This is a genomic window from Colwellia meonggei, assembly GCF_057537295.1.
The window spans coordinates 115344-173014 of sequence record NZ_BAAJLZ010000002.1; the positions used below are offsets into that span (position 1 = coordinate 115344).

A 57671-nucleotide genomic window follows, 5' to 3' on the forward strand; every position below is an offset into this window, starting at 1 on the left:
TAACCTGGAATAGCCTCTTCATTAATATTTGCAGCCGCTTGCATGTTGTTATTGCACATAACCCAATAAGCATTGAGTTTGCCGTCTTTTAACATGCGGTTTTGTAATACTGCGTGATAACCTGGTTTTGGTGGAATAGTCCCTTCAGGTAATTTCCAAATTTTTTCAGCTGTTGCTCTGTGTTTCGGGTTTTTAACGACTAAATCAGCCGGTAAACGGTGTGAGAATGTACCTACTTCACGCGCGGTACCACAAGCTGATGGTTGACCCGTTAATGAGAATGGGCTATTACCCGGCTCAGAAATTTTACCGGTTAATAAATGCACGTTGTACATTAGGTTATTAGCCCATACACCACGGGTATGTTGGTTGAAACCCATCGTCCAGAAAGATGTTACTTTCACTTTTGGATCAGCGTATAACTTAGCCATTTCAATTAGGTTTGCTTCAGGAACACCGGAAAGTTTTGATGCATACTCAACTGTATAAGTACTAACAAACTTAGCATAGTCTTCAAAGCTCATTGGCTTCGAACCACCCTTGCCTGGGTTTTTAGCAGCTTGTTCCAACGGATGCGTTGGACGCAAACCGTAACCGATATCAGTTACACCTTCGCGAACATTAACGTGCTTTTTCATGAAGTCTTCATTCACTGCATTATTTTGAATAATGTAGTTAGCAATGAAGTTTAAAATAGCTAAATCCGTTTGTGGCGTGAAAATCATGCCGTTATCAGCAAGCTCAAAGCTACGATGCTTGTAGGTTGATAACACATTAACTTTAACATGCGGGGCACTTAAACGACGATCAGTTAATCGTGACCATAAAATAGGGTGCATTTCTGCCATGTTAGAACCCCAAAGCACAAATGCATCTGCGTGTTCTAAATCATCATAACACCCCATAGGCTCGTCGATACCAAAGGTACGCATAAAACCACCAACAGCAGATGCCATACAGTGACGAGCATTCGGGTCAATATTGTTACTTAAAAAGCCGGCTTTCATCAATTTAGACGCAGCGTAACCTTCCCAAACTGTCCATTGACCAGAGCCAAACATACCTACCGACGTTGGGCCTTTTTTCTTAATTGCAGCTTTAAATTTATCAGCCATTACGTCGAATGCTTTGTCCCAACTTACCGGTGCAAACTCGCCTTCTTTATCGAATTTACCATCAGTCATTCGTAATAATGGTTGAGTTAAGCGATCCTTACCGTACATAATTTTTGATAAGAAATAACCTTTAATACAGTTTAAGCCTTTGTTCACTTCTGCTTCAGGGTCACCTTGTGTTGCTACAACTTTACCATGCTGTGTGCCGACTAATACGCTACAACCAGTACCACAAAAACGACAAGGAGCCTTATCCCATTTAATGGTGCTTTCTGATGATTTAGTGATCAAATTCGAAGCTGCGCTTGGAACCGCCACCCCTGCTGCAACAGCGGTAGCCGCAACCGCGTTTGCTTTAATAAAGTCACGTCTTGTTAAAGTCATAGTTTTTTCCCCTGATGCTGAGGTAAGCCAGCGTCATTGTGATGAAATATTAATGATGATGAAATAACACCGCTAACATTGCCCATATCGGTAATTGTTTCAATAATACGTTTTGCTTGATTTTCTTCGCCTTCGAGTCCTTCGACCGTAACCACCAAACTGCCATTTTCTCCTTTGGCATGTACTTCTGCGCCGGGAAACTCAGCCAAGTTTTCCGCCACTTTTTCTGCATTTTTTGGGTGAGCCATAAACATAACTCCAGCTATATTTACGGGGCTTTCTTCTAAAAGGTTGATCACATTTATTGCCCTCTTATTACGTTCGCTTACTCGTTTAACTCAACGAAATTCAAACTAACTTATTTGATTGGCTTAGCACCAAATATTTTTAAAATGAAAACGGCTACAATCGCGGTAGCGATGAAGCCAAACAAAAAAATAAATGGCATTGAGGAGTACCCCAATACATTCCATATTAATTGCTCTAATTCACTCATGTTCTGCTCCTAACAAGGATGTTGATAACTTAATTGCTGATTCAGGACAAACTGACACACAGGCCCCACAGCTACTACAATCACTTAATACAATATTGGGTTGAGGTACTGACCCCTGAAGGTATTTAAAAACAATCGCTTCGGGCTCACAGCTATCTTGGCAAATTTGACAATGAACTTGCTTAGTTGCCAAACAATCAGAGCTAATTTCAATATTAAGTTGCCAAGGTTTACTATCAAAAGTGTTAAATAACGGCTCATCACAGGCAATAACGCATTGTTGGCAAAATGTGCACTCCCCTTTATCGAAATTTATTTCTGGAAAGCCACCGTCACCTTTGACAATAATATTTTCTTCACACGCGCTTAAACACTCGCCACATTGGGTACAACCTCGTGTAAACAAAGTTTCATCAGCTGTCCAAGGCAATCTAACCGCCGCCGGCGTAGAAACTTTTTTTGCTCGCAAGAAGTTACGACGTGTTAAATCAACCATAAAAACCCAATACAACAAATAGATGCAACAACATTATTCCTCATAAAACTGTCATTACCGAAATATCATGCGCCGACAATACAACAACAGCTAAGTAAAGAGTTTGATATAAATCAAACAATTCGAGCACTACACTAATAAAACCTTATAAATTTTAAGGTTAACATTCAAAATACAAAAATCAATTAAATTAAAGCATAGACTATCCGTTGTTTTTTAATAACTTTTGTTTAATTTTTTTATCATAAATTGTCGTTTATATTTATTTAGCCTAAAACGAAAAAAAGACCAACTAAGTGGTCTTTTTTTAAGATCTTACCCTATTTTTTATTTAGAAACTTCAATCCTCTCAACAAGGTGAATAGGGTCATTGGAGTTTTTGTCCATACGAAAATCAAGTTGAACAACTAAGCCTTCTTTGGTGGCATGCGTTTTTGAACCATATTTCCATTTTGACAGAGCCGTTATAGCCACATCATCAAAAACCTTTTCAGGTTGTGCGGCAACAACACGAATGTTTCTAGTTGCACCTTCACCATCAACATCAAATTTAAGTAACACCGCACCTTCAACGCCGTCTCGCGCTGCTTGAATTGGGTATTTAGGCTCAATGCGAACAATTGGATAAACATCATTAACGGCTTGTTTTTGCCCTACTTGGTCGCCAGTTTGCCCTTGCAACCCAACATGACCGGCATAACTTATACTGGTCATCAAGGCAGTCAATATAGCGCCATAAATTGTTAATGCAGGCTTCCCCATTACCTTAAAGTTTCTAATTTGCGTTATTCTTTCTAACATCACGGTTTTATCTCCATATTCATTAAACGATAAGTGAGCAAAAGCGAATCTTTGCTTTTGTTGTGCGGTAATTAGCAATGCTCGACTATAGTTAATCCTGCTATCTAACGGCTTGCGCGCCAGCGTAGTTTGATCACAGGACAATTCTTGGTCACGGCGAAATCTGATATAGGCTAGCCATGCCAACGGGTGGAACCAAAACAAGGCAATTAAAAGAAATGCCAGAAGATTCCAATAAATGTCATTGCGATCAAAATGACAGATTTCGTGAGCAACAATAAGTTGCTGTTGTTCTTGATTATATATTTCTAGAAAACGACTCGGCAGTACTAATTTAGGTGTCAATAAACCTATGATCATCGGGCTTTCAATGCTATCGCTGACGAAAAGCGTTAAACGGCGTTTAGCAATTGTTGACTGTAAATTTTGCTCTATACGAGTAGAGATATTATGTGCTGCGGGTAATAAGGCGCGCTTAAATTGCCAATGCTCAATGATTGCAATAATCAGCAAAAAGCATGAAACAAAAGCACTAATAATAGCGAGCCAATCGAAGTCATTAATTTGCGATAATGCTTGTTTAGAGGTAACTAATACACGCTCGATATTATTATTTGCGACGAATTGATGCTCCGAGTTAAACAACAAAGGTGCTAAGTGATAACCTATCAATGCCAATGGCACGATAAACCAAGTAAAATAAGTGCTGTTGGCACCGAAAAACTTTAACAATAACGGCCGCAATAAGAGAACTAAACTCAACACCAATGTAAGAGGTATTATTGTATTAATTAAAACATTAAGTAATGATTCAATCATGCTCACTTTCCCATTGATCAATAAGTGACTTTAGCGCCTCTACATCATCTCGCTCTAACTTCTTATTTTTTGCAAACCCTGCAACCAGTGGCGACAATTGACCACTAAACAATCGTTCAACTAAGCTTTTGCTTGCTGCTTGCGTGTAGTGTTCTCGCTCAAATAAAGGGGAATATAAATAACGACGCTGCTCTTTAATAAAACCAACCGCTTGTTTTTTTACCAGCCGATTTAGCAAGGTTTTTACGGTTTTCTCATGCCAAGTTTTTTTCTTATTAAGTCGCTCAACTATATCGCTCGCCGCGGCAGGGTACTGTTGCCACAACACCTCTAGTACTTCAAATTCAGCTTTACTGATATCAGCCATTTGCTGTTCCATTGACCTAGCTCCACACATTAATCAGGTATAATTTATTTTGATTACAGCTGTAATCAACTACATAAGGATTACAAGCGTAATCAGTAAAGTCAAGTTTTTTGCGGTTAATTTCTCAGATAGAGAAAATAAATCAAAAATAATACCGATTTCTCGGCATATAGTTACTGCCCTTCTCCTTGGTTTTAGCTATAATGTTGCGCTTTAAAATTTACGCTAAATTTATTTCATCCACTTAATAACAGGTAATTTGCATGTCTGTACAACAGCAGGAAGTCGATTTACGTCGCACCTTCGCAATTATTAGTCACCCTGATGCGGGTAAAACGACGATCACTGAAAAGGTATTGCTTTTCGGTCAAGCTTTACAAAAAGCAGGTACGGTAAAAGGCAAAAAATCAGGCCAACATGCAAAATCTGACTGGATGGAAATGGAAAAAGACCGTGGTATTTCAATCACCACCTCGGTAATGCAGTTCCCGTACGCTGATTGCTTAGTCAACTTACTTGATACTCCAGGTCACGAAGACTTCTCAGAAGATACTTACCGTACACTGACTGCCGTTGATTCATGTTTGATGGTAATTGACGTAGCAAAAGGTGTTGAAGCACGTACCATAAAATTAATGGAAGTTACTCGTTTACGCGATACGCCAATTATTACTTTCATGAATAAAATGGACCGTGACGTTCGTGATCCAATGGAAGTTATGGACGAGGTTGAGGAAGTACTAAAAATTAAATGTGCACCGATTACTTGGCCAATAGGCATGGGTAAGGAGTTCAAAGGTGTTTATAACATTTTAACGGACGAAGTGTATTTATATCAATCAGGTCAAGGTCACACCATTCAAGAAAAGCGTATAATTAAAGGCCTAGACAATCCAGAATTAGATGCCGAAATTGGTAACTATGCTGAAGACTTGCGCGAAGAATTAGAACTTGTTGTCGGTGCTTCACATGAGTTTAATCATGAAGAATTTTTAAATGGTGAATTAACGCCGGTATTTTTTGGTACTGCATTGGGCAACTTTGGTGTTGACCATATGCTTGACGGCTTAACAAAGTGGGCGCCGAAGCCCTTACCTCGTTTAACTGATACTCGCACAGTAAACGCTGAAGAAGAAAAGTTCTCTGGCTTTGTATTTAAAATACAGGCCAATATGGATCCGAAGCACCGTGACCGTATCGCCTTTATGCGTATTTGTTCAGGCAAATATGAGAAAGGTATGAAAATGAAGCAAGTGCGTATCGGTAAAGACGTTAAAATCGCTGACGCAGTCACTTTTATGGCCGGTGACCGTTCCAATGTTGAACAAGCTTATGCTGGTGATATTATCGGCTTACATAACCACGGTAGTATTCAAATAGGTGATACTTTTACCGCTGGTGAAAATATGAAGTTCAGTGGTATACCTAATTTCGCACCTGAAATGTTCCGTCGTATTCGCCTTCGAGATCCACTTAAAGCTAAACAGCTTCAAAAAGGTCTTATTCAGCTTTCTGAAGAAGGTGCTGTACAAGTATTTAGACCGTTTAACTCTAACGATATGATCGTAGGAGCAGTTGGTGTACTGCAATTTGAAGTTGTAGTTCAGCGCTTAAAAACTGAATACAATGTTGATGCTATATACGAGCCAATTAGTGTTGCTACGGCGCGCTGGTGTACTTGTGATGATGAAAGGACATTAGAGCAATTCCAAAAGAAAGCTTACGATAATTTGGCATTAGATGGTGGTGATAATTTAACTTACATAGCACCAACTATGGTCAACCTGAGCCTAGCGCAAGAACGCCACCCTGATATAGTGTTCCATAAAACACGTGAACATTAGTTTTAGTCAAAGGTGACAAGCGAAAATCTATCGCGTAACTTATTTATAAGCGTAATATTTTAACGTACGCTTACCGACTCAACACTAACCAAAGCAGTGTTGAGTTTGCAATCCAATAAAGAGTTTATTTACATGAATATTAGTAACATCCTAAGTGAGAAAGTTAGTGCAGCTATGACAGCAGCAGGTTTACCGGAAGGAACAAACCCAGCGATCAGTCTATCAAACCGAGCAAACTTTGGTGACTATCAAGCAAACGGTGTTATGGGTGCAGCTAAAAAACTAAAAACAAATCCAAGAGAGTTAGCGACAAAAGTTGTTGATGCTCTTGATTTATCAGGTATTGCCGAAAAAGTAGAGTTGGCTGGCCCTGGTTTTATTAATATTCATTTAGATAAAAATTGGTTAGCAACGCAATTAAACCAAGTAGCTAATGATAAAAAACTAGGTATTTGCCAATCAGAAAAGCCACAAAATGTTGTGGTTGACTACTCAGCACCAAACCTAGCCAAAGAAATGCATGTTGGCCACTTACGTTCAACCATTATTGGTGACGCGGTTGTTCGTGCATTAGAGTTTCGTGGTGAGCATGTTATCCGCCAGAACCACATGGGCGATTGGGGCACACAATTTGGTATGTTATTGGCGCATCTAAGCGACAAATTGGCGGCAAACGAAGTAGCTGAAACCGCACTTGCTGATTTAGAAAACTTTTACCGTGAAGCCAAAGTTCGCTTTGACGACGAAGAAGGTTTTGCAGACCGTGCCCGTGACTACGTAGTTAAATTACAAAGTGGCGAAAAGAGTTGTGCTACGCTTTGGCAGCAGTTTATTGATATTTCAATTGCCCACAGTGAAGACATTTACCAAAAACTCAATGTTACTTTAACTCGCAATGACATTATGGGTGAAAGCGCTTATAACGATGACTTATCAAATGTTATTGACGAGCTTATGGCAAAAGACATTGCTGCAGAAGATCAAGGGGCAAAAGTCGTTTTCATTAATGAGATGGCCAATAAAGATGGCGATCCATCAGTGTTCATCGTGCAAAAGTCAGGTGGTGGTTACTTATATGCAACCACTGATTTATCAGCTTGTCGTTACCGTAGTGGCGAACTTAATGCTGACCGTATTATTATTTTTACCGATGCTCGCCAGGCATTACACTTTAAACAAGTAGAAATTGTGGCTCGAAAAGCAGGCTTCTTACCAGAGCATGTTGGTTATGATCATTGTCCCTTTGGCATGATGATGGGTGACGATGGTAAGCCATTTAAAACGCGTACTGGCGGCACTATCAAGCTTGCTGAATTACTTGACGAAGCTGTTGCTCGTGCTAAAGGTGTTATTGCAGAGAAAAATCCTGATTATTCAGAAGAAAAACTTAATGAAATAGCGGTGAAAGTTGGTATTGGCGCAGTTAAATTCGCTGATTTATCAAAGAACCGCACCAGTGACTACATTTTCAACTGGAAAACCATGCTTAGTTTTGAAGGTGCTACAGCGCCTTACCTACAATATGCCTACTCTCGTATTCAAAGTATTTTTAGCAAAGCAAATTATAACAAGGCTGACGCTGAGCAAGCTATTACCATTATTGAACCGCAAGAAAAAGCCTTAGCATTAAAGCTATTACAACTAGAGAACGTGCTAGACGCTGTTATCAGCGAGTGCACACCAAACCTGTTATGTAACTATTTATATGAGTTAGCTAGTTTGTATATGAGTTTTTATGAAGCCTGCCCAATTTTAAAAGACGATATTAGCGACAATGTCAAGCAATCTCGTTTAGCACTTTGTCAGGTCATCGCAAATACTTTAAAGCAAGGCTTAGATATTTTAGGCATTGACGTTATGGAACGTATGTAATCAAAAACAAACACTCAGGAACCATGTGTTGTAAATGAAAATTTTACTAATTGATAATATAGAGAATCAATTGCTCGACCTTAAGCAGGAACTCCTTAAGTCTCGAGCAAAATTCGCCCACGTTACGGGTTTACATGCAGCGGTGTCGGCATTATCACAGCATCAATTTAATATTGTGGTTTGTGCTGCACAAATTGACGATAGTGATGGTCGCTCGGTATTGGAAATGGTGGCGAAAAAGTTTCCAAAAATTGTTCGTATATTAATTGATGCTGACGATAAAGCTTCGCAAGGCATTGCCCATTATTGCTTTGCCTTACCCATTGAAAGTAAAGTTATTATTAATACCATAAGCAAACTGGCTGGTAATAACCAAGCAATCACCAAAGATATTATCGTTAAAACCGTCGCAAATATTAAAACCTTGCCTAGTCCACCTAAAGTTTATATGCAGCTAAACGCGGTATTAAAAGAGGCAAATACTGACTCAAGTAAAATAGCCCAAATAATACAACAAGACCCCGCTTTAACCGCAAAAGTACTGCAATTTTCTAATAATACTTTTGCGACGACGGGCAAGCCAATGATGAGCATTAGCGATGCGATAACAAAAATGGGCTTAGATACACTTTGCTGCATTGTTATGACCGCTGAACTATTTTCCTACAATCCTAAAATCAAAGACTTTTCAATTCTAGATGAACAATTACACAGTCTAGCCACTGCGAAGCTAGCAGCCTCTATGGTTAAAGCAGAGCTAAAACAGGATGCTATGATCGCCGGGCTTTTACATGATTTAGGAAAAGTCGTACTGTTTGAAGTTAATGAAAAATCTACGGCATTGTTCTTTAAACATCGTATTAAAGATGGCAACAATATGGCACTAGAAAATAAAATTTTTGCTATTGACCATTGTCACGTTGGTGGCTACTTATTGCATACTTGGGGCTTTTCTTATCAGATAATTGAAGCCACTATACTCCACCACAGAGCTGATAAATTAAAGCAAAAGAACTTTGGTATTGCGCAAGCCGTTTACTTAGCAAATATTCTTATTCATAAACAAACGCCAGATCCTGAGTTTATCGCACACTATAAACTTGCTGGTGTGTTAGATGCTCTAACCCAAAGAGCTGCTAAGCTTATTTAACAGGGTTTTGCACTGATAAGGTAACCGCTAATAAGGAATTAAGATGACACACACTTTGAGTTTTACCGATAGTCATTGTCATCTTGATTTCGACGCTTTTCAACACGATATTCCAACGTTATTGCAGCGCTGCCAGCAAGCTAATATTGACAATATAGTTATTCCAACCATAGGTCCGAGTAATTGGCGTAAAGTACTCAATTTTGTTAAACAATATAGTTCAGAATCATTACGTTTACATCCATGTCTAGGCATTCACCCATGGTATTTACATGAACTTTCAACAAACAGCCTAACCGAATTAGAGTCGTTAGTTGCGAAGCATTTGCCACTAATAACCGCAATAGGTGAAGCCGGCATTGATGGCGTAATAGCCAAAGAACACAATAACCTGCAACAACAAATCGACGTTTTTGATAATCAGCTACTGCTGGCCAAAAAGTTTAATTTAGCTATTATTGTTCACCATAGAAGATCACATCAACACATTCTGCCGCTGCTAAAAAAGCATAAATTATCAAATGCAGGGGTTATTCATGCGTTTTCAGGCAGTTATCAGCAAGCCTGCCAATACATCGATTTAGGTTTTAAGTTAGGTATTGGCGGCACAATTACCTATCCTCGCGCCGAAAAAACCATTAAAGCAGTTAAGCGGCTGCCACTGGATAGTTTGGTATTAGAAACAGACGCACCAGCAATGCCACTAAATGGCTTTCAAGGACAAGATAATTCACCACTTCGTTTAATTGACGTTTTCCACTGTTTAACGACTATACGCAGTGAATCGGATGCTGACATAGCCTCTGCACTAGCAGCCAATATTCAAACTATACTGCCTAAAATATCTTCTTAAGGCATTATATTAATACTTATTTCGTAGGTTTAGGTAAACGAAATCCTTGGCGACTAAAACGATTTAAGCCACGGGTTAACAAAAAGCCGATAACGCCGGTCACAATCATTAAAATACGCATAATATCGTATTGTGAGTATCCGTTAGCTGATAGCTCATCAACAAGTAAAGCACGATATAATGATAAACGAATGTAGCCTTCTAGCTCTCCCACTCTGAGCTCATCAACGAATGGAGTAATATCTCGGCTTTGATTAACTTTCATCGCAGATAAACCAAATAGATCATTCATGGATTCATTTTCTGTTGATGCCGCCATCACTTGGCCAGTTTTACCATAAATATGCACACTCTTAACTAAGGGCTGCTGTGCTAGCGTATCAACAAAATGCTGTAAATCATCTTGTGATTTTGACAAATAAACAAAAGACGACGCCGCAGCTTGCGCTAAATACATTTTACCAACAACATCGGCATGATGCTGAATTTGCGCCTGCTGTTCATCACGACTGCTAACCCAGAAATTCATCACCATAATAATTAAAAAAATAGCTATAGCTAATTGCAATATTTTATTATAAATCGATGATAATTTAGGGTATAAAGGCTGTTCTATTTGCTTCATAAAACGCTATTTTTCCAATATTTCTATAACAGAGCTTATTGTTACACTATAGAACTATTTGTGTTGTATTTGTACTGATGAAAACGTTTTATCGCATGTTTAACTTGAACTTACGCTAATTTTACTAAGGCAAAGCCGTGACAAACCTGAACGCCCCAATACTTTTAAGTGATATCAAAGATAAAAATTTAGCACAATGGTCGGCTATTGACCCTAAAATCACTGGCCTTTCAATACAATATAACGCTCAGCAAAGCAGCTTTCAGCTAAAAGCAAACGACACGCCAAACGAACAAACAAGCCTTGCGATGGCAAATATAGAACTCGTAGTGTTTAGTGATATCAATATGGCTGCTTTTGCAGCATTACTAAGCGAGTGTGACATTAGCGAGTTACAACTCAATGCCATAAATGAACGTAATAACCTAACCAGCTACCGATTCTTTGTACCAGTTAATAACCTAAAAAGGGCCCGAGAGCGCTTAGTTAGCTATGCAACTAAACAACAAATAGAAGTTGCATTATTAGAAAATGCGCCAAAGCTAAACCAACCAGGATTGCTTGTGATGGATATGGATTCAACCACCATTGAAATTGAATGTATTGACGAAATAGCAGCGCTCGCAGGTGTTGGCGAAGAGGTTGCTGCGGTAACCGAATTGGCCATGCAAGGACAATTAGACTTTAGCGAAAGTTTACATCAACGGGTTGGAAAACTTGCCAATGCCCCGGAAAAAATTCTCGCTGATGTTGCAAAAAATCTGCCATTAATGACAGGTTTAGAAAGCTTAGTATCAGCCCTAAAAGAACACCAGTGGCGAGTGGCAATTGCTTCCGGAGGTTTTACCTATTTTGCGGATCACTTAGCCGAACTATTGCAGCTTGACGCTGCTTTTGCCAACGTTTTAGAAATTGAAAACAATACTTTAACTGGCAAGGTATTAGGGGCAGTAATTGATGCCCAAGCCAAAGCAGAATGCTTAACTCAATTACAAAGCGAATATAATATTGCTAGTACACAAACAGTCGCTATGGGTGATGGTGCCAATGATCTGGTAATGATGGCGGCAGCACACTTAGGAATAGCGTTTCACGCAAAACCTTTAGTCTTGGCGCAAGCTGATTCTTGTATTACCCACTCAGGGTTAGACTGCATGTTGCATTGGTTGGCTTAATAGTATGCTTACCATCAGTATTGGCTTAAGGCTAATACTGATGGCTAATACTGATAGTTAATATTTACTAACTCGCTTTATCTTTACGTGTTAACTGATAGCGGAAAAGCTCTTCTTGAGAGACATCAAAAATTTGCGCAACACCCGCAACACTCCAGATTTCTTGCTCAATTTGCTTACCACGATGAATCGCATATGAACCGATATAGCTTAACTCAGGGTTTAAATGCCCCATATCTGGCTCAGCAGTACGCGACAACTTCACCATCACACAGTAAAACTCACCTTTCTTCAATGCTTGATGAATAAACATATGCTTAAGCTTTTGAGAGCCTAAATCGGACGCCAGTTTCGTCGTAACAGCCTCCTCAATTAAATTAGCGCGCGGGTTAATAGCAATATATAGCAGCTCAGTTTTGGCATTATCAAGCTGTTGCATTTTCTTTAAGCTGGCAGTAAAGCTGGTCAACATATCCGCTTGTCCGAATAATGGATACAAGTTGATATAAGCTTTTCTGTCACTGAGCTTGCGCATCGCTGAAATAAGCTTTCCTTCACTTTCACCACTGGCTATCGCTTCAACTTTATAGCGACTACCGCTAGTTTGAATCATCATAGATGGAATATTCGAACTTGAACTGTAAATATTGCGTAACGCTTTTGCCAAACCTGGTGTCGACATCGCATACTCATCTGGTGTCAATTTATCACGATTCTTATCGATGAGAGCTTTAAAAAATTTACGTCCTATATGTTGGTGCTTTTCTACATACACTCGAAGATTAACAATAGTTTTTGTCTGATCAACCCGTATCACTTCATAAGGAAGCGCTTTTAATTGAAAAGCTGAGGTAATTTTTTGCAACGCCGGGAAGCTAATGCTAACAATATCGCCTTTTTCTAGCATTGTTGCTTTATCAAGTTCAACTTTCAAACCTGAGGTTGAAAAATCCTGTGACATACCCTGCCACTTAACATTTTCAATTTCAACCTGGGTTGGTGTTTGGTATTTAAAACGTAACTCTTGTCGCTGATTACGATAGTTAATACCCACTTCGTCTACACTATATTTTTTACTTAAACGTTTGTGGCCAAACTTTTTTAATTTACTGGTATTAATCCCTTCATAAGATAAAGTTTGATATACCTTTGTCGCTTCTTCCTGACTGATATCACGCGCAACAATTATCATTGGTAAATTTGCTATTTTAGCGACAATTTCAGCAGGAGCTGGCGCATTTAAATATTCATTTTTCTTCGTTAATGTCTCAGATAAAGTTAATGGTGACTCAACTCTGGTCTGAAAAACATCAATCATAGATAATTGCGTTATTGCAAAATGAGATTTCGTCGCGGCAAAACCTAGAAACTGGCTTCTAAATGTTTCATCATCTGCCAGCTGAAGTTCATCAGCTGTATAAAAATAAGTTTTCCCCTGACTTTTATGCACAAAGCTAAATACCAAAAGCTGTTTGCCCGAAACCGCCAACTTTTTTAACCGAGCAATTCGCTCTGCAGAAACCAAACAATATAAGGTTGAATAGCGCTTTTCATCTTGCCAGTATTGATAAATATGCTGATTATTAGAGCAACTCAAGGCGTATTTAGGCGTTAGTTTCTGTTCTTGTTCTTCAATAAAGATTGGTAACTCGTTAGATTTAGGCATTACATACTGCTCGATGCTCCTAGCCTGCAATGCAGCAATGGTATTATCTAAATTAATCTTATAACGACGTTTATTACCTTGGATAAAGCCTTTTAAAAATTCTGTAAAGCCATCTCTACGTAAGTTAGGTTCTGAAACTCGCTTAACACCAACTAACTGCAACTTATCAGCAACAGATAAATTTTTGATCTCATAAACAAAACCACTGTCTTTACCAAATTGAAATTCATCTTCAAGCCCAGTAAAGCGCAAAGTAACGTGCTGACCAACCTTTAGACGCTGAATACTATTGATACGAAATTTACAACCATTGACACTAATATCAGAACTTGTGCATTCAATCGACGTGTTTTTGTCGAAAGACACCTGTATTGGAATGGCAAAATTCATACGCTCTTCACTTCGGTTATGATACGGGCCAAAGTTATAAAATTTTGCCGGATACTGAGACTTCTCAAATACCTTAGCGGGCTCTACTTTCTTGCTAACATTTACATTACTTTTTTCTTTTTGATAAATAACTCGAAAGTTATTCTCTGTGCTCATAGTTGCTTCATAAACACCAAAGGTGTAACCGCTATAGCGCATAAATGCATCAGTAAAAACCCGCACAGCTATATCGTCAAGAAAATGTGTTCGCCCTTCATGCTCAAATGGTTTACATTCACCATCGACATGGCCTCGTAAATCAATTAACCGTGTGCACGGCGCAGCAAGGCGTTTTAATTCCATTTTTAATAGGAAACGTTCAGTTTTTGGAACATTTTTAGCAGCAGAAGAGAAGGCGGCTTCAAAGTCAGCATTTAAAACTTGGCCACTAAAATCATCAATTATTTTTTGGTATTTGGAAAAATCTTTATTCATTTACGCTTTATTATATTTAAAATGACAGAAAATGATGCGCTTACTTTTGCTTGCCGGCAATATTATTAAGTTATTAATCAACTTATACATCTTAATAAAACGGTTACTTGTTAAGTTGATGCTTCCAAAAATAAATAACTGATTCGTTACTGACAAACTAATTTGTATTTCTTTTACTAGCAAAGCAATTATCGTACCCATCTAAATGCACTATATTAATAGCTAACAACTTCTACTCACCGCCGGCTTTAAACTCGCTGTATATAGTGATTTGGCGATAAAATAATGCCGGAATGTAAGTTAGCATAGCTTGCAGTAATTCGATACTTTAGTAATGGCAAGTGACGCTTTATGCTGAAAAAACAAACATCACTGTCATTAACCAACCAAATATGACTTTTTTTTGACGGAATTTGCAGCTATATTTTTGCCGCCACTAAATAAGCAGATATACTAAAGCGAGACAAGCGTACTACCGATTAACAGTAAGCTTAATAGTTAAGCTATAAAATTATAACCACTAACAAGGCACAACAACTAAATGGCAAAACCAGCAAAAATTGAATTTGTTTGTACAGACTGCGGGATGAATTATCCGCGCTGGCAAGGTCAGTGTCGGTGTGGGGAATGGAATACACTCGCCGAAATGAAGATTTCAAGTGTTAAAAACAGCAATGTAACTAGTAGCCGAAAAGCGACTGCGGGTTATGCTGGTGGTATTGGTGGCGGCTCAAAAAAAATAAATGAAATTGAATCACATGAAGCTGAAAAACATTTAACAGGGATTGGCGAGCTTGATCGCGTGTTATGTGGTGGTGTTACTACAGGCTCGGTAAATATTATATCTGGCGATCCCGGCGCAGGGAAAACAACATTACTATCAGACCTCGTTGCCCGTATTTCACAAACTAAAGCATCACTTTATTGTACGGCTGAAGAGTCATTATCTCAGTTTAAAAATCGCGTTAACCGGTTAAAATTAGATTATAACGCCGAACAACTGTACTTATTATCGGAAACCAGTGTCGAAGCCATTATTGAAGAGCTAGAAAAAAATCAAATTAAATTTGCTGTTATCGACTCAATACAAGCAGTTGTTACCGAGAACGCTAACGGTAGTCCTGGCTCACCATCACAAGTTAAAAGTGCTGCGCAATCACTTACCCAGTATTGTAAGCAAAATAATGTCACTATGTTTATTATCGCACACGTCAATAAAAACAATGAAATTGCTGGCCCACAAACACTTGTTCATATCGTTGATGCACTTTTACATATCGATACTAATGACGGACAAATACGTACCTTACGGGCCAATAAAAATCGTTTTGGCGATATTGATACCGTAGGCATTTTCAAAATGTGCGAACGAGGTATGTTAAGTGTTGATAATCCCAGTGAGATATTTCTATCTGGCTCAACCACGCAATCGCCAGGCTCTGCCATTACTTGTATTCGCAAAGGTAACCGAAACCTATTATTGGAAATACAGTGTTTAACCACAGAAACAGAAGCAGAATTTCCACAACGTGTTTGCGTTGGTTTGAATATGAATCGCATTAAAATGTTGACGGGGATTTTGCGTAAACACACTAAAACCAAAATTTTTCACGACACATTTTTTAATATCGTAGGCGGCTTAAAAATTGATGAGTCCGAAACTTGTATAGATTTAGCGCTAGTAACCGCGTTGCTTAGTAGTCTTAACGAATTCACGGTACCAAGAAAAACCTGTATTATGGGTGAGTTAAGTTTAAATGGTGATGTTAGGCCAATTGACAGCGGCGTACCGCGCGTTAAAGAGGCGGCACAACACGGTTTTGATGAGATATTTATTCCATTTCGCAATTACCATAAGTCGATGGAAGGCTTAGGGGCTAAAATCACGCCAATTAAAACTATCCATGAATTGCTGGGATTAATCAACTAACTTCACATAAACAAGCGTCATAAAAAATCACTTTTATGGAGTTTTTTCGATATGACTTAAGACCAGTGCATATAATTTAATTTTCGACGCATTTTAAAGCGCCTTATTAAATTCAGTGGTTTTGCTTTTAAATGAGAGGTGCCTTTTAATAGCAACTTATCAATTGCATCCAGCACACGCTCGCTTGATTGTCCATCATAGTATGGGTGGACTTCATTACTGTATATTTTTATTTTCGCTAAATTTACGGCATCGTTGATTAAAGCACGTTCAATTTTAGATTCAAGTAGCTCTGCATCACTAAAGTTCATCATCCAATCTTTAGGGTACCTATTATTGAACGTAACCACAGGCTTATTTTGCAAAGCAAATTCTGCTATTACGGAAGAAGTATCAGATAAAATGACATCGGCAGCTTGAAGCAGCGGAATAATATCTCTTGTTTCAACAAATTTAAGATTATCACCTGATAAATTTTTGTATTTGTTAGCTTCTTCCTCACTTGCCTTTGGATGAAGTTTAACCAACCATTGCCAATCTCTCTTTTGAGTTAAACGTTTAATCTCGGCATATAATTGCTCTGTACTTTTTAGTTTCGGAGAAAATGTCGGTGCATAAAGAATCACCGGTTGTTTCGACTCAAATTGTGGTGTTTCTTCATGTAAAGAAAATAGTGAGTCTAACTTAGACCAACCCGTTTCAACAATTTCACAAGTTCCATCACCAATAGCATTAAATGCCGCTGTCGCTTGCGGCCCTATAGTGCAATACAAGTCAAATAAACCACGAATAACAACTCGGCCCTTTTTTCCTGAATCAAGCCCATGGAAAACCTGAACTTTTAAACCAGGGAAAAAATCAGGAATAAAATTCCCAGGCGCTAATGTTGCATCGGCGTTAAATTGTTTGACTTCTTCTATTGTGAATAATCGATGTTCGTTTGGTGAAAGAAACTTCTCTGCTTCACTTCCTTCCGGTATAAACCACCGAACTTCACTACCTCGTTTTTTAATAGCTAATTCAATTGCTCGTAAAACACTATAAGAATACGAGAGTGTGATAAAAAATAAGTATCGAGGTTTATTTCCATTTTGCGTTTGCATTTACATCCCTTCAATCATAAATTGCGATAAACTTATATAAATATACTAAGTTCTTTTTAGCTCGCGCATTATATAGAAAGAGCCAATCCGAGTAACAGCATGACTTTGTAATGATTTGTATCAAAACTGTTAAAAACTGATACGTGAATTATATAAACAGAATACTTAATCAAAAATACAGTTTTATCATACAAATAGCATTGTATTTACAATAAAATAAAACTCTAACAACTCCTTGTTATGCTATAAAATAGGGAAAACTACTCATAAAACTTATTCAGGTTCATAATCTAAGTTAGCCGATAACCAGCGTTCGGCTTGTGGCATGGTCATTTCTTTTCGCATAGCATAACTTTCAACTTGGTCTTCAGCCACTTTTGCTACCGCAAAATATTTCGAGTCCGGATGAGCGAAATACCAACCACTGACCGCAGCACCTGGCCACATAGCAAAACTAGACGTTAGCTCCATACCAATATTTTCTTCGACATTGAGTAGCTCCCATAATAAACCTTTTTCAGTATGTTCAGGACAAGCAGGATAGCCTGGCGCTGGACGAATACCTTGGTATTTTTCCCTTATCAAATCATCATTATCTAAGCTCTCATCTGGTGCATAGCCCCAATATTCTTTGCGAATTTTTTCATGCAAATACTCCGCACTTGCTTCTGCTAATCTGTCAGCAACCGCCTTAATCAAAATACTATTGTAATCATCATGCTCAGCGTCAAAAGCTTTCACCAGCGCTTCAACACCAAAACCTGCCGAGACAGCAAACGCACCAACATAGTCATTTATACCTGACTCTTTATCTGCAACGTAATCAGATAAGCAGCGATTGTACTGCCCTGCTGGTTTTTTACTTTGCTGACGCAATTGATGCAATTTCATTAATGGCTCTGCACGCGACTCATCAGTATAAAGCTGTAAATCATCTTCTTCACGGTTAGCTGGAAATAAACCAAAGACAGCTTTCGCCGATAATTTTTTATTATTGATGACATCATCAAGCATGGCATTGGCATCATTAAATAGCTTAGTCGCTTCTTCACCAACCACTTCATGTCGCAAAATTAATGGATATTTACCAGATAACTGCCAGGTCATAAAGAATGGCGTCCAATCGATATAATTTCGCACAACATTTAAGTCAATATCGTCTAGAACGGTAACACCTAATTTATTCGGCACTTTAGGGGTGTAGTTATCAAAATTAATCGGCACAGCATTTGCTCTTGCTTCAGCCAGTGAAATTAAGCTTGAACGAGGACCTTTTTTATAATGACGCTCTCGCACTTTTACATATTCAGCTTTTTGACGCTCGACAAATGCACTTTTGTGTTCTTCAGATAATAAAGTACTAACAACCGATACCGAACGAGAGGCATTAGGCACATAAACAACTGGGTGCTGAAATTGTGGCTCAATTTTTACTGCTGTGTGTGCCTTAGATGTTGTTGCGCCGCCAATAAGCAACGGTAAATCAAACTCTTGCCGCGTCATTTCCTTAGCGACATGAACCATTTCATCCAATGACGGTGTGATCAAACCTGACAAACCAATAATATCGACGTTTTCTTCACGCGCAACACGTAAAATATCTTCACATGACACCATCACTCCTAAGTCGATAATGTCATAATTGTTACATTGCAGTACTACGCCAACAATATTCTTACCAATGTCGTGTACATCCCCTTTTACCGTTGCTAACAAAACCTTACCATTTGATTTAGCTTCAGTTTTTTCGGCTTCTATAAAAGGATTTAAATGAGCAACGGCTTGTTTCATTACCCGCGCTGATTTAACCACTTGCGGTAAAAACATTTCCCCAGCACCGAACAGATCACCCACAACATTCATACCGTCCATTAACGGTCCTTCAATAACATCTAACGGTCGAGTCGCTTCAAGCCTTGCTGCTTCAGTATCTTCAACAATATACTCATTGATGCCTTTAACAAGTGAGTGCTCTAAACGCTTGATTACCGGTAATTCCCGCCAGCTTAAATCAGCTTTATTATTTTTACTGCCCGCCTGCCCGCGATATTCTTCAGCAACGTCAAGTAGCCGCTCTGTTGCGCCGTCATCAGAATTTTGAATGACATCTTCAACGGCTAAGCGTAAGTTTTCTGGAATATCAGAGTAAATTGCCAATTGGCCAGCATTAACAATCCCCATATCCATGCCATTTTTTATTGCATGGTATAGAAATACCGCATGAATGGCTTCACGCACCGGGTTATTGCCTCGAAACGAGAATGAAACATTCGACACCCCACCCGAAATCATCGCATGAGGTAAGTTCTGTTTAATATCAGCAACCGCTTCAATAAAATCACGAGCATAATTATTGTGCTCGTCAATCCCTGTAGCGACAGCAAAAATATTAGGATCAAAAATAATATCTTCCGCGGGATAACCAATTTCGTCGACGAGAATATGATACGCACGCTGACAAATTTCAAATTTACGTTCTCGAGTATCAGCTTGGCCTGTTTCATCAAATGCCATCACGATTACCGCAGCGCCATAACGCCTTAATAACTCTGCTTGCTGACGAAAGTTATCTTCACCTTCTTTCAAACTTATCGAGTTAACAACGCCCTTACCCTGAATACACTTTAAGCCTTCTTCAAGGATATCCCACTTAGATGAGTCCAACATAATCGGCACTTTGGCGATATCCGGTTCACCGGCAATTAAGTTTAAGAATCGAATCATCGCTGCTTTTGAGTCCAACATGCCTTCATCCATGTTGATATCAATAATTTGTGCACCGTTTTCCACTTGCTGTAGGGCAACAGCAATAGCTTGATCGTAGTTTTCTTCTGTGATTAAGCGTTTGAAAATTGCAGAGCCAGTAACATTTGTCCTTTCACCAACGTTAACAAACAGGCTGTCTTCACTTATGGTAAGCGCTTCTAAACCAGATAAGCGACAAGCGATCTCTCTTGGCTTAATTTCACGTGGTGTAATATTAGCAACCGCATCTGCCATGCCCTTAATATGTGCTGGTGTGGTACCGCAACAACCGCCAATAATGTTTAAGAAACCAGAGGTTGCCCATTCAGCAACATGCCTGTCCATATCCTCTACTGTAAAATCGTATTCACCAAAAGCATTAGGTAAACCTGCATTAGGATGAGCGGAAACGGCGACATCAGAAATACGACTTAATTCTTCAACGTATTGCCTAAGCTCTACTGGCCCTAACGCACAGTTCAAACCAAATGAGATTGGCTTAGCGTGGCGCAGTGAGTTATAGAAAGCTTCCGTCGTTTGCCCTGAAAGCGTTCTTCCAGAGGCATCAGTAATAGTACCTGAAATCATCACAGGTAAGCGTTCACCTCTACTTTCAAATACAGTTTCAACTGCAAAAATAGCCGCTTTCGCGTTAAGAGTATCGAAAATAGTTTCGATTAAAATAATATCGCTGCCACCATCAATTAAAGCATTGGTCGACTCGATATAGGCATCTTTTAGCTCATCAAAAGTAACATTTCGATAGGCAGGGTCATTAACATCAGGTGAGATTGAACACGTACGGTTAGTTGGCCCTAGCACACCAGCAACAAAACGTGGCTTAGCAGGATTCTGCATGTTGAATTCATCAGCAACTTCACGCGCTAATTGCGCTGCTTTAAAATTAATATCGGCACTATGAGCTTCCATATCATAGTCAGCCATGGCAATAGTGGTGGCATTGAAGGTATTGGTTTCAAGAATGTCAGCGCCAGCTTCCAGGTATTCACGATGAATAGCTTTAATAACATTAGGTTGAGTAAGAACCAACATGTCATTATTCCCTTTGACATCACAATGCCAATCAGCAAATTGCTCACCACGATAATCTTGTTCTTCAAACTTATATGCTTGGATCATGGTACCCATAGCACCATCTAAAATTAGAATACGCTGATCTAACTGAGCTTGTAATAAAGCATAAGACGATGATTTCAGCACCTTGGCTGAAGATGAAGTGTTAAAGTTTGCTTGCTTAGCCACGAGATTTTCCTGGATGAATTGCTTGAATATGGTCAGCATCAAGCTGATACGGCGTAATTTGGTAAACGTAATAGTTCAACCAGTTAGTAAATAGTAAACTGCCATGGCTTCGCCAGGTGTTTGCAGCTTCGGTGCTTGGATTATCACCGGTAAAATAATTATCTGGCACAATAGCATTAGCACCTGAGTCAAGATCTCGAAAATATTCTTCACTCAAAGTCGAGGCATCATATTCTGGATGACCAGTTAAATAGACTTGTTGCTTATTTTTACTGGCTACGAGGTAAACTCCAGCATCTTTTGATTCCGCAAGAATTTCCAAGTTATCTAACGTTTGATAGTCACTTTTATCAATATAGCCATAACGTGAATGCGGCACATTAAAGCTTTCATCAAAGCCACGTGTTAGCTGCTCTTTCGGTTTTAAACAATGATGCTGATATACACCAGAAAGCTTTTGCTTGCGCAGATGACGTTTCAAACCGTAATGATGGTATAGCGCAGCATGTGCCGCCCAACAAGAGAACATAGTAGAAGTAACATTTTTCTCAGCCCAGTCAAAAACTTCACAAATTTTATCCCAAAAGGTAACTTGCTGATAATCAAGTAACGCTAACGGAGCCCCCGTTATTATTAAGCCGTCGTACTGTTTATCTTTAATATCATCAAATAAGCGATAGAAATTATCTAAATGCGCCTGCGGAGTATTCTTGGACTCATTGGCATGAATGCGAACAAAATCAACATTAATTTGCAGTGGCGTATTCGCCAACATCCGTAATATTTGCACTTCAGTTTCTATTTTATTTGGCATTAAGTTCAGTATGGCCACTTCCATTGGACGAATTTCTTGATTTGCAGCACGGCGCTCAGACATAACAAAAATATTTTCATTGTCTAATACCGTTAACGCCGGTAATTCATTTGGAATTTTAATGGGCATAGCACTAACCTAATATCGGATATTTCTTAAGTATAAAATAACGCTGAAAAACAGCATGAAAGATAACAAGTGATCATCTGCCTATAATGTGACTTGGATTTCTAGATATGTCAAGCTCTAAACGTATAGACGTCCAGATACCTTTATTTTAAAATGAATTCTATTGCTTGACCTAAAAACAGAGAAAAAAAAGCCGCAATCGATAAGATTGCGGCTAAATTCATAATTTTGATTAACTTGGCGTTATGAAACTACCACCAAAGGGTATATAAAAAAGTTAAAATGACAACAACACCCAGCGCCGCAATATTAAAGCCACGCTCCGTTACAAAGCTTACATCGGCCAAACTAACACTGGTATCGCTACTAGCAGCTTTTCCAGTAAGAGACACTAACACCATTAATGCCGCACAAGATAAAAAGACAATCCCCATACGATCCATAAAAGGTAATTCAGGCCATACTGTTCTTAAGGTGAATGAAAACGCAGCCGAGCCAATTGCAGCAGCAAGCGCCCCCATTGATGTCGCTTTTTTCCAGAACATACCTAACAAGAAAATAACCACAATCCCCGGTGTAAATACACCTGTAAACTCTTGAATATACTGAAATGCTTGGTCAAACTTACCTAAAAGTGGCTCAGCCATAAACAAGGCAATAACCAAAGCAATTAAGGTGACAACACGACCAACACGTACATAGTGCTGCTGACTTGCATCAGGTTTGATCGGGCGATAAATATCCATGGTAAAAATGGTTGAAATACTGTTAGTCATCGAAGCAAGTGATGAAACAATGGCCGCCACTAACGCGGCAAAAACTAACCCTTTAATACCAACGGGCATTAATTCCATCATTGATGGATACGCTTTATCAGCTGCTGCTAAATTTGGATATAGCACAACCGCAGCAATACCTGGAAGTACAACAATAATCGGCATTAATAGTTTTAAATAGGCGGCAAAGGCAATACCTTTCTGCGCTTCCTGAATGTTCTTTGCTGCCAGTGCGCGTTGAATAATATATTGATTAAACCCCCAGTAGGAAATATTCATTACCCACATACCGCCAACAAGCACCGAAATACCGGGCAAGTTGGTGTATTGAGAATTATCTGGCGATAGAATCATATCAAAGTGACCAGGCAACTCTGTGGTCAACTTACTAAAACCAACAAGCATGCCCTGCCCTTCCGCAACGGCATCCAACGCCAGATAACTTAGCAATAAACCACCCAAAATTAGTAGCACAACTTGGATAATATCAGTATATGCAACTGCCTTTAGGCCACCGTACAGTGAATACGCAATAGAGAAAGTTGCAAGAAAAATCATGCCGTACCACCAATCTACTCCAGCAACAGTCTCTATGGCTAATCCACCTAACCACAAAACCGCAGTTAAATTAACAAACACATAAACGAGTAACCAAAATAAGGCTAATGTGGTTTTAACTCGATGATCAAAGCGTTGCTGTAAATATTGCGGCATGGTAAATATTTCATTTTTTAGAAATATTGGTAATAAATACTTGCCCACTAAAATCAAGGTTATGGCTGCCATCCATTCATATGATGCTATTGCCATTCCCATAACAAAGCCTGAGCCAGACATGCCAATAATTTGTTCTGCCGAAATGTTAGAAGCAATCAGAGATGCACCAATCGCCCACCAAGGGAGCGACTTACCTGCTAAAAAGTAATCTTCAGTGTCAGCACCTTCTTTTTTATCACTACGTGAAATATAAAGCGCTACTAGCAGCAGACCGACAACATAGACGATAAACACGCCAATATCGAACATTTCTAATTTCATGTTAAACCTCTTGTTAAAGTGATTACCCATGAGGTATCACTTATTTATTGTTATTAATTTACCTTGGTAAATACATTGTAGTTACTGTTTAGGTGCGGCTCTAATCAACACTTAATAAAGACTGACTAAGTAAACGCCCCTTGCGTTGCAATACAAGGGTAAAATTCAGCAACAAGCCCAGTTTGTTTAAAATATTTTCTTTCTATCGCCGCAATAACCTCTGCCACTAAATTATTCGGTACTAAAGCAACAACACAGCCACCAAACCCTCCGCCGGTCATGCGAACACCACCGCGATGCTTAATAACATCAGCGACTATGCTAACCAATAAATCGGTTTCTGGTACGGTGACATTAAAATCATCTTTAAGTGATAAATGTGACTGCGCCATTAATGAACTGATTTGCTCAAAATTCTTATTATTTAAGGCAGTATACATTTGTGTTGTGCGCCTATTCTCAGTGATAACATGTCTGGCTCGCTTATACAAAATGCATTCGATTGCATTACGTTCACTATCGAGTTCTTCAAGACTTACCCCCCGTAAACTGGCTTTACCAAAATGGTGAGCAACCGCTTCACATTGCGCCCGCCTCTCATTATAGGCGCTATCAACAAGGCCTCTTTTTACCTTAGAGTTTATAACCAATACCGTTAATTCATTAGGAATTAATGCATGGCGCATAGTTAAATCTTGGCAATCTAGCAGCATGGCATTATCAGCCATAGCCATTGCAGAAATAAGCTGATCCATAATGCCGCAATTACAACCAACAAAATCATTTTCTGCTCGCTGGCCAATAAGTGCCGCATCGACGCCAGATAAGTCCAAACGGTAAAGCTTGGTAAACGCTTTCAATAACGCTATTTCAAAAGATGCTGATGAACTTAAACCAGCCCCTTGTGGTACATTACCTGACACCACAACGTTAGCGCCACATATTTCCGGAAACGACTGCTTCAATTGCAGCAAAGTGCCGCGCACATAGTTGCTCCAGCTATGTTCAGTATCGAGTGAGGTATCAGTTAATGAAAACTCGACATGACTATTATCAATATCGAGAGCATAAACTGAAATAATATCGTCAGTGCGAGCAGATATTGCGACATTAGTTCCATAATTAATCGCTGCTGGCAACACAAAGCCTTGATTATAGTCAGTATGGTCGCCAAGCAAGTTTACTCGACCCGGAGCATGCTCAATTACACTAGCTTTTTGCCCATACTTTCTTTGAAACTGTTGCTGCAATGTCTCTACGACGTGTTGATTGATAGCTTTTTTATACTCTGAATTATCAGTCATTTTTATCAAGTTCACTTATTGCTGATTGTAATGTCTAGTCGGTAATTCACGCAGCCGATGAGCAGCTTGCTCAGGGGTAATATCTCGCTGGGCTTCCGCCAACATTTCATAACCAACCATAAACTTTTTAATCGCTGCAGAACGTAGTAGCGGAGGAAAAAAATGCGCATGTAACGTCCATTCAGGATGTGTTTTGTCATCAAAAGGCGCCGAATGCCAGCCCATAGAATAAGGAAAGTCACACTGAAAAAGATTGTCATATCGCACAGTTATCTGGCTTATTATTTCAGCCAGTGATATCGCTTGTTTATCATTTAGCTCAGTTAATTTTTGTACTGTAAACCGCGGTAATAATAAGGTTTCAAATGGCCAAGCAGCCCAATAAGGAACAACCACTAACCAATGTTCGTTGTAACAAACGACTCGCTCTTGAAGATCAAGTTCACGCTCAACATAATCACTGAGTAAAGCCCTACCGTGACGCTGAAAATAATGATTAAAGTTATCTTGTTTACGCTGTGCTTGTGTTGGTAAGTGTTTTTGCGCCCAAATTTGCCCATGTGGATGAGGGTTTGAACAACCCATCACTTCACCCTTGTTTTCAAACACCTGCACCCAAGGGTATTTTTTTCCAAGCAGATCCGTTTGTTGTTGCCAGGTTTTAATTACTGACAAAATTGCATCGTGGTCAAGCTCTGCTAGGGTTTTACCATGGTTCGGTGAAAAACATACCACCCAACTCTCTCCTTGCTCACTAACCGCCCTAAACAGGTCATCTTGTTGATTAAAGCTTGGCGTGTCCGGAGTTAAAGCAGCAAAGTCATTTTTAAAAACAAATGTTTGTCTGTAATCAGGATTTTTTTCACCATTTACTCGCACATTGCCAGCACATAAAAAGCAACTGTCATCATAGGCAAACTTTTGCAATTTTTGTGAACTTTCAACTTGTCCTTGCCAAGGGCGCTTGGCACGATGCGGAGAAACCAACACCCAGTCTCCGGTAAGTGGGTTAAAGCGACGGTGTGGATGCTCAGTAAATTCAAACTCACTGGTTTGTTGATGTGACAAAATTCAATCCTAACTCATACAAATAGTATACAATCTACAAATATAAAATAATAATATTTATATTACAATATAAATTATTGAGATTACCTGAATAGTTAAAAGTTAGAATCAGATAGAAAAAAAGCTACTGAAAGTAGCTTTTAAAAATAAATTTATTAACCCTATTAATAGTGCAAGTTAATTTGCACTAGCTTCAAGCTCTTCAATTTGCTTATTTACAATTGCCAATGTCGCTTTTTGTGTTACTAAAGCAGCATCAAAGGCTAATTGTGGCTGTTTATTTTTAATATATTCAAAGATATCGGCATGCGCTTGATACTCCACTAACGTGACAGGGATCATCCGATTCGTAAAACGAATATTGACTTTTAATGCCGTAGCAATAAAGGTTTTTAATTGAGAAAAAAACGGGTTGCCACTAGCGGAAAGCACACTTTGGTGAAAAGCAATATCGGCTTCATGAGTATCATCATAGCCATTAGTGGCATCTTTCATTCTTACCAGCGCAGCTTCAATTTGCACTAAATCTTCTTGATCAGCATATTGTGCCGCCAAATAAGCCGCTTCGGGTTCAAGTGCTAAGCGTAACTGTAAAAAATGCCGTAGCATATACAAATCAGGCTTACCATGAAGTACCCACTCAAGTACATCGGTATCAAATAAATTCCAACGCTTGATAGCTTGTACTTTAATACCTTGACGCGGACGAGAGCTGATTAAGCCTTTCGCTGTTAGCATTTTAACCGCTTCCCGTGTTGCGGTGCGGCTAATTCCATACTGGCTACATAAGTCAGCTTCAGAAGGTAAACTGCTACCAACAGGATATTTCTCCTGCATGATAGCTTTGCCAAGTTCATGAACTAACTGTTGGGTTAAATTACGATGTGAAGTTTCCATACAGCCTAAAAAATGAGATGAATATGATTTGTATGATAATTGACTATTAAAAAATTACCTAATGAATTCTTTCGACACTTGTCATTTACACCTTATATAGCGCAGCATTACCATCAAGAGCTAACGACAAAGTAAAAAATAGTTATCAAAAATAACCATTTATTTGTCTTAATAAAAAATTCATATCTGTAATTATTAAATTGCTTGCTTCTAAAAAAATTAATTGTATTATAAATAGTATTGTATAAATTAATAAAAAAATAAACATACATGAAGTTTTTTCAACATAAATTATCAGTAGTAACTATTCTCTTGGCAGCACATTGTTTAGCATTCGTTTCACCAAACTTAGCGGCAGCAGAACGAGAACCATGGCAAAACCACCAAGTATTTGCCATTAATAAGCTACCCCCACACAGCACACAATTTCCATTTCAAAGTGAGCAAGCTGCATTAGTTAATAACAAAGCAGAAAGCAGTAATTATTTATTACTTAATGGCTTATGGAAATTTGACTGGCACCGTTCACCCATCAATAAACCTAAAAATTTTCAACGACCAAATTTTGATGATAGCAATTGGACAACCATCCCCGTTCCTGGCAACTGGGAAACTAAAGGCTTTGGTTACCCTATTTATTTAGACGAACGTTTCCCTTTTACAACTACTTGGCCAGATGCTCCTACAGATTACAATCCAATTGGTTCTTACCGAAAGCCTTTCCAATTGCCCGCTTCTTGGCAAGATAAACAGGTTTTCTTACATGTTGGTGCTGCGAAGTCATCACTGGATGTTTGGCTAAATGGCGAGAAGGTTGGCTTTAGCCAAGGCTCAAAAACACCTGCTGAGTTTGATATAACTAACTACGTAAACTCTGGTGATAACCTGCTAGCACTGCAAATTAGGCGCTGGAGTGACGCTAGTTACTTAGAAAGCCAAGACATGCTAAGAATATCAGGCATAGAACGTGACGTTTATCTATACGCCACACCTAAGCAGCATATTTTCGATATTCACGCAAAACCTACCTTAAACAACACACTCGATAACGGCCTATTAACGGTTGAAGTTAAACTAGATAACTATGCCGAGTTGGACGCCACACAACAACTTGAATTTCAACTCCTTGATCCACGCAATAACATGAAAACCGTTATACAAGGAACTAAAACGCTAAGCATGGTAGCTGGAGAAAGCAGTACTGTAACTTTGTCAGGTAGGCTTAAAAAACCAGCATTATGGTCAGCGGAAACTCCTAATTTATATACTTTACTGGTGAGCCTACAGAATAATAAAAACCAAGTTATTGAGACAATACGCCAAGAGGTTGGTTTTCGACATTTGGCCGTTGTAAATAGCCAGCTGACCATTAACGGTAAAGCAATTACTATTCGCGGCGTTGACCGCCATGAAACCGACCCTCAACATGGCCATGTTGTTTCAAAAGCAAGTATGGAACGTGATATTCAATTAATGAAACAATTTAATATCAATGCCGTTCGTTCTAGCCACTACCCCAACGACCCGTATTGGTATGAACTTACTGACAAATACGGTTTATATGTGATTGATGAAGCGAATATTGAGTCTCATCCGCTAGCCATCAATAGCAAAACTCAGCTAGGTAACGAAATGAGCTGGCTACCGGCACATTTAGATAGAACTAAGCGCATGTTCGAGCGAGATAAAAACCACCCATCAATTATTATTTGGTCATTGGGTAATGAGGCGGGCGAAGGTGAAGTATTCCGTCAAACCTATCAATGGTTAAAGTCGCAAGATAATAGCCGTTTAGTGCAATACGAACCTGCGGGTGAAGAAGATTACACTGACGTTTTTGCTCCTATGTACCCGTCAATAGAGCGCTTAACTAAGTATGCTCAATCAAAACCAACTCGCCCTGCCATAATGATCGAATACGCCCACGCCATGGGGAATTCGGTAGGTAATCTAAAAGACTATTGGCAAACTATTGATAAATATGACGTGCTTCAGGGTGGCTTTATCTGGGATTGGGTTGATCAATCATTAGAATATACTAATGAAAATGGCGTTAAATATTGGGCCTACGGAAAAGACTTTCACCCAGACTTACCTACCGACGGTAACTTTTTAAATAATGGCTTAATGAATCCAAATCGAGAGCCTCATCCACATGCTTTTGAAGTAAAGAAGGTTTATCAACCGATACGTTTTCACGCCAATGACTTAACAAAAGGTACAGTTACTATTGAAAATCAGTTTGATTTTATAAACTTAAATCACTACAACCTAAAATGGATTATAGAAGCTGACGGAAAGCTTGTTGCGCATGGGCTTCAGGCAATGCCAGAAGTTTCGCCGAAACAAAAAGTAGATATTCAGCTAGCATTTACTGACAAAATGGCTCAACAATCCCTGAATGCAAAAGAATACTTTTTAACAGTAAGCGCAGTGGTTAATACCAATCAACCGCTGCTAGCCATTGGTCATGAAGTGGCTTTTGAGCAATTTAAATTGCCTATTGCGCAAACACAGCACAACGCACCTGTTGCTAATCAAAGTAAAGAGCAGCTGCTTTACTCGACTAATCAGCACGGTGACCATGTTTTTTCGCATGCCAAACTTAGCATCACTTTTGATCAGCAAAGTGGCTGGCTTAAGCAATTCAATATTGGCACAACACAGCTATTAAAAGCACCATTGCATGCTAATTTCTGGCGGGCACCAACGGATAACGACCTTGGTAATAACATGCAAAGTTGGGCATCTATTTGGCAGCAAGCCGGGAAAACCTTAATACTTGAAGATTTACACTATAAAAAGCACAAAGTTGGCTATGAAGTAACAAGCCAATATCGCAGCGATGTTTTTAACGGCAACTATAAAGTGAATTACTTGCTCAATAACAATGGCGAAATCACAGTGACGAGTAAGTTAAATATTGGCACGAACCAGCAGCTAGCTAATATTCCACGATTAGGTATGCAACTTACGATGCCCGCTGATTTTCAACGTTTATCTTGGTTTGGTCGTGGCCCACACGAAAGCTATGCCGATAGGAAAACTTCGGCCCGTATTGCAATTTACCAAAAAATGGTTAAAGAGCAGGTTCACCACTATTCTCGCCCTCAAGAAAATGCCAATAAAACAGACGTTCGCTGGATGGCATTAAAAGATAGTGCAGATAACGGTTTACTTATTGTTGGTGAGCAACCACTTAGCACCAGTGCTTGGCCATATGCCCAAGCCGATATCGACTTTATTGCTGGCCAAGATGGTTCAGCGTCAGCATCAGGGTTGGTGCCAGTAACAACGAAACACGGCGCAGAACTCGCCTTTAAAGATTTGGTAACAGTGAACATCGACCACAAACAAATGGGCGTAGGTGGCGATACTTCTTGGGGGCGCTTAGTGCATGAACAATACACAATACCCGCACAAAGTTATCGTTATCAATTTACATTAATTCCGTTAAGTGCGTCACTAAAAAGTGATAGGTAAAAAACCGTAAATAAAAATAAAGTGTTGCTAGTAATAGCAAACCATACGCATGTTAACACCTAAGACAAAATATAGGATCTACAATGAGTAATGCCGTTACACCTGAATTTAATTGCAGGCAAATTACACAATTTTTAGAGAGTAAATATCAACTAACCGGTAAATTAACCCCTTTGCCAGGCTATTGTGATCAAAACTTACTATTAACTTGTGCTAATAATCAGCGCTACATTGTAAAAATAGCAAGTAATAGCGAAGCGAAAATAGCACTGGAAATGCAGAATGCGGCCATGGCACACTTACGAGATAAGTCGATGGCAACCCCCTATTGCATCGCAAACATTAGTGACGAACTAATTAGCGATATTACCGATGATACCCAGCAAAACTTTAACTTTCGTGTCTTAACTTTTCTTGCTGGAGAGTTCTATGCACAGAGTGTTCATGACTCGCATTCTCAGTTGCTGTGGCAAAATTTAGGTAGCTTTTTAGGTACACTCACGCATGCCCTAAAAGACTTTAACCACGTTGGTGCCTATCGTTATTTAGACTGGGATTTAGCCCAAGGTAACGGCGTTTGTCATAGTAAAAAGCATCTACTTGAAGGAGAAGAACTTAAACTAGTAAACTATTTTCTCGATTACTACCAAGCCAATGCATTGCCACTACTTTCTAGCTTACCGCAAGGGGTAATTCATAACGACGCTAATGATTACAACCTGCTCATCGATTGTATTAAACAACCACGCAACATTACGGGTCTAATAGACTTTGGCGATATGGTTTACAGCCATAAAATTAATGAACTGGCTGTTGCTTGTGCTTATGCGTTAATGAACCAAAATGAACCACTAAAAGCCCTTAAACATATCGTCACGGGTTATCATAAAATATCACCGTTATCTGATAATGAACTTACCGTACTATACCCACTTATTGCACTACGACTTTGTACTACCGTATGTAACGCTGCCAAAGCAATAAAAGAAACGCCTGACAACGAGTACCTACTAATATCAGTAAAGCCTGCCTGGAAATTACTAGGTCAACTTAAAGCACTGGCACCTTTTAGCGTACTCTGCCAATTAAAAACAGCATGTTTAAAACCCATTGATAATGGTCGTAATAACGAAAGTATTATAAATTTTCGTCAACAACATTTAGGAAAAAGCCTAAGCCTTAGCTTTAAAGAGCCAATAAAAATGGTTCATGGTCAAGGGGCCTACCTCTTTGATGAGCAAGGTAATGGTTACTTAGATATGGTTAATAATGTTTGCCATGTTGGTCATTGTCACCCGAAAGTTGTTGCCGCTGGGCAGAAACAAATGGCAAGCCTTAATACCAATACCCGTTTTTTACACGATAATATTGTCGATTTTGCCGAAAAGCTGCTAGCCACTATGCCTAAAGAATTATCAGTTTGCATGTTTGTAAATTCTGGTAGTGAAGCCAATGAGTTAGCATTTCGGTTAGCGAAAAACTTTACCCAATCAACCGAGTTACTGGTTGTTGATGGTGCTTATCATGGTAATACTGCAGCTTGTATTGACGCCAGTCCCTATAAATTTAATGGCCCAGGTGGCACAGGTAAACCTGAGCATGTCCATATTGTTGAATTGCCAGACCCCTATCGTGGCAAATACCTAGAAAATACGCCAGCCACCAGCCAAGCTTATGCGGCAAATGTGCGTGAAAACATTGAATCACTAACCAGTGACAATAAAAAAGTTTCAGCGTTTATCTGTGAATCATTACAAGGCGTTGCAGGGCAAATCATTATGCCTGATGGTTACCTATCACAAGCTTACCAAGAAGTTAGAGCGGTTGGCGGCGTTTGTATTGCTGACGAAGTACAAGTAGGTTTTGGCCGAGTTGGCAGCCATATGTGGGCATTTGAAACCCAAGGCGTTACTCCTGATATTGTTACCTTAGGCAAACCTATTGGTAATGGCCACCCTCTTGCTGCAGTCGTTACCACTCAAGAAATTGCCGATGCTTTCGTTACTGGTATGGAGTACTTCAACACCTTTGGCGGTAACCCAGTTTCGTGCGCAATTGGCAGCGCCGTACTTGATGTCATTCAACAAGAAAAACTGCAACAGCATGCGTTGGAAACAGGGAGTTACTTGTTAGATAAACTCAAGCAATTACAACTAACCTTTCCAATCATAGGTGATATTCGCGGTTTAGGCTTATTTATTGGTGTCGAGTTAGTTGAAGATCAAACAACGAAAGTGCCAGCAACATTGAAAACAGCATGGTTAATCGAGTTTTTCAAACAGCACTTTATTTTGCTAAGTACTGAAGGACGCTTTTACAACATATTAAAAATAAAACCACCTATGGTATTCAATCAAGCCGATGCCGACCGTTTTATTGAAGTACTCGCGCTAGGTTTAACAGAGCTTGCAGAGAATAATTTTAACTAATTGTATGTTGGCTAACGATATCACCCAAAATGTTCATTAGCCCCGTATGCAATTTAATTTAACAACATGTAATGAACAAAAAGTTCATTAATAACTTTAATGTAAGGCACAGAATTAACATGGAATTTTTAAAAACACTGGCGATTAAGTCACACAATTTCGGCGCCTCAACAGGGGTAAATTGGCTCAATACCGACAATAATGGTCAATTTGATATTTCATCGCCAGCTGACGGTAAAGCTATTGCTAGCGTTTACCAGTGTTCAGTTGAAGATTACGATCACATCATCAATACCGCAGAACAAGCATTTGTGCACTGGCGTAAAATTCCAGCACCAGAGCGCGGTGAAGTCGTTCGCCAAATTGGCAATCGTTTACGTGATTTTAAACAACCACTTGGTGAACTTGTTGCGTATGAAATGGGTAAGTCATTGCAAGAAGGTTTAGGCGAAGTACAAGAGATGATTGATATCTGTGACTTTGCTGTTGGCTTATCTCGCCAGCTAGACGGTTCCACATTGCACTCTGAACGCCCACTTCATAGGATGTATGACCAATACCACCCCTTAGGTGTTGTTGGCGTTATTTCAGCCTTTAATTTTCCTGTTGCAGTTTGGGCTTGGAACGCCATGATTTCAGCTATATGCGGCAACGTAACCGTTTGGAAACCTTCAGAAAAAACACCACTGACCGCTATTGCCTGTCAAAATATTATTAAAGATGTATTAGTAACAAATGAACTTCCAGAAGGTATATTTTCATTAGTAATTGGTGCTGGTAATGTCGTCGGTGAAGGCATGTTACATGACAAACGTATCCCGTTAATGTCGGTTACTGGCTCAACAAGAGTTGGTCGCCATGCTGGGCAAGTAGTAGCATCACGTTTTGGTAAATCAATTTTAGAGTTAGGTGGGAATAACGCTATTATTTTAACACCAAATGCTGACTTGAAATTAGCCATTCCAGGCACAGTTTTTGGCTCTGTTGGCACTTGTGGTCAACGCTGTACTTCAACTCGCCGTGTAATTATTCATGAATCTATTTACCAGCAGGTAAAAGATGTACTAGTTCAAGCTTACCAAGGTTTAAAAATTGGTACACCACTAGATGAAAGTAACCATGTTGGGCCATTAATCGACACTCAAGCAGTTACTATGTTTAAAGACGCATTAGAAAAAGTGCAAGCGGAAGGTGGTAACTTACTGTGCGGTGGTGACGTTCTTTCAGGTGAGGGCTTCGAGTCAGGCTGCTACGTTAAACCTGCAATTGTAGAGGCTGAAAACCACTTTGATATGGTTCAGCACGAAACCTTTGCACCAATTTTGTATTTAATTAAATATACTGGCGATATTCATGATGCCATTGCTGTTCAAAATGATGTTGTACAAGGCTTATCTTCAGCAGTATTTACAGACAGCTTACGTGAGGCCGAGAACTTCTTATCTCACTGGGGCTCAGATTGCGGTATTGCCAATGTTAATATAGGTACATCTGGTGCCGAAATTGGTGGCGCATTTGGTGGCGAAAAAGAAACCGGTGGTGGTCGTGAGTCGGGATCAGACGCTTGGAAAGCTTATATGCGTCGTCAAACTAACACCATTAACTACTCAACTGAATTGCCTTTGGCACAAGGTATTAAATTCGATATTTAGTGCCTTAACTAAAATTTAGAAACATCAAAGCAGCTTCGGCTGCTTTTTTAATAAAGCTAAGCGACTAATTTATTGGCAATGTAATCGTCGCCTCAACACCTTGTTGCTCAGTTCGGTTTACTAATGTTAAATCGCCACCATGGTTATTTATAATTTGCCTACTCAGCACTAAACCAATGCCACTTCCCTGTTCTTTGGTTGTATAAAACGGTACAAAAATATTATCTAAATTGCTGATACCTGTCCCTTGATCTGTGAGCTTAATATTAATTAATTTTTCATCTTTAACCCAAACAATGCTAAGCACTCCACCTTGCTCACCATGCATCGCTTGCAATGCATTTTTAACTAAATTAATTAATACTTGTTGCACTTGGCTTTCATCAGCGTAAACCATGAGTTTAGGGCCGTTCGCGGTTATGATGCTGTCACCAAAAAGCGCGATAACAGTATTAATTAAAGACGATAAATTAACTAACTTTTTATCTGGCAGTGGTAATTTGGTCAACTCTTGATAACGTTTAATAAAGTTATTCAACGAATTAGCGCGTTCAGTAATAACACTTAAGCCATCTTGAACATCAGCTTTTAACTCTTGCTCAAAATAGTTTTGCGTTATTGGCTGCTTTAATAAGCGAGTTAAAGTTTCACTGATTGAAGCAATCGGCGCCAAAGAGTTATTAATTTCATGACTTAACACTCTTAGCAGCTTTTGCCATACCAAATACTCCTCATCACGCAGGATGCTTTGGATATCGGTAATAAAAATTAACTTATGCTTTACACCATTTTCAAAGTACTCATCGGTGTAAATGTAAACTTTTTTCTTGGCATGTTCGATTTCAAATTCAACAACTTTACGATGCTCTCCAGCAATAATATTTTGTAAACCTAAGGTGCTCACCGGCCAGTTTTCAACTTCTTCGAAACGACATTTAAACAGTTTCTCAGCATTTGGATTCATTAATGAAATACCAGAATTGTTATCAATGGCAATTATCGCGACATCAATTTGGCTAATAACCTTATTGAGTAAAATTTGATGCTCTTTAGTTAGTAAGCGCTGTTGAGCAAGTGATTCTGAAAGCTTATTGAACGTTTGGTTAAATTCATTAAGCACACCACCAGAGTGATCTTGCCTAGCACGTACTGAATGATCACCACAATTCATTGACTCAATTAAATTGGCAGAGGTTCGCAGTTGAAAAACGACTTTTTGCCGAATAAAAAATGCACCATATATAACAATGACCAAGATGAAAAACATTAATAGTATTTTCGCGGCAAGTGAAAACGGTAAAAAACACAAAGCAATCATTAAGCAAGCGCTAGGTATAAAACCAATCAACAGTGCTAAATGCAGCAACTTATTTTCAAATGTGGTTATTTTTTTCTTTTTAGCCGTGTTCACTTTGTTATTCAACCGCCTATTACAAGTTATGCTTTTCTAATCGTCGATAGTAAGAGCTACGACTTAACCCTAGCGATTGTGCAGTTTCATGACCATTGTTTTCAAAACGCGTTAACCGTTGGTGGATAATGTGTTTTTCAATAGCATCTAAACTAGCGTTTTCAATATCAAAGTCAGTAACATTTTCTGTTGTAGGTAAACCTAAGTCTTGGCTAGATATCATATTATTTTGGCTTAAAAAAATGGCCCTTTCGATCATATGGCCTAATTCTCTGATATTGCCAGGCCATTGATAACATAACATCGCTTGCTTAGCCTCATTACTTATTTCTGGCAGCGCAATACGGTATTTTTCTGCGAATTGTTTTAAGAAGTGCAGGGCTAACGGTAATATGTCTTCTCGACGCTCTCGTAATGCTGGTATTTTAATTTCAACGGTATTAAGGCGGTATAATAAATCCTGACGAAAACGACCATTGTCAATAAGTTCAGGTAAGTTGGCATTGGTTGCAGAAATCAGTCGCACATCAACCTGCTGAGTTTTCGAACTGCCCACTTTTTCAAACTGATGTTCTTCCAAAACCCGCAATAACTTTGCCTGTTGTGGCAGCGAGATATTGGCTATTTCATCAAGAAAAATAGTGCCATTTTCTGCAAGTTCAAAGCGGCCAATGCGATTTTCCTTAGCATCGGTAAATGCGCCTTTAATATGTCCAAACATTTCACTTTCAAATAATGTTTCAGTAATGGCGCCCATATTTACCGAAATAAGCGCATTAGTATTTCTTACCGATTGCTTATGGATATGCTCTGCTAACAAACTTTTACCTGTACCGTTTTCACCGGTAAGTAAAATACTCATTTCACTCAACGAAAGCTTATTTAATTTTGCTAGTACTTGAGCCATAGCATCAGATTCAGCAATAATCGCACTATTAGTGGCAAAAACCTGCTTTCTCAATAAAGCGTTTTCTTCGGTTAGTCGTTCACCTTGTTTCGCCATTTCACGTATTCGTACTTGTGCATTTAATATAGCAAGTAAGCGATCATTGCCCCAAGGTTTCTGTACAAAGTCTACTGCTCCTAACTTCATTGCTTCAACAGCAATATCAACACTGCTGTAGCCTGTCATCACCACTATTGGTAACTTATCGTCAATAGCTTTTATATCCGCTATCAATTTTAAACCTTCTTGGCCTGACGTGGTGTCGCTACGATAATTTAAGTCGATTAAGGTAACCGAAAAATCTTTTTGTTTTAGGATCCGCAAAAACTCTTCTGGCGAGCTAGCAGTAACAACTTGGTAGTTTTCAGATTTTAGCAATAATTTTAAAGCGCTAATGATTCGAGTATCGTCATCAGCAATTAAAATAGACGGGCTTGATTGTTTCATGCAGGCAAAGTACTCCATTAAATGTCAGCACGATGCGTAGCTTAGCAAAGTGCTGACATTATTGCTGCTCCTTTTGGAACATTATTTAAGTCTATAATTTTAAAGATATAACTTTATAAAAATAGCCTGTAACTAATCGTGATGTAGCGCGTCGCTTGGCTCCATTTTTACCACTTTTCGCGTAGGAATATAGGTAGCAAACATAACAATAGCAATGATCATTAACGGCACACAAAGCACGCTAATAAAATAACTATTCATGTTGATGACCATAGTTTCTGACATATATTGCGCTAAACCAATGGCACAACCAATACCAATCACTAAACCTACGAATAATTGCTTACTTGCATGCTTCATAAATAAACGCATGATTTTACCGTCAGAAGAGCCAAGCGCTCGCCTGACACCTATTTCTTGAGTGCGCTGTAATATGCTGTTCGATGCAACTGCATATATACCGCTCGCTGCCAGAAACATAGCAATAACACCACATAGTAAAAACACCTTACTTACAGCTGACACCAATAACATTGGTTGTTTTATCATGCTGTCATAGCTTTGTAGATGGTATACGCCGACATTACCATCTATGGTATCTACTGCATCAAGCAAAGCTTCGCGGACATTTTTTTCATCGCCAATAAAATGCAATGCAATGCCTACCCTTGATAAGCCAAAAGCGTCCATTAGATGGTAAGAATTATAAGAAGCACTGGAAGAGTCCATTGTTGTACCATGAAAAGTATCAGATACCACGCCTATAATCGTGTTCCAATCGCCTTCACCACTTGGACCAGCTAAGCGCACACGCTTACCAACAGCATCATCATCAGGGAAAAAATCTCGAGCGATTGACTCATTAATAATAATACTGCGCACATCGGGAATAGCATCTCGATAATCAAAGTTTCGACCATCAACAATTTTCATCCCCACAGCTTGCCACGAGTCTTTGCCTACCACTTCGTTATTACTGTATGGATTTTCGCTGTATACCTTGGCAGCACGTCCTTCAATTTCAAAATGACTCGTACCACCACCAGTACCTGGAAACTGCGTCATAAATGCAACAGCTTCAATATTAGGTCGTTGTTCTAATGCCGACTTTAGTTGGTAATAAAACTCAGTACGCTTAAACCGGTCAGCTTGTTCATGCTCAGTATCAAATCGCACCGAATAATTTACTTGCGGTAGCTGTAAACTTGCCGTTAAACGGTTTTCAGTTTCAACGCCATAATCCGCTTCACTGGCCGCATAACTGGTTGATAAGATAATTGTTGCCATTATCAGCACCATACATGACAATAAAATTTCAGATACAACCAATGCTTGACTCGCCGCCGCAGCTTTTTTACTTAATGAGCCACGTGTTCCATCTCTTAATACGGCATTAAAATCGCCAGCAATTGCTCGCCATGCAGGAATAAATCCAGTAATAAGTATCATAGAGATAACAGCGATTGACAGTACCAACAAGCTGTGGCTGTCAATATCAACCTGCCACCAAAACGGTTTTGAATTACTAATTGCATAGGTACTGTCAAATACGCTATTGGTTATATCTAAGCCCCACACCGCAAGCAATATCGCTAAAAAACCGCCAACACTACAAATAAAAACACTTTCCCAAAGCATTTGTAATATCAATCGTTTGCGCGGTACCCCTAACGCAACACGAATGGCAATTTCTTTGTGCCTTTCATTAACTCGAGCTAACAGTAAGTTGGCTACATTGATACAAGCCAATACGAGAATAAGAAAGGTAACAACAAACATGGCAATAAAAATTGGGTAATACTGCATAATGCCTGCTTCTTTAAATGGCATAGCCGCAAGATATTTTCCATTACTACCTATACGCCAAGCTAAGTCTTGCGGCAAATCGGCAATAATATCAGCACTTAAATCATCTAATGCTTGTTGAAATTGTGACAATGAAACATTAGGCTTTAAGTAACCGTAAGCAAATAAACTCACCCTTGATTGTTCAGTTGGCGTTATTTCAGAGCGTGTTAGAGGCAGCCAAATTTCAGCTGAAACAGGAAAGGCAAAACCAGCAGGCATAACACCTATAATACGCGTCATAACACTATCAACTGGCACCATAGTATCAACAACACCTTTGTCGCCATCAAAATAATCTTGCCAAACGCTGTGACTTAGCACTACGACAGGCTCAGCGCCGGTATCTAAATCTTGTTCTTTAAAACCACGACCCAAAATAGGTTGAACGCCAGTAAACTCAAAAATATTCCAACTGGTAAAGGTTGTATTGTACATTTTGGCTTTTTTACGGCTTGTCGAATTGGTACCGCCTATCAGCGCAGTGTAATCCTCATAGATGCCAAAATTATCTAACATATCAAGTTCATTATTAGCACGAAATAAGTGATAAGGATCAGCAGCGCGCCTTGATAGATGGTTATAGTCAAACTGAGCTTCCAGCGCAATTATTGGCTGAGAGCCATTAAGTACTAACGGTTTAAAGACTAGGTTATTCAATAATGAGTAGGTATACAGCGTAAGACCTAAGCCAACAGCGACAATAAGTACAGTTAACGCAGTAAATGCTGGCTTTTTAAATAACAGCCGCGCGGCATATTTTATATCGATTGCAACAGACATAGAGATATCCTTATTAGCGGGTCAGTTAAACGGCAATGGCTTGTGCACGATTACTCAATTGATCAGCAACAATTTTGCCATCGAATACTTCAATCATACGCTCGGCTCGTGCCGCAGAACGTGGATCATGAGTTACCATACAAATCGTGGCTCCATCTTGATGTAATTGATCAAGCAGATTCATCACCATTTGTGCATTTTTTGAGTCTAGATTACCAGTTGGTTCATCTGCCAATATTATTGATGGGCTACCCGCTATTGCTCTAGCAACAGCAACCCGTTGCTGTTGTCCACCTGATAATTGCGATGGGTAGTGGCTGGCACGGTGTACCATATCAACACGCTCTAATGATGATTTCACAAACGCCTGACGCTGCGCTTTATTGATATCTTCTCGGTAAGTTAAAGGAAGTTCGATATTTTCTGCGACGGTTAAATCACTTATTAAATTAAATGCCTGAAATATAAAGCCTATTTCCTTATTGCGAATTTTCGCTCTTTCATCCCTATCTAGACTTAAAGCGTCATGACCCGCTAACTGATATTGACCACTACTTGCAGTATCAAGTAGGCCGAGTAAAGATAATAGTGTAGATTTACCACAGCCCGATGGGCCAGTAATCGATAAGTACTCCCCTTGTGCTATCTGTAAATTAATATCATTTAATGCGTGTGTTTCCACTTCATCAGTTAAAAACATCTTCTTAATATCAATCAACTCAACTAATTGTTTTTTATTCTTATCATTTTCCATGTCGTTCCCCTAATTAATACTTACTTTTGTATATCCTTGCCACTTGGAAGTATCTGAAACTACAATACTTTCACCAGCTTTAAGTCCTGATTTTATTTCAATATACTTATTAGAAACTTGACCAAAATGCACAGTTTTCAATTCCACTAACTCTGCTTCTTCATCAAGTAAATAAACGTTTTCTTCGCTAAAACTTTTCGAAAACATAGGCCTTTTAACAAATAAGGTTTGTTCAATATTGGCTATTTCGATAATCCCCTCGACGGTTAAATCAGGCCTTGCTTCGCTAGGTAAATCCCCAACTAGTGCAACATCAATTTGCACTTGTCCATTGATCACAGTTGGGTCTATACGTTCAACAATGCCAGCAACAACACTGTTTCGAGTGTCAATTTGTACAGATTGACCAATGGCAACATCATTGACTTGTTTTTCTGGAACTCGCAATTCCGCAATAAATAATCCATTGCTTGCCAATTTAGCCAAGTTAATACCGGCATTAATTTGCTGACCTAATTCAATTGGCATTGCTTGCACTAAGCTGTCCATTGTTGCTCGAACTTTTAAATCTTTCACTTGCTGCTCAGCTCGTTCCACCATGCGCATCATACGATTAAGGCGAGCTTGTGAGGCTTTATTTTGTGCAACTAGGTTTTCCTGTCCTTTCTTTAAACGTTTCTTCTCTAATTGCCAGCGCTCTTTAATTTGTGCGACTTCAATTTTGACTTCCGCGTGGTCAACCTGTGAAACAGCAACGATACTTTGATCGAGTAGTTTTCGCTGAGCATTTAACGTTAAAAGTGCACGTTCATGATTCAGCCTTTCATTGATTACCGCTGCTTCTCGGTCTAATAGTTGGGATTCTAAAGAAACGGCTTGAGCACTAATTTCTGCCTTCATTTCTTCTAATTGCCATTTACTTTCTTCCCAACGTTGCACCAACTCAGGGTTACTCAACTCCAGTAATAAGTCGCCCGCTTTAACTTGCGCACCGGCTTTAATCAAAATGCGTTCAACACGACCAGAAACCGCAGTTGAGACCCAACGAATATCTTTTGGCGCTAGAATACCGATACCACGTACCGATACATTGAAATCACCTTGCTGTACCTCTCCAATCATAAGTGTGTTTTTACTTACAACATGACCACCTTCACCTCGTGTCGCTAAGACGGAAAATATTGTAATGCTCACCAAAATTAAGCCGACAGTGCTGAGTAGCTTTTTAGTCAATCGTTTTTTAGGTTTTGAACGTACAACATCCATTTTCTAGTACTCTTATTTATCTGATTGGCAATTTGATTAGTTAAGAGCAAATACAAAGCCAAAACAAAAAATCAATTAAATATCAATTGATTACGAACATAATTAGAATATGGTTAGATAGCTAATCTCGAATTCGGGACACTAAATTAGCTTGAAATTTCGATTTCGAGATTTAGTAAAGGTATGGGAATGTGCTAAAGCTTCAGTAAATAAATTAGGGTTGATTGCTTAGTCACCAATTAAGTAAAGAGAAAAGCAGCAAAGAATAAAGGCGATGACTTTGCTAAACCTATGCGTTCAAGGTTTTACAAAATCAATGGTAAGAAATAGGTAATTTATAGTTTCCTCATGTTATCTATCCGTATAAAAACTATTGATTAACTGTGCTCCTCAGTAACCTTCAACACTTGTTTTTTTTCATACCTTTCAACGCTGCTGACTAAGGCTTTAATTTTAAAGCCAGTAAATGCCAGAATAATTCCAACCATAGGCGTCAACCAATTAAAGACACAATAAATGGCGTATTCAAAAGGGTTAATTAATAAAACTGAGTGCATGTAGGCACCACAGGTATTCCAAGGGATAAGTGCTGACGTTACGGTGCCGCCATCTTCCAAGGCGCGAGAGAGGTTCTCAGGTGCAAGATCTCGCTTAGCATATTCTTGCTTGAACATTCTACCTGGCATCACAATTGCGATATATTGATCCGCAGTGATGCAGTTAGTACCAAAAGCAGTAAATATCGTTGTGGTTATTAAAGAGCCAGTGCTGCGCGCAAAAGTGAGTAAACTTTCTACGAGCTTAGCTAACAAGCCGACACGCTCCATAATTGCGCCAAAGGTCATGGCAGTAATAATTAGCCAAATGGTATTTAGCATTGACCCCATACCACCACCACTGAGTAGGCTATCAACCATCTCATTACCTGTATTTAATTCAACTCCTGCATACATTACTCGCCATACCACCATAATATTGGCATTTAACATTGTCGTATTTGCTTCAGCAAAAGATAAAATCAACGGTTGCTGAAAGGCTATAGCACAAATAGCGCCAGCAATAGCGCCAATACCTATAGCAGGAAAGGCTGGCATTTTTTTAACCGCTAACAATAAAGTAACAACGAGCGGCAATAATAAATACCAAGCGATATGAAATTCTTGCTGTAAATTAGCCTGTAGATTATCCATAGCTTGAGCAGAGTGAGTTTTGCTTTCATCAAAACCCAGAACAATGAAAACAATCAGCGCAATAATAAAACTCGGAATTGTGCTCCAGAGCATATGCCTAATATGAGTAAACAACTCAGTTCCAGCAATTGCTGGCGCTAAGTTTGTGGTATCAGAAAGTGGCGAAAGTTTATCACCAAAATACGCACCACTAATTATTGCTCCGGCAGTTGTAGGTAATGAAGCATCCAAACCTGTTGCTACCCCCATCAGGGCAACACCTATAGTTGCAGCGACAGTCCAACTACTGCCGATGCACAAGGCAACTGATGCACAAATAAGGCAGCAACTAACGTAAAAATATTCAGGACTTAATAATTGCAGACCAAAATAAATCATGGTCGGCACGGTACCCGAAAGCAGCCAAGTGCCAATCAAGGACCCCACTGCAAGCAAGATTAAAATAGCCCCTAAGGTCAAACTAATGCCTTTTACAATACCTTTTTCAATTTCTTTTCGTTGATAACCATTTTTTAACCCTACTAAACACGCAACACCGGCACATAACATTAACGCTATTTGGTTAGGACCTGACGATGAATCATCACCAAAATAGTAAACAGCAAGGGCTAGTAAAGTTAAAAGGCTAAAAACAGGTATTAAAGCATCGGTAAGCGAAGGCTTTTTGGTGTTTTTATGATTGGCTTTCACGTTATCATCCTTAGGTTTATTTCGGGTTAAGTCATTATTGAATAAACAAAAACACAGTTACCTTAAATTAAGGTAACTGTGTTTAGTCTTTCAGCATTGCACGACTAATTAAAATGAGCCTCGAATACCAAGAGAGTATCTCGGACCAGTTTCAACCACTTCTAATATTTGGTTAGCATACTTAGCCGTTTTCTCGGTCAATTCATTGTTAACATTTATGCCTTCGAAAAATACCGTGAGGTTTTCATTAATATCATAACTACCACTGATATCTATTTGACCATAATCATTCACATAATGACCGTCACGCCATGAACGAGGTTTCGATTGCATGAAACGGTCACGATTGTTGTACGCTATGCGAAACTGAATTGCGTCTTTTTCATAAAACAAAATAAAGTTTTGAGAATCGCCTAAACCTATTAAAGGCAATGATTTCTCACCTTCTTCAGTACTAGTTTCACTATCAACAAAAGTGGCATTAACAATAACGCCTAAGCCATCAAATGGTGCAGGTAAGCTAGTGAACATATGTTGTACAGCAACTTCATAACCATCAATATCTGCTTTGTCAGCATTAACAGGTCGAGAAATTCTATAATCATAACTACCGCTAGGTACTGTTACGACTTCATTAACCTCTTCAGTATTTAAATAGCCATCGACTTCTTTACGAAATGTTGAAATGGCCGCATAGCTACCTTCGTCGTAATACCACTCTAGTGATAAATCGAAATTATCAGATTCAAACGGCATCAATTTAGGATTTGAGCCCCATCCCGTTAAGTTTTCGATATGACCACCGCCATAACCCGACTCTGGTGACATTTCATCAAGCTCAGGTCGGGTAATACTGCGAGAAAAGGCAAATCGTGCAACAACATTTTCAATAGGCTCTATTTTCGCATTAATACTTGGCAGCCAGTTGTCATAGGAATGCTCAATAGTAACAGGCAGGTAATCTTCCGATTCTATTGCTCTAACTACGCCTTCCTCTGTTGGTGACGGCTCTAAATCAAGCAAAGTAATTTGTTTACCTGTAGATTTACTCGTGGTTTCAACATAACGAATGCCTGTGGTAACCGACCAAGGCATTTCGGCCAACTCGCCTTCAAAGTAGAAATCAGCATAAACAGCGTTTAATTTTTCATTTACTTCGTATGAGGTTGGAACCGGTTGCATAGTATGGCCGTCATTTTCTGCCAACAACTTTCTTACTGCGTCCGGATCATCCATTTGCGCGAGTACCGCATCAGACGTTAGAAAATCAAAGAAGTCCTCTGAGTTAAAGGTTAGCCAACTTTGCTCTGGGCTACCACTACCGCCAGAAAGAAATCCATCACTATCAAATAACGAGAACATACTTTCAGGTAACCAAATAGGATTACTGTTATCGCCCCATAACCAAGGTAATGGCCGTTTAGTTTTCAAACTCTGACTACCTAAGGTACGATCTGAAACCATAACCCCAAAGCCTATTTTCGCTAATGCCCCTTGATCTACAGTCCATGAGCCATCTAATTTCGCTTCAAATACCTCATCATTTATTTGCGTGCCAAAACGCTCACCCCAACCCGCTTTTAATCCCGCAGTTGAGTTGTTTCGATCAAAAGATAAAGTGGGCAGTTGTGAACCTGAACTTCGGTCATATGTATAGTCACCTGGACGAGATGCGACGGTATCAGTGGTGCCGCGCTTTGGATCAGATTCAGCTTCAGAATAACTTATATCGGCAGTTAAATTAAAATCATCACGTATATCCCAATCAGCATTAAACCCAAAACCTTTAAGTTCATTGCTAGAAGCAGACTGACGCACCAGTACATCACTGTTGCTCCCCTTGCCCATTGAAAGTTTTACTAACGTACCATTTTCATCGAGTTCTACATCTGTTAACTGACTTTTAGTAAACCAGTGCGCTAAAATATCCTGTCGGTAGTCAACATCATACTTTGAATAAATAGTATCAAGAGTAAATGTTAAATCATCACTGGCCATGTATTGAAATACCGCCGTACCACCAGTACGTTCACGTTGCTCTGTTTGTGCAATTTGATCATAGTTTTGTGGAAAATAGACATTTTCATAATAGGTACCATCATCCATGGTTAAGTCAGTATTCCAATAATATGCCGTATTAGCCTCATCATAACGACTTTCTCTTTTGCTATGAGCAAATGAAAATAATACACCAAACTTGTCATCATCAAATGTGTTGCTAATTAGACCTGAAAACTGAGGTTTAGTCGTCTCGGTCATATCATCATATAGAGCTTTAACACTACCTGTTGCTTTAAAACCTGGTATATCAAACGGCTTTAATGTTGTTACATTAACTGTGGCGCCTATTGCACCTTCTTGTAACTGCGCAGATTGTGTTTTGTGAACTTCAGCGCCACTGATCAATTCAGAAGCCATAATATCGAAGCTAAAAGCACGACCACCACTTGTTGTTGCTAATGTACGGCGGTTCAACAATACCGATGTAAACTCTGGTCCCATACCACGCACAGTAACCAACTGACCTTCACCACCGCTGCGATCAATAGCAACACCCGTTATACGTTGAAGTGATTCAGCAACGTTTTGATCAGGAAACTTACCTATATCCTCAGCTGTAATAGCATCAACGACACTGTTTGCTGACATTTTAATATCTTGTGATTTGATCAAACTTCCGCGAATACCACTTACAGTAATCACTTCAATCTCTTCTTCCGATTTATTTTCGACAATAGCCTCAGCAGCTTGTGACGCAGTCGCTAACCCAAGATTCATCATGACTAGCATAGATAAGTAATTAAACTTAAGTTTTTTATTCTTCACCCTCACTCTCCCAAATGATATTTACACAATAAAACCATGTGCTTAGTGGTAGTTTTCTTCATTAATTTTTAGTTAGTTTCTATTTTTATTTACTGTACTTTGCGCTGAAGTTCAGCAACTAAATAACCAACAACTTAGTTGATTAAATTTAATACTATGATCATAAAAATCATATTGCAATATTTATCATACAAATACTACAGTATTAAATATACAATAAATAATGTACAGTTAGCCCATTGGGGAAATCTACATTGTGGTAAATTTACTACTAGGTTTAGCAAGCAAAGGAAATTGAAAGAGATTTTTCAATGAGTAGCTGCACAAAAATACATTTTAAAATTGAATTGGACGAATAAAATGCAGATAGCAATATTAAGAGTAAAGGCTGTAAGCAACATACTTTTCGCAGTGATGATACTATTTACTTCTTTAACCGTAATAGCACAAACGACGGTAGGTAGAGAGCTATCAGATAGTAATTCAAACAAATTTTATAATTTAATTAATCGTACTGGCGACCCGGCTGCTCACAAAGATTACGACAGTTATAAAAACCAAAAATATAACCCACTATTTGACTTGGGAGCCTGGCATGGCTTTTTACTTCCTGCGAGCAACGGAAGCCTTGGCGGTTTTACTGGCCCTATGGTAATTGCACAAGAATATGGGTTATTCATTGCAAAAAATTTAGAACAGTTATCAATTGTCAACAAAAAAACAGGACAAGAATTCAACTGGTTTGACGCAAAATTAACTCAATACTCGCAGCCTGGAGCGCTAGTTCAACATTACGAATTTAAACAGCTAACAGTGACATTATCGCTACACTTCGTATCTAATCGCAGCGCATTAATAAAGACGTTAATTGCGAACAAAGACCAAGAAGTACTAAACTTAGCACTAACATGGCAAGGAAAGTTACTCGAACAATGGGACAGTGAAAAAAGCGTTTCAGAAGCTTTACCTAATTGGCAAAGAAAAATAGCAGCAACAAAAAATGGAATTAACATTGCTTTTTCAAAAGTGCGATCGCCATGGCATATTTTAACCAGTAATTCTTCACAATATAATATTACTCGCTCTTTATTAGCAAATAATGAGATTTATCAACGACAAGGGCAATACATTAGTCGTACAAGTATTAACTTACCTGCCCAGCAAGCCAAGTCAATTTTCACAGTGCAAAGTTACTTTCATAACGATTCAGAACTTACAGCCGAAGCCTCATTAGTCACTAAAGTGCTAAATGATCCTGAAAAATATATAAATAAAAGTAAATTACGCTGGCAAGAGTACATTCACGATACTTTAGGCAACGAGCAATTAGAGAGTAAAAGCCAACATGAAAAAATTGTTGCAATAAAAGCAGTTGAAACGCTAATTGGTAATTGGCGTAGTGCTGCTGGCAATTTACTACATGACAGTATTACGCCTTCCGTAACCGCTCGCTGGTTTAATGGTACATGGGCATGGGACAGCTGGAAGCATGCTGCAGCCATAGCAACAGTCAATCCTAGGTTGGCGAAGGATAATATTCGCGCCATGTTTGATTATCAAATTACAAAAAGCGATCCTATTCGCCCACAAGATCATGGCATGATTGTCGATGCAATATTTTACAACAAAGACTCAGTTCGAGCAGGAGACGGTGGAAACTGGAATGAAAGAAACACTAAACCACCGTTAGCAAGCTGGGCTGTATGGCAAGTTTATCAAGCAACAAATGACGTCAACTTCATTGCTGAAATGTACCCTAAATTGGTTGAATATCATAATTGGTGGTATCGAAATCGCGATCATAACCACAATGGCCTAGTTGAGTATGGCGCAACTAAACATAGGTATCACAATGACAATAAGGGTAATATTCTTTTCAGTGTTCAGTATTTAAAAACAAACGAAAGAGAAAACAAAACCAGAGAAAAACTCCTTAAAAATTGCAGAGCTACTGAAGATGGCTGGTATAAATGTAGCGGTATAGAAAACTATCAGCTAGTGCTTTCTGATGGTAACTATAATGAGCTTGATATAGGCGCACAACACGGCAGTGCTTGGGAGTCAGGCATGGACAACGCCGCTAGATTTGGCTTTATTAGTGCTGAACAACTAACAAAATACGCAGACAAAAACTATCAAGGCAATGTGAAAAAAGCCCGAAAAGACTGGCAAGTTCGTTTTTTTGAAAACAGATCCAAGCAAGGAGAATTATTAGGCTTTTCCATAGATCAAGAATCTGTTGAGCTCAATACTTACTTAGCACAAGAAAAAGCACTTTTAAGCCAAATGGCTCAGCTACTTAAGAAACCAAAACAAGCACAAAGCTTTCAAATTGCAGCTGATAAACTTTCCCTACGTATTAACCAATGCTTCTTCGATAAAGAATCAGGTTTTTATTACGATAGAAAAATTTCTGCGGCAGACACTATTAGCGACTCAAACACCAAATGCAATAGCACGTTATTAACAGCTCGAGGTAAAGGGCCGGAAGGTTGGAGCCCACTTTGGGCTAATATTGCTGACAGTGATAAAGCACAGCAAGTTATAGAAACTATGTTAAATGAAAATGAGTTTAATACCCTAATTCCACTTGGAACTGCTGCACAATCAAATCCGGCTTATGATGCAGATATATATTGGCGAGGTCGTGTTTGGTTAGACCAATATTATTTTGGCATTCAAGCACTCAAAAATTACGGTAATCATAAACAAGCACAAGCGCTTAGCGATAAACTATATTTAAATGCACAAGGCTTAACTCAAAACAGTAGCATTCGTGAAAATTACAACCCAGAAACTGGTGCTATGCAGGGTGCAACAAACTTTAGTTGGAGTGCAGCGCATTTATTGATGCTTTATCAGGCACTTTGACCATATTCAATGGATACTATATAACGCCGTAAAATTTCATCATCAATTGCGTCTAACTCTTCGCAATGGTAGCGTAAGAGTTAATTTTTAATAATGTATTTTTGGCCTCACTATGGATTTATTACAAGGGTTGTTGTTGATAACTTCTATTCACCTTTTAGCAGCGGCATCGCCTGGCCCTGATTTTGTTCTTGTTTCCCAGCAAACTTTATCCAACGGAAAAAAAGCTGGATTTATGGTTAGCATAGGTATTGCCCTTGGCCTTTCTGTACATATTTTATATTCAGCACTTGGTTTAGCTGCCGTTATTGCCAATTCAGCAACAGCCTTATGGGCGATAAAAATTATCGGCGGCTGTTATTTAATTTACTTAGGCTTGCAGGGGATAAAAGCTAAAGCACAATTGCATATTACTGAGCAAAAAACCGTTATTAAACACTCTAGTTTAAAGGCAATTTCCAAAGGTTTTTTATGCAATGCATTAAACCCTAAAGCGCCAATATATTTTGTTGCATTATTTACCTTAGTATTATCACCCGAACTGCCCTTTTTACATTTAGTTATTTACGGTATTTGGATGATGGTTTTACAACTGTTGTGGTTCTCAGCTGTGGTGCTATTACTTTCGCGGCCAAGTATTAATGAAAAATTTCAGCGCTTAGGCCATTGGATTGATAGAATTTTAGGGAGTGCAATGGTATTAATGGGCTTAAAAGTGCTAACGAGTAAAATTAACTAAGGTGAAGCTTTAATGACAAAATCAGCAACTAATTATAAAACATTTAAAGCCTTTTACCCTTTCTATTTAAGCCAACACCAAAATAGCACTTGTCGACGACTACACTTTATCGGTTCAAGTTTGATCATTGTTATGCTTGTTTATATTTTATTAACCTCTTCCTGGACGCTCTTATGGACCATACCTATTCTAGGTTATGGTTTTGCTTGGGTAGGTCATTTTTTCTTTGAAAAAAATAAACCGGCAACTTTTACCTATCCGTTTTATAGCTTGCTTGGCGACTGGGTTATGTATAAAGACATTCTAGTTGGAAAAATTAGATTTTAACGAGTTGAAAGATAGCGATGACTAAAAAGAAACAAGTTTATATTTCACTATTACGCGGAATTAATGTTGCTGGGCAAAAGTCGATAAAAATGGCCGATTTACGTGCTATTTATCAATCTTTGTCATTAAATCATGTAAAAAGCTATATTCAAAGTGGCAATCTTGTCTTCCATAGTGACATTAATGATAAGCCACTACTTTCAGAGAAAATAACACAAGCGATATTAACTCATTACAGTTTTGATGTGCCCGTTTTTATCCTAACTCCAGATGAGTTAATAAACGCTCATAAGAAGTTACCATTTCAACACATCAACTTAGAGCAAGAGGCAAGTAAAATACTAATTTGCTTTTTATCAGGTGTTGCCAGTAATTCAAGTGCGATATTAACTCCTTATTTAAAAGATAATGAGCAGCTAGAAATTATTGACAACGTACTATACTTGTACTGTCAAGATGGCTTTGGTCGCTCCAAATTAACTCATAGTAATATTGAAAAAAAACTAAATGTAAATGCAACGGCACGGAATTTAAAAACCGTCAATAAATTGATTGAGTTAGCTGACAGCATAACCTAACACTGCGCCCGTATAGCATTAGCAATATTATGACAAAGCGGGCTTATCTGTATGGTAACCACTAGAGAGTAATTTAACTCGCTTTTCCCAATTGTAACTACACTCTTGCTATTAATATAGGTGCTTGCTTTTAGCCCCCTACTTTCCAGTTCAGACCTCTGCCATGAGTAAACTTGTACTAACACGCGAAGGCAAGTTAAAAATACCTTACTCTATGTAAAAAATATTTGACTTAAAGTAAAAGCTTAACTAAAGTCAAATTATCATTACGTCATGTCAAAAATTTCATACATAGCAATAGCTGCTGTAATTAGAAATAAAAGGAAATATTATGTCTTACAAAGAACGCAGTATTTGGGTGTCATTAGCAATTACGCTATATATTTGGTTTAACTATTTCTCAACCATCTACTGGTCAGCTAAAGACAATAGTTTGACCATAGAAAATATGCAGTCAGCATTATTAACTGTTGTGATCATGACCATTGTTTTAGAGATTCTCCATCATATTGTGATCGCCATAATTGATAATAAAAATGCCAACTATGATGAAGACGAACGCGACAAACTAATATCACTAAAAGGAAGTCAAATAGCCTATTACATCTTGAGTTTCACCACGATAATCGCAGTAGTACATTTATTATTGTTTCCAGTAATAAATAAAGGGCTAATTAACTTACTCAATTTACCTAATGAATATATTCTAATGAACATCATTATCTTTGGCGCACTACTGGCTGAAACAGCTAAATTCTCTACGCAATTATTTTTCTATCGTAGAGGCTTTTAATATGACGAAGAAAATTACAAATAATATTAGGCGATTACGATTTGATGCAGATGAGATGACTCAGCAAATGTTGGCAGATATTGTCGGTGTTTCTAGGCAGACTATAGTTGCAATTGAAAAAGACAAATACTCACCATCACTAGAAGTTGCTTTTAAAATCGCGAACTATTTTAATGTGCCGCTAGAAACTGTTTTTCAATATCATTAAAGTACTGTTAACCAATTAACTTATGTTAAAAATCTTGCGACTAAACAGTAAAGTGCTACCAAAGTACTTGATCTATTTCATTGAGTAAATCTTGGGTATAGTCGCTAATATTCTGGTTTTGTTCTTTTTTGATAACCATTTCCAGTTGCAAAGCATATTTTGATAACTCAGCAAAACCAAACATTTGCGCAGCACCCGCAATCCGATGCGATAAGCGCGCAAGTTTTTCAAGATCGTTATTATTTATATGTAGTATGAGATCTTGCTGTTCTAGTACTAAGTTAGACTTAAACTCTTGCACCAAGTCTGACATCTCAACACTATTAAAGTTATCATTTGCTTGGGCTTGTGAAATATCACCTTCATAATATTTTGCTATGGTCGGAATAAAAACATCACGTTCAATAGGCTTTGATAAATGACCGTTAAAGCCTAACGATAAGTAATGTTCAATTTCATGCGACATAGCATTAGCAGTCAGCGCATAAATAGGCGTTTCACAGCCCTTTTGCCTAAGAATTTTAAACGCTTCAATTCCATCCATTTCTGGCATTTGAATATCCATTAAAATCAGTTTAGGTTCGTGCTGTTCCATTAAGGTTACCGCTTCACGTCCATTGCGTGCCGTTATAACGTCGAGACCTAAAGAAGATAAAAGTCGAGCGATTAAACGGCGATTATCATTATGATCATCAGCCAATAATATAGTGCCCTGAAGCTGTTCTAACCTTTGCTCTTGAACAAATTCACCGCGGTCTTTCGCAACAACGGTGTTTTCTCCAATCAAATTATCACTATTAGCGTCACATGGAATACTAAACACAAAAACACTGCCTTGGTTCAGCTCACTTTCTACTTCTATTGTACCGCCCATAATTTTTGCTAGCTGATCAGATAAACACAAACCTAAACCCGTTCCCCCAAAACGGCGACTAATACTACTATCTCCTTGGGTAAAGCTTTCAAATAAATTATGTAATTGTGAGCTACTCATACCAATACCGCTATCGGTAATTTTGAACACCAGTCGACCATCATGTTGGCTAATTCTTAGTTCAACATGCCCTTTAGCGGTAAATTTAATGGCATTAGAGCATAAATTAATTAATATTTGTTTAACTCGAAAACCATCAATTTCAATAATAAATGGCGATGCTAAACAATGAATAATTTCGAATGTTAAGCCTTTAGAGTTTGCTTGCAAGGTAAACATATTGGCAAGTTCTTGCAAAACATCATGCAAGTCTTGAGGGTGAAGTTCGAGTTCTATTTTATTAGCTTCAATTTTACTTAAATCTAAAATATTGTTGGTGAGTTCTAGTAAATGCAGACTATTACCATGAATAATTTCAACTTCTTTACTAATAAATTCGTCATCTACATCACCATTAATTATTGCCTCAGCCTGACCTATAACCGTTGTAAGTGGCGTACGAATTTCATGGCTCATATTCGCTAAAAATTGGCTTTTAATATTATTTGCACTTTGTAGCTCTTGCATTAAATATTCAAGCTCATTGGTTCTTTGCTTTACTTTTGATTCTAAGTCTTGCGTTGAGCGGCGCTCAATATCACGTCGAGCAATTAAAAAACCAATCAGTAACGCGCCAAAAACAACAATAATAATAAAATTTCGTTGTTGTTCAGACTGCTCTAATTCTAATTCCTGCAAGCGCTTTTGCTGTTTTAATTGATCAACTTGTTGTTTTAACTGCTCTGAATCGAACTGTGCTAGCTTACTATTAAGTTCATCATTTGCTAACTCTATATGTGCTTGAATAAACTGACGGTGACTTTCTACAGCCTTCAATGTGTCATTTTGCGCCGCATAAATAAGCGATTGCAAAGACAAATTGTGCTTTATTTGCTCTCTATAGTGCATTTTTTCTGATAACTCGCTCGACTGCTGAATATAGTCTAACGCCAAATTAAACTTTCCTTTATGAAAGTAGGCTTTAGCTAAACTATACAAACTGCCGACATAGGCTTTATCATGCCCATGTGCTTTACTTTTGCTAATTCCCTCTTTTGCGTAAGCTATAGCTTGTTCAGTGTTACTAAGGTAATTACTTAACTCCGCAAGGTTATGCAAAATTGCCGCAGCGTTATAGTTATCGTTATTTTTTCTATGATAATCTAGCGACATCGTCATGTAGTGCAATGCTTGTTGATAGTCTCCGGCATATTTATAAGAAGACCCTAAATCACCATAGGCCGTTGCAACACCTTGTTCATCAGATATTTCTTTACGCTTTTCAATCACTTCTTTAAACATGGTAATGGCAATATCATAACGCTTGAGTTGCAAGTGAAATATTGCAATATTAAATTGGATATCAATTTTGTCGATGATGCTGCCGAACTGTTGATATAATGGCTCTGCTTGCTGATAGCTATATAGCGCTTCTTCCAACCGCCCCATAGCTCCATAAACCAAACCAATGTTGTTATATAAATTTGCTTGGGCAATAGGCTCATTAATAGTGAGGTAATAGCTTAATGCTTGCTGGTAAGACGTTAGGGCTAAGCTATTTTTCCCTTTATAATAAGCATATACTCCGACTCTTTTAAAGGCATCAGCTTCAAGCTGTTGGAAGTTGTATTCTTTCGCAAGTTTCTGCTCACTAATAGCACTTTCTATAGCAGCATCCAATTTACCTAGTTGGTGATATAAGCGCCCTTGTGCAGTTAAGGCTGATAGTCTATTTAATGGTAAAAGAGTGCTATTTCCTAACAATGAATTAACTTCTTCTATTGCTAGATTTTTATCAGCCATATTTTCAATGATTAATAACCGCTGGCCAAAATTTTGGTTATTAACCGCAAAACTGCTCTGTATATAGCTTAATGAGAAGAAAACAAACAATACCAAAGTTCGATAGGCATTAGCCATCGACGACACCTTAAAACACATGTGTTTCTTATTATAATAATGAGAAAACTAGTTATAGCATTTTGTATATCCACTCTCAACGATGAAGTTTCTAATTCCTTAACTCTGGCTATTTTGTCGGCATTTACATTCAGAGTATGTATGATTAATGTAGAAATAGCGTGAAAAATAAAAACAATGGCGGCACGAGTAACAATGCCGCAATAGCTATTAATTACAACATTATTTAATAGCTAAGTTTGATAGCTGATTTTTCTTCAAAACAGCTTTCCATTCAAACAAAACTAATTTAGCGTTAACGTTAAAATGTAACGCAACAAATTGTGATCAAAATCAATATCATCAATTCCTTGATAGAAATTAAGATAGTCTTGATAAATATCACTTTCTAAACTGCGCAACAATATCACTTGTGTCTTAAAGATATCGTTGTCTTGGTTAATTATGTCGTCATAACCAGGTAGATTCACGCTACTAGGAAGTGTACCGGAAATACCACCATATGAACGCCATGCCACAGGTATCATTAGTTCTGTTGTAGGAGAGTAGGCAATATAATCAAAGGTAATAATTGTCATAGGGTAATGAGTTACGGCACTATAATCATAGCTACCATCAGTAGCAATTTCACTATAAAAGCTATCATCAAGATCAGGTGCTGACTTGACCGCTTCAACTGTGAAAACATCTTCCGCTTGAGTTGAAATTTTTTGATGTAAACTTTCAAATTGAGAAGAACCAAATACACTATCGGTGAGCTTTAGAAGCTGTACAGACTCAGCCATAAATTGACTCTCACTAGTATAACTATGATTCTCAAACACTAATGTTTGCTCTGCGTTTTCAGCTACTTGCATAGTGAAGTGTTGACCATTAGTAAATAACTGTTGGTGCATAAAATTATCATGCTCTTGCATTAATAATTCTGTGTTTGCTACTTCAACGGCGGCTAACTGCCAAATACCTTGCTCGTTACTGGTAAAGTCAGTTAAAAAATCTCCAGCAGCAATCGCTTCACCATTGGTGTTAAAACCAGCGACCATAAAGCTTGCTACCGGCCAGCTGCCATCACTAACACGACAAACCTCAACTTGATTAAATTGTGTGGTTTGTTCATCAATTTGACTAAGTGATTGATACGATAAAGAGCTTGATGCTTGGGTTATCGTGGCAAAACTTCGATGTCGTAAAACTAAGTCCTGACTTGTACACTGACATTCATCACTACTCACAGTTGGCTCAAAAGGAGAGCGGTATTGGTAATGACTTTCCGCTAATGTTTGATGAAAACTCGCAATATCCAAACCTTGAGTATCGTCGGGGGAACTTTCATCAACATCACGAGCAACTATAGTGTAATTAATGTACTGTGAAGAGGTTACAAAAGAAATTTCGCCATTCTCATTGGCATGATAGCTTTCTATCGTTTGCCAATTATTATCTTGTAAAAGTAATTCGACATTCGCCACTGGCTCTTGATTTCCGCAAGCATTACTATAACTCGCGCTTAAGCTAAATTTATATTCTTTATCGGGTTGCACAACTTCAGGCTCAGAAGAGCTACTTGAGCCGCAAGCTTGTAGGAAAATTAACGGCAAAAAACAACTTGTTCGTAAAAAACTAAACATGAATACTCCAAAAAAGTAGAAAAATAAGAGTTAGCACAAGCTGAGTGCCTGCTTTAAATAACATAACTTTGTAGTTCAAAATGATGCGGTAGAACGAACGCGAGTAACCAAATCAAGTAGCTGACTACTTCCAACAGCACTAACGCTATCACTGGTTAACGTTGCACTATGACTATTAACTTGAATAACTTGCAGGTGACGTAAATGATCTTGAGTCAAAATAGGTAAAATCGCGCCACTAGGCTCATCTATCAATCGAAGTTTGGATAACTCAAAAGTATCACCAAGCTTTACACCATGCTGCGAACCACTGTTAAT

General features: G+C 38.6%; 40 protein-coding genes (2 of these 40 cut by a window edge). 15 read left to right on the forward strand and 25 right to left on the reverse strand.

All coding sequences use genetic code 11. The features are described 5' to 3' along the window. The 6 genes from napA to AC27E9_RS06725 all read right to left on the reverse strand — a co-directional run. Nucleotides 1-1499: the 5' portion of a nitrate reductase catalytic subunit NapA gene (napA, locus tag AC27E9_RS06700; protein WP_487128517.1), read on the reverse strand. The gene continues 991 nt to the left of window position 1, outside the view; the window shows 1499 of its 2490 coding nt (coding positions 1-1499); it begins with the start codon at nucleotides 1497-1499; the stop codon falls past the left edge of the window. After that, complete coding sequence (locus AC27E9_RS06705) at nucleotides 1496-1798, reverse strand: chaperone NapD (protein WP_487079771.1); 303 nt, start codon at nucleotides 1796-1798, stop codon at nucleotides 1496-1498. Before AC27E9_RS06705 ends, napA begins: the two co-directional genes overlap by 4 nt. Nucleotides 1799-1857: 59 nt before the next feature. Continuing rightward, a complete protein-coding gene (locus AC27E9_RS06710) occupies nucleotides 1858-1995 on the reverse strand; it encodes a TIGR02808 family protein (RefSeq protein WP_487128519.1) in 138 nt (45 codons plus the stop codon). After that, complete coding sequence (gene napF / locus AC27E9_RS06715) at nucleotides 1988-2491, reverse strand: ferredoxin-type protein NapF (protein ID WP_487128521.1); 504 nt, start codon at nucleotides 2489-2491, stop codon at nucleotides 1988-1990. The genes AC27E9_RS06710 and napF overlap by 8 nt, the downstream gene beginning before the upstream one ends. 327 nt (nucleotides 2492-2818) lie before the next feature. Further along, entirely contained in the window at nucleotides 2819-4111 is a 1293-nt protein-coding gene (locus AC27E9_RS06720; protein WP_487128523.1) for a M56 family metallopeptidase, read from the reverse strand. Beyond that, nucleotides 4104-4490 carry a BlaI/MecI/CopY family transcriptional regulator gene (locus AC27E9_RS06725; RefSeq protein ID WP_487128525.1) on the reverse strand — a complete coding sequence of 129 codons (387 nt, stop codon included), beginning with the start codon at nucleotides 4488-4490 and terminating at the stop codon, nucleotides 4104-4106. The genes AC27E9_RS06720 and AC27E9_RS06725 overlap by 8 nt, the downstream gene beginning before the upstream one ends. Before the next feature lie 251 nt (nucleotides 4491-4741). Between AC27E9_RS06725 and prfC the strand changes: the two genes are divergently transcribed. From prfC to AC27E9_RS06745, 4 genes are all read left to right on the forward strand, one after another. Beyond that, nucleotides 4742-6322, forward strand: coding sequence for a peptide chain release factor 3 (gene prfC / locus AC27E9_RS06730; protein ID WP_487128527.1), 1581 nt, complete (start codon nucleotides 4742-4744; stop codon nucleotides 6320-6322). Nucleotides 6323-6454: 132 nt separating this feature from the next. Then, entirely contained in the window at nucleotides 6455-8194 is a 1740-nt protein-coding gene (argS, locus tag AC27E9_RS06735; RefSeq protein ID WP_487128529.1) for an arginine--tRNA ligase, read from the forward strand. Between the two features lie 34 nt (nucleotides 8195-8228). After that, the gene (locus AC27E9_RS06740) at nucleotides 8229-9344 is read left to right on the forward strand and encodes an HDOD domain-containing protein (RefSeq protein WP_487128531.1); all 1116 of its coding nucleotides are present in this window, start codon (nucleotides 8229-8231) and stop codon (nucleotides 9342-9344) included. Between the two features lie 43 nt (nucleotides 9345-9387). Further along, nucleotides 9388-10197 (forward strand): TatD family hydrolase, encoded by an 810-nt coding sequence (locus tag AC27E9_RS06745; protein ID WP_487128533.1) that lies wholly within the window; start codon nucleotides 9388-9390, stop codon nucleotides 10195-10197. A 16-nt stretch (nucleotides 10198-10213) separates the two neighbouring features. On the opposite strand, the gene AC27E9_RS06750 is transcribed toward AC27E9_RS06745, so the two are convergent. Beyond that, nucleotides 10214-10822 (reverse strand): AhpA/YtjB family protein, encoded by a 609-nt coding sequence (locus AC27E9_RS06750; protein ID WP_487128535.1) that lies wholly within the window; start codon nucleotides 10820-10822, stop codon nucleotides 10214-10216. 137 nt (nucleotides 10823-10959) lie between these two features. Between AC27E9_RS06750 and serB the strand changes: the two genes are divergently transcribed. After that, nucleotides 10960-11997, forward strand: a complete 1038-nt coding sequence (gene serB / locus AC27E9_RS06755; RefSeq protein ID WP_487128537.1) for a phosphoserine phosphatase SerB — start codon at nucleotides 10960-10962, stop codon at nucleotides 11995-11997. Between the two features lie 67 nt (nucleotides 11998-12064). On the opposite strand, the gene AC27E9_RS06760 is transcribed toward serB, so the two are convergent. Beyond that, complete coding sequence (locus AC27E9_RS06760; RefSeq protein ID WP_487128539.1) at nucleotides 12065-14527, reverse strand: PilZ domain-containing protein; 2463 nt, start codon at nucleotides 14525-14527, stop codon at nucleotides 12065-12067. A 541-nt stretch (nucleotides 14528-15068) separates the two neighbouring features. On the opposite strand from AC27E9_RS06760, the gene radA reads away from it, so the two are divergent. Continuing rightward, the gene (gene radA / locus AC27E9_RS06765) at nucleotides 15069-16457 is read left to right on the forward strand and encodes a DNA repair protein RadA (protein ID WP_487128541.1); all 1389 of its coding nucleotides are present in this window, start codon (nucleotides 15069-15071) and stop codon (nucleotides 16455-16457) included. 56 nt (nucleotides 16458-16513) lie between these two features. On the opposite strand, the gene AC27E9_RS06770 is transcribed toward radA, so the two are convergent. The 7 genes from AC27E9_RS06770 to AC27E9_RS06800 form a co-directional block, all read right to left on the reverse strand. After that, nucleotides 16514-17560, reverse strand: a complete 1047-nt coding sequence (locus tag AC27E9_RS06770; RefSeq protein ID WP_487128543.1) for a CDP-glycerol glycerophosphotransferase family protein — start codon at nucleotides 17558-17560, stop codon at nucleotides 16514-16516. Between the two features lie 273 nt (nucleotides 17561-17833). Then, a complete protein-coding gene (gene metH / locus AC27E9_RS06775; protein WP_487129176.1) occupies nucleotides 17834-21526 on the reverse strand; it encodes a methionine synthase in 3693 nt (1230 codons plus the stop codon). 34 nt (nucleotides 21527-21560) lie between these two features. Further along, nucleotides 21561-22511, reverse strand: a complete 951-nt coding sequence (gene metA, locus AC27E9_RS06780) for a homoserine O-succinyltransferase MetA (RefSeq protein ID WP_487128545.1) — start codon at nucleotides 22509-22511, stop codon at nucleotides 21561-21563. Nucleotides 22512-22762: 251 nt separating this feature from the next. Next, entirely contained in the window at nucleotides 22763-24325 is a 1563-nt protein-coding gene (locus AC27E9_RS06785; protein ID WP_487128547.1) for a sodium/sugar symporter, read from the reverse strand. A 125-nt stretch (nucleotides 24326-24450) separates the two neighbouring features. Further along, complete coding sequence (gene galK, locus AC27E9_RS06790) at nucleotides 24451-25629, reverse strand: galactokinase (RefSeq protein ID WP_487128549.1); 1179 nt, start codon at nucleotides 25627-25629, stop codon at nucleotides 24451-24453. Between the two features lie 15 nt (nucleotides 25630-25644). Next, nucleotides 25645-26697: a UDP-glucose--hexose-1-phosphate uridylyltransferase gene (locus AC27E9_RS06795; protein WP_487128550.1), complete on the reverse strand. Its 1053-nt coding sequence runs from the start codon at nucleotides 26695-26697 to the stop codon at nucleotides 25645-25647. A gap of 177 nt (nucleotides 26698-26874) precedes the next feature. After that, entirely contained in the window at nucleotides 26875-27594 is a 720-nt protein-coding gene (locus AC27E9_RS06800; protein WP_487128552.1) for a FadR/GntR family transcriptional regulator, read from the reverse strand. Nucleotides 27595-27864: 270 nt separating this feature from the next. Here AC27E9_RS06800 and lacZ point away from each other — a divergent pair, with 270 nt between their 5' ends. From lacZ to amaB, 3 genes are all read left to right on the forward strand, one after another. Then, nucleotides 27865-31077: a beta-galactosidase, LacZ type gene (lacZ, locus tag AC27E9_RS06805; protein WP_487128554.1), complete on the forward strand. Its 3213-nt coding sequence runs from the start codon at nucleotides 27865-27867 to the stop codon at nucleotides 31075-31077. 83 nt (nucleotides 31078-31160) lie between these two features. Further along, nucleotides 31161-33506, forward strand: coding sequence for an aminotransferase class III-fold pyridoxal phosphate-dependent enzyme (locus AC27E9_RS06810; protein ID WP_487128556.1), 2346 nt, complete (start codon nucleotides 31161-31163; stop codon nucleotides 33504-33506). A 119-nt stretch (nucleotides 33507-33625) separates the two neighbouring features. Continuing rightward, the gene (amaB, locus tag AC27E9_RS06815) at nucleotides 33626-35158 is read left to right on the forward strand and encodes an L-piperidine-6-carboxylate dehydrogenase (RefSeq protein WP_487128558.1); all 1533 of its coding nucleotides are present in this window, start codon (nucleotides 33626-33628) and stop codon (nucleotides 35156-35158) included. Between the two features lie 64 nt (nucleotides 35159-35222). On the opposite strand, the gene AC27E9_RS06820 is transcribed toward amaB, so the two are convergent. From AC27E9_RS06820 to AC27E9_RS06850, 7 genes are all read right to left on the reverse strand, one after another. Further along, on the reverse strand, nucleotides 35223-36569 hold the full coding sequence (locus AC27E9_RS06820) for a sensor histidine kinase (RefSeq protein WP_487128560.1): 1347 nt from the start codon (nucleotides 36567-36569) through the stop codon (nucleotides 35223-35225). Nucleotides 36570-36588: 19 nt separating this feature from the next. Beyond that, entirely contained in the window at nucleotides 36589-37962 is a 1374-nt protein-coding gene (locus tag AC27E9_RS06825) for a sigma-54-dependent transcriptional regulator (RefSeq protein ID WP_487128562.1), read from the reverse strand. A 132-nt stretch (nucleotides 37963-38094) separates the two neighbouring features. Then, the gene (locus tag AC27E9_RS06830; RefSeq protein WP_487128564.1) at nucleotides 38095-40590 is read right to left on the reverse strand and encodes an FtsX-like permease family protein; all 2496 of its coding nucleotides are present in this window, start codon (nucleotides 40588-40590) and stop codon (nucleotides 38095-38097) included. A 25-nt stretch (nucleotides 40591-40615) separates the two neighbouring features. Further along, nucleotides 40616-41344: an ABC transporter ATP-binding protein gene (locus AC27E9_RS06835; protein ID WP_487128565.1), complete on the reverse strand. Its 729-nt coding sequence runs from the start codon at nucleotides 41342-41344 to the stop codon at nucleotides 40616-40618. A gap of 9 nt (nucleotides 41345-41353) precedes the next feature. Next, nucleotides 41354-42610, reverse strand: coding sequence for an efflux RND transporter periplasmic adaptor subunit (locus AC27E9_RS06840; protein ID WP_487128567.1), 1257 nt, complete (start codon nucleotides 42608-42610; stop codon nucleotides 41354-41356). Between the two features lie 377 nt (nucleotides 42611-42987). Continuing rightward, entirely contained in the window at nucleotides 42988-44490 is a 1503-nt protein-coding gene (gene nhaC, locus AC27E9_RS06845) for a Na+/H+ antiporter NhaC (RefSeq protein ID WP_487128569.1), read from the reverse strand. A gap of 108 nt (nucleotides 44491-44598) precedes the next feature. After that, entirely contained in the window at nucleotides 44599-47316 is a 2718-nt protein-coding gene (locus AC27E9_RS06850) for a TonB-dependent receptor (RefSeq protein WP_487128571.1), read from the reverse strand. 360 nt (nucleotides 47317-47676) lie between these two features. Between AC27E9_RS06850 and ygjK the strand changes: the two genes are divergently transcribed. From ygjK to AC27E9_RS06880, 6 genes are all read left to right on the forward strand, one after another. Next, the gene (gene ygjK / locus AC27E9_RS06855) at nucleotides 47677-50187 is read left to right on the forward strand and encodes an alpha-glucosidase (RefSeq protein ID WP_487128573.1); all 2511 of its coding nucleotides are present in this window, start codon (nucleotides 47677-47679) and stop codon (nucleotides 50185-50187) included. 112 nt (nucleotides 50188-50299) lie between these two features. Then, entirely contained in the window at nucleotides 50300-50926 is a 627-nt protein-coding gene (locus tag AC27E9_RS06860) for a LysE family translocator (protein WP_487128575.1), read from the forward strand. A gap of 12 nt (nucleotides 50927-50938) precedes the next feature. Further along, nucleotides 50939-51253, forward strand: a complete 315-nt coding sequence (locus AC27E9_RS06865) for an Mpo1-like protein (RefSeq protein ID WP_487128577.1) — start codon at nucleotides 50939-50941, stop codon at nucleotides 51251-51253. A gap of 17 nt (nucleotides 51254-51270) precedes the next feature. Further along, nucleotides 51271-51831, forward strand: a complete 561-nt coding sequence (locus tag AC27E9_RS06870) for a DUF1697 domain-containing protein (protein WP_487128579.1) — start codon at nucleotides 51271-51273, stop codon at nucleotides 51829-51831. A gap of 331 nt (nucleotides 51832-52162) precedes the next feature. Beyond that, nucleotides 52163-52624 (forward strand): hypothetical protein, encoded by a 462-nt coding sequence (locus AC27E9_RS06875; protein WP_487128581.1) that lies wholly within the window; start codon nucleotides 52163-52165, stop codon nucleotides 52622-52624. Between the two features lies 1 nt (nucleotide 52625). Further along, the gene (locus AC27E9_RS06880) at nucleotides 52626-52832 is read left to right on the forward strand and encodes a helix-turn-helix transcriptional regulator (protein WP_487128582.1); all 207 of its coding nucleotides are present in this window, start codon (nucleotides 52626-52628) and stop codon (nucleotides 52830-52832) included. Between the two features lie 55 nt (nucleotides 52833-52887). On the opposite strand, the gene AC27E9_RS06885 is transcribed toward AC27E9_RS06880, so the two are convergent. The 3 genes from AC27E9_RS06885 to AC27E9_RS06895 all read right to left on the reverse strand — a co-directional run. Beyond that, the gene (locus tag AC27E9_RS06885) at nucleotides 52888-55725 is read right to left on the reverse strand and encodes a response regulator (protein WP_487128583.1); all 2838 of its coding nucleotides are present in this window, start codon (nucleotides 55723-55725) and stop codon (nucleotides 52888-52890) included. A gap of 284 nt (nucleotides 55726-56009) precedes the next feature. Further along, complete coding sequence (locus AC27E9_RS06890; RefSeq protein WP_487128585.1) at nucleotides 56010-57353, reverse strand: hypothetical protein; 1344 nt, start codon at nucleotides 57351-57353, stop codon at nucleotides 56010-56012. Between the two features lie 75 nt (nucleotides 57354-57428). Further along, nucleotides 57429-57671, reverse strand: the 3' end of a protein-coding gene (locus AC27E9_RS06895; protein ID WP_487128587.1) for a flagellar assembly protein T N-terminal domain-containing protein. Its footprint extends 948 nt past the window's final position; 243 of the gene's 1191 nt are visible here — the last part of the coding sequence; its start codon lies beyond the right edge, outside the window; it ends in the stop codon at nucleotides 57429-57431.

Excerpts from the sequence above, each read along its gene's own strand:
- AC27E9_RS06710 (WP_487128519.1), bottom strand. The coding sequence starts at position 1,995 with ATGAGTGAATTAGAGCAATTAATATGGAATGTATTGGGGTACTCCTCA.
- napF (WP_487128521.1), bottom strand. The coding sequence starts at position 2,491 with ATGGTTGATTTAACACGTCGTAACTTCTTGCGAGCAAAAAAAGTTTCT.
- AC27E9_RS06720 (WP_487128523.1), bottom strand. The coding sequence starts at position 4,111 with ATGATTGAATCATTACTTAATGTTTTAATTAATACAATAATACCTCTT.
- AC27E9_RS06725 (WP_487128525.1), bottom strand. The coding sequence starts at position 4,490 with ATGGAACAGCAAATGGCTGATATCAGTAAAGCTGAATTTGAAGTACTA.
- prfC (WP_487128527.1), top strand. The coding sequence starts at position 4,742 with ATGTCTGTACAACAGCAGGAAGTCGATTTACGTCGCACCTTCGCAATT.
- argS (WP_487128529.1), top strand. The coding sequence starts at position 6,455 with ATGAATATTAGTAACATCCTAAGTGAGAAAGTTAGTGCAGCTATGACA.
- AC27E9_RS06740 (WP_487128531.1), top strand. The coding sequence starts at position 8,229 with ATGAAAATTTTACTAATTGATAATATAGAGAATCAATTGCTCGACCTT.
- AC27E9_RS06745 (WP_487128533.1), top strand. The coding sequence starts at position 9,388 with ATGACACACACTTTGAGTTTTACCGATAGTCATTGTCATCTTGATTTC.
- AC27E9_RS06750 (WP_487128535.1), bottom strand. The coding sequence starts at position 10,822 with ATGAAGCAAATAGAACAGCCTTTATACCCTAAATTATCATCGATTTAT.
- AC27E9_RS06760 (WP_487128539.1), bottom strand. The coding sequence starts at position 14,527 with ATGAATAAAGATTTTTCCAAATACCAAAAAATAATTGATGATTTTAGT.
- radA (WP_487128541.1), top strand. The coding sequence starts at position 15,069 with ATGGCAAAACCAGCAAAAATTGAATTTGTTTGTACAGACTGCGGGATG.
- AC27E9_RS06770 (WP_487128543.1), bottom strand. The coding sequence starts at position 17,560 with ATGCAAACGCAAAATGGAAATAAACCTCGATACTTATTTTTTATCACA.
- metA (WP_487128545.1), bottom strand. The coding sequence starts at position 22,511 with ATGCCCATTAAAATTCCAAATGAATTACCGGCGTTAACGGTATTAGAC.
- AC27E9_RS06785 (WP_487128547.1), bottom strand. The coding sequence starts at position 24,325 with ATGAAATTAGAAATGTTCGATATTGGCGTGTTTATCGTCTATGTTGTC.
- galK (WP_487128549.1), bottom strand. The coding sequence starts at position 25,629 with ATGACTGATAATTCAGAGTATAAAAAAGCTATCAATCAACACGTCGTA.
- AC27E9_RS06800 (WP_487128552.1), bottom strand. The coding sequence starts at position 27,594 with ATGGAAACTTCACATCGTAATTTAACCCAACAGTTAGTTCATGAACTT.
- lacZ (WP_487128554.1), top strand. The coding sequence starts at position 27,865 with ATGAAGTTTTTTCAACATAAATTATCAGTAGTAACTATTCTCTTGGCA.
- AC27E9_RS06810 (WP_487128556.1), top strand. The coding sequence starts at position 31,161 with ATGAGTAATGCCGTTACACCTGAATTTAATTGCAGGCAAATTACACAA.
- amaB (WP_487128558.1), top strand. The coding sequence starts at position 33,626 with ATGGAATTTTTAAAAACACTGGCGATTAAGTCACACAATTTCGGCGCC.
- AC27E9_RS06825 (WP_487128562.1), bottom strand. The coding sequence starts at position 37,962 with ATGAAACAATCAAGCCCGTCTATTTTAATTGCTGATGACGATACTCGA.
- AC27E9_RS06830 (WP_487128564.1), bottom strand. The coding sequence starts at position 40,590 with ATGTCTGTTGCAATCGATATAAAATATGCCGCGCGGCTGTTATTTAAA.
- AC27E9_RS06835 (WP_487128565.1), bottom strand. The coding sequence starts at position 41,344 with ATGGAAAATGATAAGAATAAAAAACAATTAGTTGAGTTGATTGATATT.
- AC27E9_RS06840 (WP_487128567.1), bottom strand. The coding sequence starts at position 42,610 with ATGGATGTTGTACGTTCAAAACCTAAAAAACGATTGACTAAAAAGCTA.
- ygjK (WP_487128573.1), top strand. The coding sequence starts at position 47,677 with ATGCAGATAGCAATATTAAGAGTAAAGGCTGTAAGCAACATACTTTTC.
- AC27E9_RS06860 (WP_487128575.1), top strand. The coding sequence starts at position 50,300 with ATGGATTTATTACAAGGGTTGTTGTTGATAACTTCTATTCACCTTTTA.
- AC27E9_RS06865 (WP_487128577.1), top strand. The coding sequence starts at position 50,939 with ATGACAAAATCAGCAACTAATTATAAAACATTTAAAGCCTTTTACCCT.
- AC27E9_RS06870 (WP_487128579.1), top strand. The coding sequence starts at position 51,271 with ATGACTAAAAAGAAACAAGTTTATATTTCACTATTACGCGGAATTAAT.
- AC27E9_RS06875 (WP_487128581.1), top strand. The coding sequence starts at position 52,163 with ATGTCTTACAAAGAACGCAGTATTTGGGTGTCATTAGCAATTACGCTA.
- AC27E9_RS06880 (WP_487128582.1), top strand. The coding sequence starts at position 52,626 with ATGACGAAGAAAATTACAAATAATATTAGGCGATTACGATTTGATGCA.
- AC27E9_RS06885 (WP_487128583.1), bottom strand. The coding sequence starts at position 55,725 with ATGGCTAATGCCTATCGAACTTTGGTATTGTTTGTTTTCTTCTCATTA.
- AC27E9_RS06890 (WP_487128585.1), bottom strand. The coding sequence starts at position 57,353 with ATGTTTAGTTTTTTACGAACAAGTTGTTTTTTGCCGTTAATTTTCCTA.